Source organism: Amycolatopsis sp. NPDC051061 (assembly GCF_040682935.1).
Classification (GTDB): Bacteria; Actinomycetota; Actinomycetes; order Mycobacteriales; family Pseudonocardiaceae; genus Amycolatopsis.
This window is the reverse complement of sequence record NZ_JBFBBZ010000015.1, coordinates 142425-197517: the sequence shown is the minus strand read 5'-3', so window position 1 is coordinate 197517 and position 55093 is coordinate 142425. Positions and strand designations below refer to the sequence as shown.

The window sequence follows — 55093 nt, the reverse complement described above, 5'->3', positions numbered from 1 at the left end:
TGTACCTGGACCTCGTCTTCGTGTTCGCGGTGGCCCAGGTGGCCCACGGCATCGTCGCGGACCCGCACTGGATGCGCGCGCTCGCCGCGCTCGGCCTGTTCGCGACGCTGTGGTGGACGTGGATCGGCTTCGCCGTCCTCTACAACCGCCGGGGCGACGACAGCCGCGCCGCCGACCGGCTGTTCGTGCTCGCCGGCACCATCCCCTGCGGAATCGCCGCGACGCAGGCGCACCACGTCTTCGAAGGGCACCCGGCGGTCTTCGCGGCGGCCATGGCCGGGGTCCGCCTGATCCTGGCGGCCGCGCACCGGTGGCCGGCCCGCCCCGGCCTGGACCAGAGCCGGATCAGCTGGGGCTACGGATTTTCGGCGGTCCTGTTCGGCGTTTCGGCGGTCGTCCCGCACTCGTCGGCCCTGTGGGCCTTCGCACTGCTGCAGGAGGCGGGCTTCCTGCTCCTCGGCGACCGTCCCGCACGACGCCGTGGCGAGCGCCCGGAGCGGCCCACGCGGGCGGCGCGGTGGCGGATGCTGCTGAAGCCGCCGAGCGACCCCAACCTGGCCGTCGACTCGGCGCACCTCGCCGAGCGCTTCGGGCTGTTCATGATCCTGCTGCTCGGCGAGCTCGTGATCACGGTCGGTACCGCGGCACTGGAGCGCCCGGCCGACGACTTCGGCTACTGGGCGTCCTTGGTCGCCGGCCTGGTGATGGCGGGCGCGCTGTGGTGGCTGTACTTCGCGTCGGCCGCGCGGATCTACGAGCGCATGCTCGACCTCTCCGGCGGCAACCCCGCACTGGCGTATTCGCTGTACGCGGTCGGCCACCTCTTCCCGGCCTTCGCGCTGCTGCTCATCGCGGCCGGGGTCAACCTGTCGCTGCACGAGTACCCGCCGCAGGCGGCGGCGTGGTTCACGACGGCGGGCCTGACGATGTACCTGGCCGGCACCCGGGTCTTCTCGGTGCCCGGCCGCCCGCGCTGGTACGCCGGCCTGGGCCGGATCGCGGCCCTGGCGGCCACGGTGTGCCTCGCGTTCCTGGGCCGGGTCCTGCCGGCGCCCACGGTGGTCGTGGTGATCGCGGTCTGGGCGGTGCTCAGCACGGTGGTGGCAGCGGGCATCCGCCACCGCGCGCTCGACCGCATGGGCGACGACCCGGTCGCGTTCCTGCGCGGCATCCAGGAGGAGCGGCTGCGCGGGTCGTGAGTGTTCGGGGCGGTTCTGACCGTCCCGAACACCCACGACCTGCCGCGTTCGGTCGGGTGCTCGCCGACGTTCAGCAGGCCACCGCGGGTGACGTACTCGTCCTCGGCGGCGTGGTCGAGGTCCAATACCGGCGAGAACGGGATGCTGTGCGCGGCGCAGATCTCCGCCCATTCGGCCGTGCTCCGCGTCGGGGACAGCTGTTCGATCAGCTCGTAGAGGTCGGCGTAGTGCCGCGCGAGCGCCGCCGGGGTGCTGAACCGCTCGTCGTCGGCCAGCTCCTCCCGGCCGGCCGCGGCGAAGAAGTCGTGGATGTTGCGGGAGGTGTAGGGAATGATGTACGCCCAGCCGTCGGCGGTCGGCGTCGCCCGGTGCCCGGGGCTGAGCGACCGCGGGAAGCCCACCTCGCCCGTCGGCGGCTCGAAGGTCTGCCCGGCCAGGTGTTCCACGAGGTTGAACGCCAGCATCGTGTCCGTCATCGGCACCTCGACGTGCTGGCCTTCACCCGTCGCACGCTGGTGGACGACCGCGGCGAGCACCGAGTACGCGATCGTGAGCGCGCAGACCTTGTCGGCCAGGATGGTCGGCACGTAGGTCGGGACCCCGGTGGCCCGGCGCATCAGGTCCGTGAGACCCGACGCGGACTGCACGATCTCGTCGTACGCGGCGTGGTCGGCGCGCGCCGAGTCGCCGCGGAAGCCCTGCGCGGTGCAGTAGACCAGGCGGGGGTTCACCGCCGCGAGCGACTCGGGGCCGAGCCCCAGCCGCCGCAGCCCACCCGGGCGGGTGTTGGTGATCAGCACGTCGGCGCTGCGCACGAGGGCGAGGAACGCCTCTTTCCCCTCGGGACTCTTGAGGTCGAGGGCCAGGCTCCGCTTGTTGCGGTTCACGTTCAGCGCGAGCGCGCCCATGCCTTCGTACCGCTGCGGGTGGCTGTGGCGGGTCATGTCCCCCACCGGGGGGGGGGCTCGACCTTCACCACGTCCGCGCCGAGATCACCCAGGATCTGCGCCGCGCAGGGCCCCATCACGACGGCCGCCATGTCGATGACCCGGATGCCCCGCAGCGCAGCCGCCGTCGGCGGTCCGCCTTCGTTCGCCGTTGTGCTCATCAGTTCCGGCTACCCGGCGAGGCGGCGGCGACACGTCCCGTCGCGGCGATCTTCTCCGGTGGGCGGACGGAGCGGGACACCGGAATCCGGTGCCCCGTTCGGGTGCGCCCCGCGAACCTGGCGGAACGGCCTCGGCGGATCAGCTGCCGAGGCGCTGCTTCAGCAGCTGCTTCCCTTCGTCGGCGCCCTTCTGGCTGGCCGCCTGGGCCCGGCGGAAGAACTCGGCGAGTTCGTTGTCCCCGGCTCGTTCGGCGTCCTTCGTGTAACCCTCCATCCGCAGGGCGTTGCTCAAGCAGGACTCGACGAACCAGATGATGTTGTAGTCCTTGTCCTGGGTCCCGGTGACCTGGCCGGCTTCGGCAGACGACATCTTGCCTCCTTCGTAGTGGTGCTCCGTGGATGCCCCGAACATCCGCGCTTACACGTCCGCGCCGAAGACCGGGCCGTCACTCGTTCAGGAACCGAACGGGTGAGGTCGCCCCGGATCCACGCGGGCGCGGGCCGCGGAACCCGGTCGGGTCGACGCTCGGTGTCCGATGTGGACGGTGCCGGCCGGGTCCGGCGCCCGCGGATCGAGGCTCGCCGCGGCGGGCGGCTCGCCCGGTGACCGGGCAGGGGCTAGCGTGGTGCGTGACGGACGGAGGTCCGGCAATGACCCGATCGGATTACGAGCGCGCGGCGCGGGCGACCGTCGCGGCCGCCGGCAGCCGGGCAGCGATCGCCGAAGCCACGGGAATCCTGGCCGCACAAGGCGACAACGAGGGCCGCGAGACCCTGCGCGCACCTCACGGCCGGGCCGGGGAGGAGGCCGAGGCGGCCCGGGTCGTCGCGGCCACCAACGCGGCGGCCGAGGGCCGCACCGACCCGGACTGGCTCTGACCAGGCACGACGAGGTGAGCCTGGGGCCCCGCCGCTCGGGAAGCCGGATGTCCGGGCCCGGAGCACGACGACCTGGAGCAGCGCGCCTCGACAGCACTGCCGGACGCGAAGGGGATGCACCCGAACGGGCGACCCCGCCGCAGGACCGGGCCGGTTGAGCACCGCGCAAGAGGACGGCCGCACCCAAGACCGGCCCCCGCCGCCCCGGCAGACCTGGCCGGCCGCACCCGCGACCGGCGCGGGCCGAGGCCGGCTGACCGGCCCATCCCTCAGCCGTCCAAGGCCCGGTGGGCGGCAGGGGACGTCGAAGGACGGGGCGGGGCGTCGGCCGCCAGTGCGCCCGGCGCGAGCCTGCCCGTCGTGAGCGCTTCCGCGACCGCCGTCGCCGTCGTGCGCCTGCGGTCGGCGTGGGCGTGCAGCAACACCCGGGCCGCACCCGGGTCCAAGCCGCGGGCCGCGGCCACCATGCCCACCGCCTGGGCGAGCCGGACCCGCTCGTTGAGCACCACGAGCGTCGTCTCCACCAAGCGGGCGTCCCGGCGGTCGCCCGGCTCCGCCGTCAAGCCGAGGACCGCCAGGTCCGCGAGGGTCTGGCACGCCTGCAATTGCTCGCGCGTGAGCTCGCCCGCGTGCGCGTGGAAAAGGTTCAAGCCACCGACCGCCCGCCTCCGCAGCCGGAGCGGAAACGCGTGCACCGCGCGGAATCCGCCGGCCACAGCGCCTTCGGCGAAGGCGGGCCAGCGCGGGTCTTCGGCGCCGAGGTCCGCCACGCCGACGATCTCGCCGGTCCGGATGCTCTCGACGCACGGGCCGTCACCGGTCAGGACCTGCAGTACTTCCAGGAACTCCGTCGTGTCGTCGGACGCCGCGACCACCTCGAGACCGCCCCGGGCGTCGGTCATCAACAGGCCGGCCGCCGCCGCGCCGGTCAGCTCGCCGCACGACCGCGTCACCACCCGGAGCAGCGCGGCGACGTCGGTCCCGTCGGCGACGAGCTGCGTGGTGAGCTCCACCAACGCGTCGGCTAGCTGTTCCCGCGTCTCTGGCACCCCGCGAGCATACGGCCCCTCCGCGTGGCTCGTGGCGTGGTCGGCGGCGCCGGTCACTCCGCACCGCGGTCGAGTTTGATGCGCCGGGCGATCACGTCCCGGGAGACCTCCAGGAGGGAACGTCCCTCACCGAAGGCGTGGGCACGCAGGCGCGCGAAGGCTTCCGTCAGGCCGATGCGCAGCTGGACCGCGATCATGCCGGTCGCGACGTGCACGTCCTGGTAAACCCCGCCGAACTGGTCGGCCGGCTCTCGGCCGGCCGATTCGTCGTCCAGGACCTGCCGCAGGATCAGCAGCGTGGTCAGGTCGGCCAGCAGGAGCGCGTCCGCCAGCGCGTTCCCGGCGAGCCAGCCGGTCGCGCGCCGGTAGAGGTCCAAGGTGCCCAGCCGGATCGCGCCCGTCTGCAGCGGGAAGGCGAACACCGCGGCCACGCCGGCCGCGCGGGCCGCGTCGGTGAACATCGGCCACCGGCCTTCCGGCGCCGCGATGTCGCCGACGAGCACCGGCCCGCCACTGGTGTAGGCCACGACCCCCGGCCCTTCGCCCAGCGCGTACTGGGTTTCCTCCAGCTCCGCGGCCCAGGACCCGCTCGTCGCGAGCAGTTCTTGCGCGCGCCCTTCGGTCCGGAGAGTGATCGCGGCGCCGTCGGCGAGCTCCTCAGCGCCGGTGGCGCACACCGCGGCGGGCAGCCCGGCACCGTCCCGGGCGGCTCGCCGGGTCACCTCCTGCCAAAGCCGTTCACGGCGACTACCGTCCACCGGGCCCTTCGTTCGCGGCGTCTTCACGTTCACGTGGGCCGGCGCCCGGGTGGCGACGTCACGGCACGACCGGGTTCCGCCTGATCCGCTCCGGCGTCGTGCGGTATCAGACTACGAATCCGGAGCCGCACCCGCAGTCCAGGGCCGCGTCAAGGGCGCTGCCCCACGCCGCCGGCGACCTCGCGCGGCCGCGGCGCCGTACCGCGGTTTCCGGCCCAGCTCGGTCTCGGACGCCAAGGCAGCCCAGCCCGAAAAGCCCGACCCCGTGAGGATCCGAGCCCCCCCCCCGCCCGTCGCACCCTCCGGCGCGCCGGGTTCCGGGCGGTTGGCGGCCGGGCCTCTCGCCGCAGCGCACCGACGCTGTCCGGTCCGGCCGGCCGCGGCGGACGACCGGCGAGGGACAGCCGCGCGATGCCGGTTCAGCGCGGCCGGTCGCCACCGCTCCACGGCCGGTCGAGCTCGGCGTGGCGGGTGGCCAGGGTGTGGGCCAGCTCGGCGAGTTTGACGTTGAGCTGCTGAGAAGTGCGCCGCAGCACGTCGAACGCCTCGGCCGCGCCGATTCCCCGCCGCTGCATCAAAATACCTTTCGCCTGCCCGATGACGTCACGGCTGTCGATCGCGCGGCGCAAGTGCTCAGCCTGCAGTTCGGCCTCCGTCACGGCCGCCACCCCCGCCAAAGCCAGCGACGCGTGCGTGGCCAGCACCAGTGCCGTGTCCCGCGCCTGCTCGTCCAGCACCGCGCTCCGGCGGGCGTAGATGTTCAGCGCCCCGCCTTGGCGCGCCGGCCGGTCGAACGGCTGCAGCGCGGTCGAGAGCACCGCGGTGAACCCGCGTTCGGCGGCGCGGGGGCCGAAGCGTGGCCACGCCGGTTCCGCCGCCAGGTCGTCGCTGCGGACGTGGCCGGGACCGTTCTCACGAGAGGCGTCAACGCACGGCCCTTCCCCCGTGTCGTACTGCACCTGGTCCAGCTCGGCGGCCACCCGATCCGTCTCCACCGGCGTGAAGAACCGCCCTTCGGGCGAGCGCAGGGTCACCGACACGAGATCGGCGCCGCGCACCACCCGCTGCGCGGTCACCACGACCTGCTCGAGGACCTCGGCGACGGTCGTCGCGTCCAGCAGCCGCGCGGTCAGCGCGGCGAACTGCTCGGCCAAGGGTCCGGTCCGGCCGCCCGCCGCCGCGAACCCGGCACGGTCGGCAGCCCACTCCTGCTCGCCGCGGTCTGCTGCGTCCGTCATGTGTGCCACCTCGTCGTTGCCGTCTCGGTCCGGCGTGAGCCGGACGGCGTGCCCTCGCAATCCGCCCGATCGGCATACCCGATCTTCCGCGGTGCCAACCGGCCGGCACTTCGCCCGCGGCGGGCGTTTTCGGAGCCACCCCGGGCGACCGGGTGGCCGGCCGGCTCCGGATGTGGTGACGGCCGCGCCCCGCGGCCGCCGCCGGTCCGTCACCCGGTCACGGGATGAATCGCGCGCCGGAATCGGGCAGAATCGGACGGGTTCAGTCTTCGGTGCGCCGACCACCCTTCGCGTGCTCGGTCACCGCGGCCCGAGCTCGGAGGTGGGAGTCCGTGACGCGAACGCCGGTGAACGCAGCCGATCGATGGGAACCGCTCAACCACTTGCTGACCGAGCTGCTGGACCGGGTGGCCGCCGAAATCCCCGGCTGCCTCGGGACCGCGCTCACCGTTCGCCAGGACGGCGGGCCGCCTTCGGTCCTGGCCACGCACGGGGTCGGTGACCGGCTCGCCCCGGCCCAGCTGCGGCGCGGCGGGCCTATTGCCGACGCCGCCGGCAGCGGCCACTCGGTGAGCACGGACGACCTCTTCGCCGACGAACGGTGGCCCGGGCTGTCGGACGACGCCCTCGTCGGGAAGCACCCCGAGCCCGCCGATCGGTGGCGCGGGGTCCGCGGCGCCGTCGCGGTGGGCGGTCTCTGGGGCGACGACGACAGCCTCGTGTTGTCGGCCACGCTCGACGGCCCGGCGTCTCCCGAAGCGCGGGCGGTGCTGTGGCGCTACGAGAAGCTGACCGCGGACCTCCTGGTCCGGGTCGCCGAGGCCGTGGCGGCCGGCGCCCCGGACCAGCTGCAGGCGATGCTCGCTTCCCGCGCCACCATCGAGCAGGCCAAAGGCGCCATCATGGCGGTCCGGGGCTGCGACGTGGAGGAGGCGTGGCGCACGCTGCGCCGGTGCAGCCAGGAGTTCAACGTGAAGGTCCGCGACCTGGCGGCCGCCCTGGTCGAGCTGCTGGGCGACCCCGAGGTCCGCAGGCCGGCGGGCGCACCCCCGATCCACCCGGACGCGTCGGCCCGCGAGGCCGCCCGCCGGCTGTGGAAGGCGTTCACGACGAGCGCCCCGGGCTCCCGGCCTGGCGGTGTGCGTCCGCTCGGCGAACGCTCGCCGGTGGGAAGGCGTGGGTCGCGTAGGCCTTCCTGAGCACCGGCTGGGCCACACGTACCGCGACAACCGGTGCACCGCGGCCCTCGCTCAGCCGGTCGGCGCCGAGGACGGCGGCGGAACGCAAGAGTCCCTGTCGCCGGATTGCCCTCTCGCCACGGACCGGATTCGCCGACCGGCGTCATCGGGAAGCGCCTTTCGTCGCCGACCGCTGTCCGAAAAGGACTCGCCGGTCGAGCCCGCGGCCCGGGCGACGGTGCCGCCCGGGCCGTCGCACGTCAGCCGCCGATCTCCTTGCTCACGCCACTCGGCCCTTCGTACGTCCGGTCAGGCAGGTTGCGCACCAGCTCGAGGGTGTCCTTGTCGGCACCGTTGCGCTCGGCCGCGGCCACCAGGTCGTCGCGCTTCGCCGGGTAGTCGACGCCGGACAGGTGTTTCTGGAGTTCGATCGGGTTCGCCTTGCTCACAACAGTCTCCTTCGGTCGGGAACAGCGCGGTTACCCGACCGCGCCGCCGACACACCCCGGATCACCGCTCAGAGCGTGTCTCACGTGGATTTGATGATCTTGTCGGCACGATTTTGGGTCGTGGTTGATCGACCGTACCCGCACGCCGACGCCATCCTCGACCGGCACGTGGACACGCTCACGCAGCTACCCCGTCGATCCGGCCGATGCCCGCGTCAATGGCAGCGACCTACCCGCGTTTCGCCGAGTCCGACCTACGGGATCGGCGTTCGGCGTGGATGAGGAGGGCGAGGGCGATCGCGAGCGCTCCGAGGGTCGCGGTGAAGACGGTGACGCCGGTCATGGAGTTGAAGGCGAGGATGCCCAAGCCGGCGGCGAGCCATCCCGCGAGTAGGGCGATGGCGAAGCGGTGGGGCAGGATCATCGCCGCGAGCATGGGGATGACGACGGCGACGACGCTTGTCCAGGTGACGGTGACCGTGTCCACCTCGGGCACGAACCATTCCATGCCTCGTTGCTCGACGTAGAGCGCGACCGCGCCGACGACACCGGCGAGCGCGGCGAGCCATGAGTACGGCGCGGGTCGACGTGTGAGGCGAAGCGAGCCCGAGCCCACCATGCACACCACGACGATGACGATGGCGAGCACGCGAACTGCCCCGGAGGTGACGTCGAGCCACATCCCTGCGCCAGGGACGCCGTAGTGGAGCGAGGCGTTCAGCGTGATGCCGACGATGATGGCGTTGAGCGCGAGCGCGCCGCTGCCAAGGAGAAACCCGGGCCCGGCCAGTCGTCTCGTGCCCGGGGCGAGGAGCAGTACACCCGCGATCACGGCCGCGGCGGCGCCGATCACCGTGTTCCAGGTGAACCTCGCCTCGTCCACGGTGTGAAAACTCCCGACGTAGTACGGGAACATGCTGAGCAGGGACAGCACCGCGCCGACAATCTCCAGGCACCCGGCCGTCAGCAGACCGCGCTCGGCCCACATCATCGCCTGCGGCCCGGTGTCCGATGCGGTGGTGGGTTGGCGTGGTTTCGTCGTGGTTTCAGGTCTCGGGTGTGGATCGCTCTCGTTGACCGGCACGGCAGGTTCGGTGCCGGTCGACGCGTCGAACTGTGCTGCGGTGTCGGACGTCGCAGAGAGACGGCGGATATCGGGTTGCGGGTCAGGGACAGCCAGCGGGGTGGGTGCCGCGTGGCCGGTCGGCGGGATGCTGATCGCCGCGGCAGCGGCGGTGGCCACGGTGCGGCTGTCGTCGTCGGTGAGGCGTTCCAGGGTTTGCCGTGCGGCCAGGGCCAGCCCGGCGTGCCGGCCGTGTAGCAGGCGCGTCAGCTCGCGCACCGCTGCCTCTCGGATGGAGGCGAACGGGCTGTCGGCCGCGTCGTGCAGCTCGGCCGGCAACGGTGCGGGCGTGGTGACCGGACGGGCGCGGCGGGCGATGTACAGCTCGCCGTGCACACCGAACACCCACTTGCCCGGTGTCTGGTTCGGTGTTGTCGCTCGGACGGCGTCGTAGACGTAGTCGTACAGCTCGTCGAGCGCGACCATGCCGTCCTGGTCGCGGTCGGCTTCGCCCGTCGACAGCCCTGTCACGAGCGCGCCGGTGAACACCGACGGTTGCGTCTGCTGGGCGTCGGTCAGCTCGTCGCCTTCGAAGGCGTACTCCATCGCGCTGGACGCGGTGATCACTGCTCGGCCGCGACCGCCGAACTGGGCCTCGATCGCCACGCCGCCGCCCGCTCGCGCGGTCATACCGCGTTCGAACGCGCCGGCGTAGCAGCAGTCCAGCAACAGCACGATCCGCCGGCATCGGCTGCGGCCCATGCGCCGGTTGACGAACTCGGCGGCCACCGCGGTCGCGCCGAGACGCCGCAGCCGCGTGTCCTTCGTCGCGAAGTACAACTCGCCTTCCTCGTCCTTCAGCCCGTGACAGGAGAAGTGGACCAGCAGGAGGTCGTCCGGGTGTCGGTCGGCGAAGAACTCCTCGACCGCCAGGGTGATGTGGTGGGCCGGTTCGTCGAGTAGGGTGCGGACCTCGAACCCGCCGATCGCCGGGTCCCGCAGCACCGCCGCGAGCGCCTCGGCGTCACTGCCTGGCGCCCGCAGCTGACGCAGTCCCGGGTCGGTGTAGCTCGCGCTCGCGACGATCAGCGCGCTGCGCGCGGAGTCCATGTCACTGCCGGCTTCCGTGCCGCAGCAGCCATTCGTCGGTCAGCTCCAGCAGGTCTCCGTCGAGCTCGAGCCGGACGGTGCGCTGCTGCAGGCCGGCCGGCCGGGTCCGAACCGCTGCCAGAATCGAGCTCAGGACCTGCGACCGGCCGACGCTGACGACCAGTGCCCCCGATGCCGCGAGCTCCAACCCCTTGCTACCCGCCGGCGCATCGCCCCCAGCGGGCGTCCGCACCGCCTCGACGTCCAGGGCGTGTAGCTCACGGCGGACCTGCCGGGTGGCCTCCGCGAGCTCCTCGGCATCTCCGTCCGGCCCAACAGCTACCCGAACGCCCAGCAACAGTGGTTCCGTCCGCATGGCTCACCGCCTCAACGCACATATCCGAAGTGCAGTTCACGACTATATCCACTACACGACCGGCGACCACCCCAAACGACTGTCGGATTCGCTTTCTCCACATGTGTTGACAATTGCTCTGTGGCGGCACAGGTCGGCACCAAACAGGTAACGGGGCGTGTCCGGCGATGACGCAGCCGTTTAGAGCGTGCCTTACGTGGTGATCGGTCGCTGGTGAGCGATGATCTTGGCTGTGGTTGATCGGTTGTCGCTGCGGTTGGTGCCGGATGAGCTGTGGGCGCTGGCGGAGCCGTTGATCCCGGTGTTCGAGCCGCGCCCGCAGGGCGTGGCACGGCCCCGGTGGACGCTCGTGCGGTATTCACGGCGATTGTGTATGTGCTGACCAGCGGATGCGCGTGGCCGGATCTGCCGCCCTCGTTCGGGGTGCCGTTCCAGACCGCGCACCGGCGCTTCGGCCAGTGGACCAAGGCCGGGCCGTGGCGGCAGCTGCACCATGCGCTGCTGGACGAACTCGGCGGCCGGGGCTTCATCGACTGGAGTCGCGCGATCGTGGATGGTGCCTGCGTTCTGGCGAAAAGGGGGGGATCTATGACCGGTCCCAGCCCGGTCGACCGGGGCAAGCCGGGTTCGAAGATCCACGCCCTGTCCGACCGTGCCGGGCTGCCGCTGGCCGTCGCGGTCTCCGCCGCGAACACAAACGACTCGGCCGCGCTCAAGCCACTGGTGATGGCGATCCCGGGCGATCCGCTCCCGCCGTGGCCCGCGGCGTCGCAAGCCGGCCAAGCTACACGCCGACAAGGCCTACGACCAACCCGACCTGCGACGCTGGGTCCTCCGCAAACTCACCACGTGAGACACGCTTTCAGGACGGTGCCGGCCGGTCCTCGGCCGGGTCCGCTCACACCAGGCCGGGCAGCAGCTTGTCCAACGTGATCGGCAGGGCCCGGACCCGCGTGCCGGTGGCGTGGTGGACCGCGTTGGCCACGGCCGCCGCGGTCCCGACGATCCCGATCTCGCCGATTCCCTTGCTGCCCATGGGGTTGACGTGCGGATCGACCTCTTCGACCCAGTCCGCGCGCAGGTCGTCGACGTCCGCGTTGGTCGCGATGTGGTACTCGGCGAGGTCGTGGTTGACGACGTGACCGAACCGCGGATCGAGCACGCTGTTTTCGTGCAACGCCATCGACAGGCCCATGGTCATGCCGCCGAGCAGCTGCGACCGCGCCGTGACCGGGTTGACGATCCGCCCCGCGGCGAACGTGCCGTGCAGCCGCGACACGCGGATCTCCCCGGTGTCGGCGTGGACGCGGGCTTCGGCGAACTGCGCCCCGAAGGCGTACATCGCGAACTTCTCCTCGGCCGGGTTCTCCGGCGTGTCGGCCTCGGCCTCGTCGCCCTCGTCGGGTTCCGGACCGTACTTCTCGCGGAACACCCGCGCGGCCGCGACCACGGCCGAGCCCCACGACGCGGTCCCGGTCGAACCCCCGGCCACGGTGGCGGCCGGGTAGGCGGTGTCGCCGATCCGGATGTCGACCGAGCCGACGTCCACGTCGAGTGCGTCGGCCGCGATCTGCGGGAGCACGGTCCACGCGCCGGTCCCGAGGTCGGCCGCGCCGATTTCGACCGCGTAGCGGCCCCGCTCGAACCGGATCGCCGCGGTCGAACCGGGCATCCGCTTGGCGGGGTACACCGAAGCCGCGACGCCGGTGCCGACCAGCCACGGGCCGTCCCGGCGGGTGCCCCGGCGGGGGTCGCGACCGGCCCAGCCGAAGCGTTCGGCGCCGGTGCGCAGGCAGGCGACCAGGTTCCGGCTCGAGTAGGGGTTGCCGGTCTCGGGATCGCGGTCCGGTTCGTTGCGGATCCGCAGCTCGACCGGGTCGACGCCGAGCGCCGCGGCGAGTTCGTCCATCGCCACCTCCGGGCCGAACATGCCCGGGCACTCCCCCGGTGCCCGCATCCACGACGGCACCGGGACGTCGAGCGCGGCGAGCCGGTGGCTGGTCGCCCGATGCGGCGCGGCGTACATCATCCGGGCCGGCACCGCGGTCTGTTCGGCGAACTCCTTGATCCGCGAAGTCTGCTCCACGACGTCGACACCGATCGCCCGCAGCCGCCCGTCCCGGCCGGCGCCGAGCCGGACGCGCTGCACGGTCGGGGTGCGGTAGCCGGCCTGGCTGAACATCTGCTGCCGGGTCAGGGCCAGCTTCACCGGCCGGCCCGGCACCGCCCGCGCGGCCAGCGCCGCGAGCACCACGTTCGCGTGCGGCGTGCCCTTCGACCCGAAGCCTCCCCCGATGTAGGGGCAGATCACCCGGACCCGCTCGGCGGGCAGGCCGAAGACGCCGGCGATCGTGGACCGCACCGAGTGCACGGCCTGGGTGGAATCCCAGAGCGTCAACGTGTCGTTCTCCCACAACGCCGTCGTCGTGTGCGGCTCGAGCGGGTTGTTGTGGTACATCGGCGTCGTGTAGGTCTGCTCGATCGTGACGTCGGCTTCATCGAGCGCGGCGTCGACATCGCCTTCGGCCGTGTCGGTCTCGAAACTCGGGTTGACCTTGTCGGGCTTGTACAGATCACTGCGGTCGGCGGCGAACCGGGCGTCGTGCGGCTCGGTTTCGTAGTCCACGTCGACGAGTTCCGCCGCGTGCCGCGCGGCTTCGGACGTTTCGGCCAGGACGAGGGCGATCACCCGGCCCCGGAACGGGATCTCGCAGTCCTGCAGCACCGCGAGTTCCGCGTCGCCGGTGTCGGCGAGCCGCTCGGCGGTGAACGGCGTGAGCACCCGCAGCACGCCGTCCACGGACTCGGCTTCGACCGTGCCGATGTGGTGACACCGGCCGCGCGCGATCGTCGCCTGCACCGGGTGGACGTAGAGCGGCCGTTCCACCGGGGCTTCGTAGGCATACGGCGCCGTGCCGGTGACCTTCGCCGGCCCGTCACGGCGGGTGAGGCCGCGGCCGATGGCCCGGGGTTCCAGCAGTCCGGTCATCGGGCACGCTCCTCGGCGGTCAGCTCGCGCAGCACCGCGACCAGCGTGCGCGTGGCGAGCGGGATCTTGAAGGCGTTTCCGCCGTCCAGGCCGTCCAGCGGCCGGGCGTCGGCGAGTTCGGCGTCGGCGGCCGCCCGGAACACGTCTTCGCCGGGTGACGCGCCGCGGAGGGCCTCCTCGGCGCGCAGGGCACGCCAGGGCTTGTGCGCCACCCCGCCGAGCGCGATCCGGACGTCGTCGATCCGGCCGTCCGAAAGGGACAGAGCGGCCGCGACGGAAACCAGCGCGAAGGCGTAGGACGCCCGGTCCCGGACCTTGCGGTAGGCCGACCGGTGCGACCACGGCGTCGCGGGCAGGGTGATTTCGGTGATCAGCTCACCGTGTTCGAGCACGGTGTCGCGCTCCGGGTGCTCGCCCGGCAGCCGGTGCAGCTCGGCGAACGGCACGACGCGCGCTCCCGACGCGCCGAGCACGTGCACCCGCGCGTCCAGCACCAGCAGCGCGACCGCCATGTCCGACGGGTGCGTCGCGACGCACTCGTCCGAGGCGCCGAGGATCGCGTGGTGCCGGGTGTAGCCGCCGCGCGCCGAGCAGCCGGAGCCGGGCGACCGCTTGTTGCACGGCGTCGTGACGTCCTGGAAGTAGACGCAGCGGGTGCGCTGCAACGGGTTGCCGCCGACCGTCGCCATGTTGCGCAGCTGCGGGGAGGCGCCCGACAACAGCGCTTCGGCCAAGGCCGGGAACCGCTCACGGACCCGGCGATCGGCCGCGAGGTCGCTGTTGCGCACGCCGGCCCCGATCACCAGGCCGCCGCCGTCGTCATCGCGGACGTCCGCCGAGGTCAGGCCGGTCACGTCGATGACGTGGGCCGGCTGGGCGACCCCCAGCTTCAGGTGGTCGACGAGGTTGGTGCCACCGGCCAGGAACACCGCGTCCGGCTCGTCCGCCACGGCACGCACCGCCTCGGCCGCGGTGGCCGGCTTGCCGAACGTGAACGGCTTCATCGCGGGTCACCCGCTTCCCGGACCGCCGCCACGATGCCGGCGTACGCTCCGCACCGGCAGAGGTTCCCGCTCATCCGTTCCGCGATCTCCCGATCGGTCCACTGTGGCCGGTCGGCCACCGGCGAGGTGACGTGGCTGGGCGCGCCTTCGCCGAATTCCCGCAGCATCCCGGCGGCCGAACAGATCTGCCCCGGCGTGCAGTAGCCGCACTGGAAAGCGTCGTGCGCCAGGAAAGCTCGTTGCACCGCGTGCAGTTCGCCGTCGTCCCCGGCGAGCCCGGCCGCCGTCGTGACCTCCGCACCGTCACAGGCGAGGGCGAGCATGAGGCAGGCCAGCACCCGGCGGCCGTCCACGAGCACGGTGCAGGCGCCGCATTGACCGTGGTCACAGCCCTTCTTGGCGCTGTAGACGTCGATCTGCTCCCGCAGCAGGTCGAGCAGGGTACGCCGTGGATCGACGGTCAACTCGTGCGTGACTCCGTCGACCTTCAGCCCGACCTTGCGCGCGGCACCCAGGGATTCCGTGGTCATGAGGTCGTTCGCCGCCTTCCGGTAGCTCGCGTAGAAGGGCGGTACCCACTCACCCGGCGCCGAAACACGTACCCGCGTGCGCCGGTCAGGTCGTGGTGACCATTGCCCGCCGAGCCGCGACACCAGGTCGAGCGCTTCTGCAGGGAGTTCGCCCACACGGCGGAAGCCCGCGCGCCGGCACGGCGCCCACGGCGTCAGCGGGATCGGCCACCCGGTCGTCCGGGCGTCGGACGCGGGCGGGCGCGAAGCGGACATCTCTCTCCTGAGGGATCTTTGCCGCACGTCGGCGTACCCGCTCCGCATCGGGGTACTCGCCCGGGGAACCAACAGCACGGTGAGGAGATCCCATGGCTCAGACGGTCGGCGACTACCTGCTCCAGCGCTTGCGCGAGTGGGGTGTCGAACAGGTCTTCGCCTATCCGGGCGACGGGATCAACGGCCTCGTCGCCTCGTTCGGCAAGGCGGACAACCAGCCGCGGTTCGTGCAGGCTCGCCACGAGGAGATGGCCGCCTTCGCGGCCGTCGGCTACGCGAAGTTCAGCGGCAACGTCGGCGTCTGCATGGCCACCTCCGGCCCCGGCGCCATCCACCTGCTCAACGGGCTCTACGACGCGAAGCTCGACCACGTCCCGGTCGTCGCGATCGTCGGGCAGACCGCGCGCAGCGCGATGGGCGGCAGCTACCAGCAGGAGATCGACCTGCAGGCGCTCTACAAGGACGTCGCGAGCGAATACCTCGTCGAGGTCAACGTCGCCGAGCAGCTGCCCAACGCGCTGGACCGCGCCATCCGCACGGCGCAGTCGTCTCGCTGCCCGACGGCGCTCATCATCCCCGCCGACCTGCAGGAAGAGCCCTACGAAGCGCCGAAGCACGCCTTCAAGCAGGTGCCCTCCAGCCCGCCGGGCACGTCCTGGTCGGCGCCGGTCCCGCCCGAACAGGACATCGACGCCGCGGCCGAAGTGCTCAACGCCGGCGAGAAGGTCGCCATCCTGGTCGGGCAGGGCGCGCGCGGCGCGGCCGAAGAGGTCCGGCAGCTCGCCGAGGTCACCGGCGCGGGCGTGGCGAAAGCGTTGCTGGGCAAGGACGTCCTGTCCGACGAGCTGCCGTACGTGACCGGCTCGATCGGGCTGCTCGGGACCCGGCCCAGCTACGAGCTCATGCGCGACTGCGACACGCTGCTGATCGTCGGCTCGAACTTCCCGTACAGCCAGTTCCTGCCGGACTTCGGCCAGGCCCGAGGGGTGCAGATCGACCTGGACGGCCGGTTCATCGGGATGCGCTACCCGACCGAGGTCAACCTCGTCGGCGACAGCGCGGCCACCCTGCGCGCGCTGCTGCCGAAGCTCACGGCCAAACCGGACCGGTCGTGGCGCGAGACGATCGAAAAGAACGTCGCCTCCTGGTGGGACACCGTCGAGAAGGAAGCCGCGGTGGACGCCGACCCGGTGAACCCGATGGCCATCGTGTCCGAGCTGTCGAAGCGGATCCCGGAGAACGCCATCGTCACCGCGGACTCCGGCTCCTCCACCAACTGGTACGCCCGCAACCTGCGCATCCGTGGCGACATCCGCGGATCGCTGTCGGGCACGCTGGCTACGATGGGCCCGGGCGTGCCGTACGCCATCGGCGCCAAGTTCGCCCACCCCGACCGGCCGGTGATCGCCCTCGTCGGCGACGGCGCCATGCAGATGAACGGCCTCGCCGAGCTGATCACCATCGCCCGCTACCAGAGCCTGTGGAGCGACCCGACCTGCGTCATCTGCGTCTTCCACAACAACGACCTGAACCAGGTCACCTGGGAGCTGCGCGCGATGGGCGGCGCGCCGAAGTTCGAGGAGTCCCAGAGCCTGCCGGACGTCGACTACGCCGGCTTCGCGCTCTCCCTCGGGCTCACGGCCGTCACCGTCGACAAGCCGGACCAGCTCGCGTCCGCGTGGGACACCGCGCTCACCGCGGGCAAGCCGGCCGTGCTCGACGTCCGCTGCGACCCCGACGTGCCACCGATCCCGCCGCACGCGACGTTCGAGCAGATGAAGTCGGCGACCGAGGCCGTCCTCAAGGGCGACCCCGACGCGTTCCACCTCGTCGTGCAGGGGGTCAAGACGAAGCTGCAGGAGTTCCTGCCGGGCCGGAAGAACTGATGGACACGATCGTGCGGGTCGGCGCCCGGGCCTACCGGGTACCGACCCCGGCGCCCGAGGCCGACGGGACCCTGGCCTGGGACGCCACCACGATCGTCGTCGTGCACGTCGACGCCGGCGACGTCACCGGGCTGGGCTGGACCTACGCCGACGCGGCCTGCGTGCCGCTGATCGAAGGCGTGCTCGCCGCGGCCGTCCGCGGCCGCCCGGTGCTCGACGTGCCCGCCTGCTGGGCGGCCATGCGCCACGCCATCCGCAACCTCGGGCGCCCCGGCCTGGTCTCGTGCGCGCTGTCCGCCGTCGACATCGCGTTGTGGGACGCCGCCGCCCGCTCGCTCGGGCTGCCCGTCTGCCGGCTGCTCGGCCGGGTGCACGACGAGGTGGCCGTGTACGGCAGCGGTGGCTTCACCACGCTCACCGACGGCGAGCTGGTCGCGCAGCTGGACCACTGGGTGCGCCGGCAGCGCATCCCGCGCGTGAAGATCAAGATCGGCGAGTCCTCAGGCGGCCGCGTCGCCCGCGACCTGGACCGGGTGGCCGTGACGCGGGACAAGGTCGGCGACGACGTCGAGGTCTACGTCGACGCCAACGGCGCCTACTCCCCCGGCCAGGCCCGCCGGGTCGCCGAACGGCTGCTGGAGTGGGGCGTCACGTGGTTCGAGGAACCCGTCTCGAGCGACGACCTGCCCGGGCTCGCGGCGACGCGCTTCCCCGGCGGGCCGGACATCGCCGCCGGGGAGTACGGCTACGACCTGCCCTACTTCGCGCGCATGCTGCCGGCGGTCGACTGCCTGCAGGTCGACGTCACCCGGTGCGGCGGCTTCACCGAGTGGCAGCGGGCCACCGCGCTCGCCGCGGCGGTGAACCGCGACGTGTCGGCCCACTGCGCCCCGAACCTCTCGGCGCACGCCGCGGTGGCCACCCAGAACTTCCGGCACATCGAGTGGTTCGCCGACCACGACCGCATCGAGCGCCGGTTCTTCGACGGCTGCCTCGACCCCACCGGCGGCACCGTCACCCCCGAGCTGACCGCGCCCGGCCACGGACTCGTCTTCCGGCCCGAAGCCGCGGCCGAGTACGCACTCTGAAGGAGGACCCGCGATGGGAGCCGTCCAGCTTCCCGACCCCGTGGTGCGCCACGCGGACCACGAAGACCTCGACGCCGATGCGCTCGCCGCGGCCCTGCGCGAGCGGGTGGACGGCGAGGTGCGCTTCGACCGCGGGACGCGCGCGGCGTACTCGACCGACGCGTCCAACTTCCGCCAGGTCCCGATCGGCGTCGTCGTCCCCCGCACGCCGGACGACGCCGTGGCGGCGATCGCGGTGGCCCGGGAGTTCGGGGCGCCGATCCTGTCCCGCGGGGGCGGCACCAGCCTCGCCGGCCAGTGCACCAACACGGCCGTCGTGCTCGACTTTTCGAAGTACTGCACCGAACTGGAGTCCGTCGACGCGGCCGCCCGCACGTGCGTGGTGCAGCCCGGGATCGTGCTCGACGTGCTCAACCGGCAGCTCGCCGATACGGGCCTGCGGTTCGGGCCGGAGCCCGCGACGCACATGAACTGCACGCTCGGCGGGATGATCGGCAACAACTCCTGCGGCGCCACGGCCCAGCGGACCGGCAAGGTCGTCGACAACATCGCGCGGCTGGAGGTCCTCACCTACGACGGCACCCGGTTCTGGTGCGAGGAAACGACCGACGAGGAGTACGCGGGAATCGAGCGCCACGGCGACCCGCGGGCGGCGATCTACCGGCAGCTGCGGCGGTTGCGCGACGAGTACGCCGACGAGGTCCGCCGCCGGTTCCCGGACATCCCGCGGCGCGTGTCGGGCTACAACCTCGATTCCCTGCTGCCGGAGCACGGCTTCGACGTCGCCGGGCTGCTCGTCGGCAGTGAGTCCACTTTGGTCACCGTGCTGCGGGCCGAGCTGGAGCTGGTGCCGGTGCTGCCCGAGCGGACGCTCGTCGTGCTCGGCTACCCCGGCATCGCGAAGGCCGCCGACGCCGTGCCCGCGATCCTCCCGCACGAGCCGGTCGCCCTGGAAGGCGTCGACCACAAGCTGATCCGCGACCAGCAGATCAAGGACATGAACCCGCAGGCCTTGGCCGAGATGCCCGAAGGCCGCGCGTTCCTGATGGTCCAGTTCGCCGCGTCGACGCACGAGGAGGCGGAGCGCCAGGCCCACAAGATGCTCGACGCTCTCCGCGACACCGAGCACGAAGCCGACGTCGAATTCCTCGACGACCCCGATCGCGAGAACGAGCTCTGGCAGGTCCGCGAAGCCGGGCTCGGCGCCACCGCGCACGTACCCGGCAAGGCGGACACGTTCGAAGGCTGGGAGGACTCCGCGGTCGCGCCCGAGCGGCTCGGCGAGTACCTGCGGAAGCTGACCGCGCTGTACGAGGAGTTCGGCTACGCGAGCGACACCGGCCCGAGCCTTTACGGCCACTTCGGCCAGGGGTGCGTGCACACGCGGATCCCGTTCGACCTCTACACCGCCGACGGCGTCGCGACCTACCGCCGGTTCATGGAGCGCGCGGCCGACCTCGTCGCGTCGATGGGCGGCTCGTTCTCCGGCGAGCACGGCGACGGGCAGTCCCGCGGCGAGCTGCTGCCGAAGATGTTCGGCGAGGAGATCGTGACGGCGTTCGGCCGGCTCAAGGCCGTCTTCGACCCCGGGAACCGGATGAACCCCGGCAAGGTGGTCGCGCCCGCGCGGCTCGACGAGCACCTGCGTCTCGGCAGCGACTGGACCCCCGCCGACCCGCAAGGGCTGCACTTCCGCTTCCCCCACGACGGCGGCTCGTTCGCCCAGGCCGCCAACCGCTGCGTCGGCGTCGGGCGGTGCCGCCAGCACGCCACCAGCGGTGGCCAGGTCATGTGCCCCTCCTACCAGGTGACCGGCGAGGAGGAGCATTCGACCCGCGGCCGGGCGCGGCTGCTGTTCGAGATGCTCGACGGGCACGGCGACAGCCCCGTCGGCGACGGCTGGCGCTCCACCGAGGTCCGGGACGCGCTCGATCTCTGCTTGTCCTGCAAGGGGTGCAAGACCGACTGTCCGGCCAATGTGGACATGGCGACCTACAAGGCGGAGTTCCTCTCCCACCACTACGCGGGCCGGCCGTGGCGGCGGCCGCGGTCGGACTTCACGATGGGCTGGCTGCCGGCGTTCGCGCGGGTGGTGGGCCGGCTCCGGGCCGGCCGGCTGGTCAACGCCCTCACGCACGCGCCGGGTCTGCGGCGACTGGCGACCCTCGCGGCCGGCGTCGAAAACCGTGAAGTCCCCTTGTTCGCGGGGGAAACGCTGCAGCAGTGGTTCGCCCGGCGCGGGCCGTCCGGCAGCGGCGCCCGCGGCACGGTGCTGCTGTGGCCGGACACCTTCACCAACTCGTTCCACCCGCACGTCGGGCAGGCCGCGGTCCGGGTGCTGGAAGACGCGGGGTGGCGGGTGACCATGCCGTCCGCCGCCCTGTGCTGCGGGCTCACCTGGATCTCGACCGGGCAGCTCGGCACCGCCAAGCACATCCTGGCCCGCACGGTCCGGGCGCTGGCCCCGCACCTGCACGAGGGCGGGCTCGTCGTGGGCCTGGAACCCAGCTGCACGGCGGTGTTCCGCTCCGACGCGGCCGAGCTGTTCCCCGGCGACCAGGACGTCCGGCGGCTGCGCGCGCAGACCGTCACCCTCGCCGAGCTGCTCACCGAGCACTCCCCCGGCTACCGCCCGCCGCGGCTCGACGCGAAGGCGATCGCGCAGGTGCACTGCCACCAGCACGCGGTCCTGGGCTGGGACGCCGACGCGCGCCTGCTGAAAGCGGCCGGCGTCGACGCCGAGCACCTCGACTCCGGGTGCTGCGGCCTGGCCGGGAACTTCGGCTTCGAGAAGGGCCACCTCGACGTCTCCGAGGCGTGCGCCGAGCGCGTCCTGCTCCCCCGCGTCCGCGAGGCCGCGCCGGACACGGCGGTGCTGGCCGACGGCTTCAGTTGCCGGACGCAGCTGCACCAGCTCGACAGCGGCGGCCGGGAAGGCGTCCACCTGGCCGAGCTCCTCGCGTTCGCCCTCGGCAAGGGAGGTGCGCGATGACTCGCCGGGTCGCGTCGGCGCGGGTCGTGTGGGGCACCGGGGTGCTGGTCGCCTCGCGGTACCTCCCGGTGCCGCGGAAACTGGCGCTCGTCCTCGCCGCGCGCCACCTGGCGCAGGCCGGGGCCACCCTGCGGCGGCCGGACGGTGTCGTGGCGCGCTGGGGCTGGACCGCCGATGTCGCGCACAGCGTGAGCATGCTCGGCCTGGCCGCGGTGTCCCGCCGCTGGCGGGCGGCGGCGCTGGCGAACGCGGTCGTCGCGGCTTCCTGGGCGCGCGCGGCCCGGCCCCGCCCCACCGAACGTCTTGAATGAGTCATCCAGGACACGGGAAGACCTGAATGACTCATTCAAGATCTTTACCCGGCAACGAGAACGGAGGCCATCATGTCCGGCACCACCCAGGTCGTCGTCGTGACCGGCGCGAGCGGCGGGATCGGCCGGGCCGTCGCCCGGGCTTTCGGCGCCCGCCACGCCCGCGTCGCGCTCCTGGCGCGCGGCGAAGAAGGACTGCGCGCCGCGGCCGAGGACGTCACCCGCGGCGGCGGGACCGCCCTCGAAATCCCCACCGACGTCGCCGAGTTCGAGCAGGTCGACGCCGCCGCCGAGCGGGCCGAGAAGGAGCTCGGCCCGATCGACGTGTGGGTCAACGTCGCGTTCACCTCGGTGTTCGCCCCCTTCGCCGAGATCGAGCCCGACGAGTTCCGCCGTGTCACCGACGTCAGCTACCTCGGCTACGTGCACGGCACCATGGCCGCCCTGCGCCGGATGAAGGCCCGCGACCGCGGCACGATCGTGCAGGTCGGCTCGGCCCTCGCCTACCGCGGAATTCCTTTGCAGAGCGCGTATTGCGGCGCGAAGCACGCCATCCAGGGCTTCAACGAGGCGCTGCGCTGCGAGCTGCTGCACGACGGCAGCCACGTCCGGACGACGATGGTGCAGATGCCGGCCGTCAACACGCCGCAGTTCTCGTGGGTGCTGTCCAAGCTGCCGGACCACGCGCAGCCGGTGCCCCCGATCTACCAGCCGGAGGTCGCCGCCCGAGCCGTGCTGCACGCCGCCGACCACCCGCGCCGGCGCGAGTACTGGGTCGGCGGCAGCACCGTCGGGACGCTCGTCGCGAACGCCGTCGCACCCGGGATCCTCGACCGCTACCTCGCGAAGACGGGCTTCAAGTCCCAGCAGACCGGCGAGGCGAAACCCGCCGACCAGCCGTCGAACCTGTGGGCCCCCGCGGACCGCACGCGGGACTACGGCGCTCACGGCGAGTTCGACGCCAAGGCCACCCCGCGCAGCCTCCAGCTGTGGGCGAGCCGGCACCACGGCCTGCTCGCCGCCGGCGGGAGCGCGCTCGCCGCGACGGCGCTGGCGGTGTGGCGCCGAGCCCGGTCATGACCGGCTTGGCCCCGCACGTCCTGCGGGAGTACGCGCTGCTGGCCGACGGCGAGCGCGGCGCGCTGTGCGGCCCGCGCGGCGACATCGCCTGGCTCTGCGCGCCCGGGTGGTCCGACAGCGCGGTGCTGTCGTCGCTGATCGGCGGGACCGGCAGCTACACCGTGAGCCCGGCCGAACCGTACGTCTGGGGCGGCTTCTACGAACCCGGCACCCTCATCTGGCGCAACCGCTGGGTGACGACCTCGACCGCCGTCGAATGCCGGGACGCACTGGCCTACCCCGGGGATCCGCACCGCGTCGTGCTGCTGCGCCGCGTCGAGGCCGTCGAGCGGGACGTCCGGCTGCGCGTCCGGCTCGAACCGGCCGACGGCTTCGGCCGCCGGTCGCTGCGCGAGCTGCGGCGCGCCGACGACGGCACGTGGACCGGCCGCACCGGCGACCTGCGGGTCCGGTGGACCGGCGCCGGCGACGCGGTGGAAGGCGAGGACGGGCTGGGCTTCGAGCTGACCGTCCCGGCCGGCGGGCGGCACGACCTCGTCCTCGAGATCAGCGACCGCCGCCTGCCGGACCCGGCCGACGCCGGACGGCTGTGGCAGGCGACCGAACACGCTTGGCACACCGCGGTTCCCGAGCTGGAAAACACCGTCGCGCCGCGCGACGCGCGCCACGCGTACGCGGTCCTGCGCGGCCTGACCACCGCCGAGGGCGGCATGGTCGCCGCGGCCACGCTGGGCCTGCCGGAACGTTCGGAGGCCGGCCGCAACTACGACTACCGGTACGTCTGGCTGCGCGACCAGTGCTACGCCGGGCTCGCGGTGTCGGTCGACGAACCGCACCCGCTGCTCGACGACGCCCTCCGGTTCAGCACGGCCCGCGTCCTCGACCACGGTGACCGGCTGCTGCCCGCCTACCGCACCGACGGCACGCCGCCGCCCGACGAAACGACGTTGAAGCTGCCCGGCTACCCCGGTGGCGCCGACGTCGTCGGCAACCACGTCGCCCACCAGTTCCAGCTGGACGCGCTGGGCGAGCTGCTGCAGCTGCACGCGGCCGCGGCCCGCCACGGCCGGCTGGACGGCGACGTCGAGCGCGCGAACGACGTCGTCGTCCGGCTCGTCACCGAACGCTGGGACGCCCCGGAAGCCGGGGTCTGGGAGCTGGAAGATGCGTGGTGGACCCATTCGCGGCTCGCGTGCGTCGCCGGGCTGCACGCGCTGGCCCGCGAAGTGCCGGCCCATCGCGGAGCGGAGCTGTCCGGCCTCGCGGACAAGCTGCTCGCGGAGACGACGTCGCGCTGTCTCGACGCGCGCGGATTCTGGAAGCGCAGCCCGGACCACGCCGGAACCGACGCGGCGCTGCTGCTGCCCCCGGTGCGCGGGGCGCTGCCCGCCGACGACCCGCGTACCCGCGCGACGCTGGCGGCGGTCCGCGAGAACCTCACCGAGGACGGCTACGTCTACCGGTTCGCCCCCGACGGGCGGCCCCTCGGCGAGGCCGAAGGCGCGTTCCTGCTGTGCGGGTTCACGATGGCGCTGGCGTGCCGGCACCAGGGCGAGCGGGCCGAGGCGTTCCGCTGGTTCGAACGCAACCGGGCGGCGTGCGGGCCGCCCGGGTTGCTCGCCGAGGAGTACGACGTGCGGCAGCGGCAGCTGCGGGGGAACCTCCCCCAGGCGTTCGTCCACGCCATGCTGCTCGAGGCGGCCCAGCGGCTCACCTGACGGGGTTCCCCCGAACCGGTGACGCGGCTCGCGCATACTGGTGGGGTCCTCGGCCCAGGGAGGCGATGTGAGCGCGGACCCTTTTGCGCACCCGGCGTTGTTCTACCGGGATGACGCCGAGTACCTGGCCGGCACCGTGCCGTTCGTGTGGAGCGGGCTCGCCGCCGGCGAGCCGGTCGCCGTCGCCGTCCCGGGGCGGAACCTCGAGCTGCTGCGCCGGGAGCTCGGCGCGGACGCCGAAGACGTCCGCCTGCTGGACATGACCGACGCCGGCCGCAACCCCGGGCGGATCATCCCCCGCGTGCTGCGGGCCTTCGCCGACGCCCACTCCGGCGGCCCGGTGCGGATCATCGGCGAACCGATCTGGGCGGAGCGGTCGGCGGTCGAGTACCCGGCGTGCGTGCAGCACGAAGCGCTCATCAACCGGGCTTTCACCGGCCGGGACGTGACGATCCTCTGTCCGTACGACGTAGCGCGCCTCGACCCCGCCGCGCTCGCCGACGCCGAGGCGACGCACCCCGTCCTGATCGACGGCGCCGGCCGCCGCCCGAGCACGGCGTACGCCCCCGACGACGTCCTCGCCCGGTACAACCGGCCGCTGCCCCCGGCGCCCGATGGCGTGACCGAGCTGCCGGACACGACGGACCTCGCGAAGGCCCGGGCGGTGGCGCACGTCCACGCGGCCGCCGGCGGGCTGAGCGCCGATCAGGTCGCCGACGTCGAGGTGGTCGTCACGGAGCTGCTCTCCAACTGTATGGAGCACGGCAGCGGCACCGGCACGGTCCGGCTGTGGAGCGCTGACGGTGAGTTCGTCTGCGAGGTCCACGACGGCGGCACGCTGACCGACCCCCTGGCCGGCCGCCGGCCCGCGACGCCGGAGCAGCCCCGCGGCCGCGGACTGCTGCTGGTCAACTACCTGGCCGACCTGGTCCGCCTGCACACCGGCGACCACGGCACGACATTCCGGGCGTACTTCCGCGCCTGACCAGGGTGCACTCCGGCGGCTCAAAGGTCCCGAATGAGTCATTCGCGACGTTGGCGGGGGTTGGCGACGTCATGAACGACTCTTTCCTGTCGTCCAGCGTCATGAACGACCCTTTCATGACGTCCCGCCCGGCAGACGCGCCTTTGCCGAGGGCAGACCGGCGAGGTCCGCCAGCAAAGCCATGTGGTGCCCGAAATACTCGGTGCGTGCCTGGACCATGTCGTCGAGGCGGTGGAAGACCTCGAAGTTGACCTGGCCGAACAGGTGCGTCCACGCGAGCAGCGCCCGGTCGAGCCGCTCTTCGGACAGGCCGCCGCCCTGCTCGTCGATCAGGCGGTGCAGGTCGGACCGGACCGGGCCGGGCAGCGGCGGCCCGGCCGGGACCTCCGGAGCCTCGCCGGCGATCGCCGCCAGCAGCAAGATCACCTTCGACGCCGGCACCACGGTCTCCTGCGGCGCGGCATACCCCGGCGATGTCGCTGCGCCGGTTGGCGATCCGCGCGGCGGAACTGGCGGGAGCACCGGCGGCCCGCGTGACGACGATGCCGAGCGCCGCCCTGCGCCTGGCCGGGCTCTTCGACCCCGCGGCCCGGGAGATGGTGGAGATGCAGTACCAGCTGCGGGCGCCGTTCGTCCTGGACTCTTCGGCGGCGACGGCGGCGTTCGGCCTCGAGCCGACTCCCACCGACGACGCGCTGCGGGAGACGATCAAGAGCCTGTCCGAAAGCTGAGCGTCCGCGCACGCCGCACTCGCCACCGCTCAGGACCTGCCCGCCCCGACGACGCCGACCCACGCGTGAGTGGTCGGCGAGTCGGGCCTCGCGGTCTCGCTGCGGCGGCACCGGGTGCGGGCCGGGATCCCGAAGAACGGGAAGGCCCGCTAGTTCGGGATCTCCGTCGCCCGTTCCCAGCCCGAAGGCAGCGGGCTCAGGTTCAGCGCGTGGTCGAGGCCGCTGCCGGCCAGTGCCCGGCGCACGACGCGGTTGTCGCCGGTGACGATCCGCAGGGTGGTGCTCTCGCGGACCGTCCGGACGTGGATGTCGGCGAGCACCGAAAGCCCGGCCGAGTCCAGGAAGTCGACCTCGGACAGGTCGAGCACCAGGGTCGGGAACCGGCGGTGCGCCCAGGTGCTCAGGACCGAACCGAGCTCGGCGGCGCTGTCCTCGTCCAGTGCGCCGCGGATCCGGACCATGACCGCGCCGAAGTACGGCCGGATCACCTGGATGTCGAACGAGCTTCGTTCCACGAGGGGGGACGGCGACATCATGGGGATCGCCGTCGCGGGGTGCTGCACGACTAACATCTTGGGTACGCCTTCAGTCGCGGATGGCGTGCCGAGCGGTGTCCACTGCCCGCTCGAACGCCGGCAAGCCGGGGGAGGGCGGCTGCTCCTGAACCGCCCCTTGCAGCCTAGTACTTGATCCAAACGGCGCAACCCCGCCAACGGCCGAAATACCGCCGTCGCGCTGTCCTCCGAAAGCGCGTCTTCCCGGCGTACGTACCAAAAACCGGCACTCCGGGCCGTCGCCCTTGACAGCCCGTGCGGGTGACGGTCATGCTCGACAGCGTCTCAGGGTTCCTGATATAGCGCACGGAGGTGCCCGGCGTGACCCGATCGAACGGCCCGGCCGACTTCGGCCTCGGCAGCTGGCCCGCGCGCCGGGCCCGGATCTCCCCCGGCCGCACCGCGCTCGTCCAGCCCGGCCGCACGCGCACCTACGCCGGGCTCGCCGCCCGCGTCGACCGGCTCGCCGGCGCACTCGCCCGGCTCGGCGTGCGCCCGGGCGACCGCGTGGCCTACCTCGGCGTCAACGACGTCACCGTCTTCGAAACGCTCTTCGCCACCGCCCGCCTCGGCGCGCTCTTCGTGCCGCTCAACTACCGCCTCTCCCCCGCCGAGATCCGCTACATGCTCGAAGACAGCGGCGCTTCGGTGCTCGTGCACAGCCCGGACACCGACGACCTGCTGGCCGGCCCGCTGCCGGAGGCCCTCCGGCACGTCGTCGCGACGGACCCCGCGTCGTGCCCAGCGGGCGGGCTGGACTTCGAGGCCGAAATCGCCGCCGCCGGCGACCCGCCGCCCGCCGCGGTGCGGCTCGACGACCCGTGCCTGCTGCTCTACACCTCCGGCACCACCGGCCGGCCGAAAGCCGCGGTCCTCACCCACGGGAACCTCACCTTCAACACCGTCAACCAGCTCGCCCACCTCGACGTCCTGGGCACCGACCGGGCGCTGTGCATCGCGCCGCTGTTCCACTGCGTCGGGCTGGGCCAGATCACGCTGCCGACGCTGTTCAAGGGCGGCAGCGTGGAACCGGTGGCGAAGTTCGACCCGGGCGCGATCCTCGGCCGGATCGGCGAGGCCGGCATCACGAGCTTCTCCGCGGTCCCCACCATGCTGGAGATGCTGTGCCGCCACGAGGACTGGGACCGCACGGATCTGAGCTCGCTGACGTGCGTGCTCTACGGCGGCTCGCCGGTCGCCGAACGCGTCGCCCGCGCGTGGCTCGACCGCGGCGTGAAACTCCTTCAGGGCTACGGCATGACCGAAGCCTCGCCGGGCGTTTCGATGGCCACCCACGAGGGCACGCTCGATCATCCCGTCGCCGCGGGCGTGCCGCACTTCTTCACCGACGTCGCCGCCCTCGGCCCCGAGCTGAGTCCCGAGCCACTCGGCGAGACGCCCGCGGAGCTGCTGGTGCGCGGCCCGCACGTGTTCGGCGGTTACTGGAACCGGCCGGAGGAGTCGGAGGCGAGCTTCGTCGACGGCGACTGGTTCCGCACCGGCGACGTCGTCCGCGTCGAGGACGACGGCTGGGCCCACGTGGTCGACCGCGTCAAGGACCTGATCATTTCGGGCGGCGAAAACGTCTACCCGGCAGAAATCGAGGCGGTGGCGGTCCGGCTCGACGACGTCGACGCGTGCGCCGTCGTGGGCGTGGCCGACGAGCGCTGGGGTGAGGTCGGCGCCGCCTTCGTCGTCCGCCGCGCCGGCGCTCAGCTCGACGAAGCCGCCTTCCGCGCCCACCTCGAACGGCACCTCGCCCGCTACAAGGTGCCCAAGCACGTGCAGTTCGCCGAAACCCTGCCGGTCAACGCCACCGGCAAGATCCGCCGCGTCGAGCTCCGCGCGCGAGCCGCCGCGTCCTTCCCGAACGGACCCGCATGACGACCCCCCTCCCAACCCCCCTCCTGCCCCCGTCGCTGCGTCTGGAGCTGCTCGACGACGTCGCCGTGCTGCGGCTGGCACGCCCCGAGAAGCGCAACGCCCTCGACGACGCCACCGTGCTCGGCCTCGAAACGTTCTTCGGCGCTCCCCCGCGCGGGATCAAGGCCGTCGTGCTCGACGCCGTGGGCGAGCACTTCTCCGCCGGGCTCGACCTTTCCGAGCTCACCGAGCGCGACGCGTTCGAAGGCCTGGAGCACTCGATGATGTGGCACCGCTCCTTCGAGCGGCTCGAACGCGGGCGCGTCCCGGTCGTCGCCGTGCTCCGGGGCGCGGTCGTCGGCGGCGGCCTGGAGCTCGCGGCGGCCGCGCACATCCGCGTCGCCGAGCCCTCGGCGTTCTACGCGCTGCCGGAGGGCCAGCGCGGCCTGTTCGTAGGCGGCGGCGCGTCGGTGCGGGTGCCGCGGCTGATCGGCGCGAGCCGGATGGCCGACATGATGCTCACCGGCCGCGTCCTCGACGCCGACGAAGGCCACGCCGCCGGGCTGTCGCACTACCGCGTCGACGACGGCTTCGAGCACGCGCTCGGCCTGGCCCGCAAGATCGCCGCGAACTCCCCGATCACGAACTTCGCCGTCCTGCAGGCGCTTCCCCGCATCGCCGAGGCCAACCCCGCCGAGGGCTACCTGATGGAGTCGCTGATGGCCGCCGTCGCGAGCGGCAGCGCCGAGGCCAAGGAACGGATGCAGGCGTTCCTGGAGAAGCGCGCCGGGAAGGTCGGCCGATGATCCTGCGCCCGGTCGCGCCCGACGTCCGCGAAACCACGGAGATCGGCCGGTATCTCGGTCGGCTGGCCGCCCGTGGCCACGTGTTCGACGACTACGCCGCGCTGCACCGCTGGTCGGTGACCGACCTCGATGGCTTCTGGACGTCGATCAAGGACTTCTTCGGCGTCCGCTTCCACTCCCCCGCTTCGAGTGTCGTGCCGGACCGGCGGATGCCCGGCACCGAGTGGTTCCCCGGCGCGACCCTCAACTACGCCGAACACGCCCTCGGCGGCCCGCCGGACGAGGTCGCCGTCATCGCCTACTCCCAGACGCGGGACCGCACCGAGCTGACGTGGGGCGAGCTGCGCGACCAGGTCGCGCGGGCTCGCGCGGGCCTGGCCCGGCTCGGCGTCGGACGCGGCGACCGCGTCGTGGCGTACCTGCCGAACCTCCCCGAAACCGTGGTCGCCTACCTGGCCACCGCGAGCCTCGGCGCGGTCTGGGCGTCCTGCGCGCCCGAGTTCGGCGCGCGGTCGGTGGTCGACCGGTTCGGCCAGATCGAGCCCCGGGTCCTGCTGACCGTGGCCGGCTACCGCTACGGCGCCAAGGACATCGACCGCCGCGCCGAGGTCGCCGAGATCCGCGCCGGCCTGCCGACCGTCGAGCACGTCGTCCACGTTCCTTACGGCGACCACGACCTGCCGGACGCGCTCGCCTGGCGCGACCTGCTCACCGAGAGCGCGCCCGGCTTCGAGCCGGTCGGGTTCGCACACCCGCTGTGCGTGCTGTTCTCTTCCGGCACCACCGGGAAGCCGAAGGCGATCGTGCACGGCCACGGCGGGCTCCTGCTGGAGCACCTGAAGAACCACGGCCTCAGCTGGGACCTGCGCCCGGGTGACCGGCTGCTGTGGTTCTCCACCACCGCCTGGATGATGTGGAACGCGCTCGTCTCGGGGCTGCTCACCGGCGCGTCGATCGTGCTGGTCGACGGCAACCCGCTGCACCCGGACCTGGCGTGGCAGTGGCACCTGGCCGCCGAGACCCGCGCGACGCTGATGGGCGCGAGCCCGGGCTTCCTGATGGCCTGCCGGAAGGCGGGCCTCGACCCGGCCGCGTCGTTCGACCTGACCGCGCTGCGGCAGATCGGCGCGGCGGGGAGTCCGTTGCCGGCCGAGGGCTACCACTGGGTGCGGGACGTCTTCGGCGCGGGCGTGCTGCTCAACGTCGGCAGCGGCGGCACCGACGTCTGCAGCGGGATCGTCCAGGGCGGCCCGCTGCAGCCCGTGGTCGCCGGCGAGATCTCCGGGCCGTGCCTCGGGGTCGACGCGCAGGCGTTCGACGAGCACGGCGCTCCCGTGGTCGGCGAGCTGGGCGAGCTCGTCATCACCGCGCCGATGCCGTCCATGCCGGTCGGGTTCTGGGGCGACGACACGGGTTCGCGCTACCGGGAAACGTACTTCGCCACCTACCCCGGAGTCTGGCGGCACGGCGACTGGATCCGGTTCTCTCCCGAGGGGAGCTGCGTCATCGCCGGGCGCTCCGACGCGACCCTCAACCGCGGCGGCGTCCGGCTCGGTACGGCCGAGTTCTACGCCGTCGTCGAGGAGCTGCCGGAGGTCGACGACTCGCTCGTCGTGCACCTCGAAGATCCGGCGGGCGGCAACGGCGACCTCCGGCTCTACGTCGTGCTCCGGGACGGCGCCTTGGACGCACCGTTGCGCGAGAAGATCGCGACGGCGTTGAAGAGCGCGCTGTCGCCGCGGCACGTGCCGGACACGATCACCGCCGTCCCGGTGATCCCCCGCAACCGCACCGGGAAGAAACTGGAGCTGCCCGTGAAGAAACTCCTGCTCGGCGCCCGGGCCGACGATGTCGTCGGCCGGGACGTCCTGGCCGATCCCACCGCCCTCGACCACTTTCCGGCACGCGGATGAGCACCGTCGCGGTCGTCGGCACCGGCGTGATCGGCGCGAGCTGGGCGGAGCTGTTCCTCGCCCACGGCCTCGACGTCGTCGCCACCGATCCGGCGCCCGGCGCCGAGGAGCGGTTGCGCAGTGCTCTCGAAAGCGCGGCCCTCGAAGGCGCGTCGACGGATCGGCTGCGGTTCGTCGCCGACGCCGGCGAAGCGGCCGCCGCCGCGGACTTCGTGCAGGAGAACGGTCCTGAGCGCGAAGACGTCAAGCACGCGTTGTTCGCCGTCCTCGACGAGGCCGCGCGGCCGGACGTGATCTTGGCGAGCAGTTCGTCCGGGCTGCTGCCCAGCGTCATCGCCCGCGGCTGCCCGCGTCATCCCGAGCGGGTCGTGATCGGGCACCCGTTCAACCCGCCGCACCTGATCCCGCTCGTCGAAGTCGTTCCCGGCCGCGAGACCGCGCCCGAGGTCGTCGACCGGGCCGTGGCGTTCTACACCTCGATCGGGAAACGGCCGATCCGGCTGACGCGGGAAGTACCCGGCCACGTCGCGAACCGGCTGCAGGCCGCGCTGTGGCAGGAGGCGTACTCGCTGGTGGAACGCGGCATCGCGACGGTCGCCGACATCGACACGGCGATCGCGTACGGGCCCGGCTTGCGCTGGGCCGTGCTCGGGCCGTTCCTCAACCAGCACCTCTCCGGCGGCGCGGGCGGCCTGGCGCACGTGCTGGCGCACCTCGGCCCGCCGACCGAAGAGTGGTGGCGCGACCTCGGCCGCGTCCACCTCACCCCGGAACTGGCCGAAACGCTCATCGCCGGCGTCGGCGCCGAACTGGCCGGCACCGACGACCGTGCCCTCGTCGCCGCCCGCGACGCCGTCCTGCACCGCCTGCTGGCCGCCAAGGCCGCGCAGCCCGACCTGCCCTGAACCTGGAGCCCCCGTGGACCTTTCCGCACTGACCGCCATCGACGTCCACACCCACGTCGAACAGGACGGGCACGGCTGCTTCGCCCTCGACCAAGAGCTCCTGGACGCGTCGGCGAAGTACTTCCGCGCCGACCAGGACCGCACCCCGACGGTGGCCTCGATCGCCGAGCACTACCGGGCGCGGAACATGGCCGCGGTCGTCTTCACGGTCGAAGCGCCGGCCGCGACCGGGCACCCCGCGCTCTCGAGCGAGGAGATCGCCGACGCGGCCGCCGACCACGCGGACGTGCTCATCCCGTTCGGCTCGGTCGACCCGCACGCCGGGAAGGCCGCCGTGCACCGCGCGCGCCGGCTGGTCGCCGACCACGGTGTGCGCGGTTTCAAGTTCCACCCGAGCCTGCAGGCGTTCGAGCCGAACGACCTCCGGTTCTACCCGCTGTACGAGGCCATCCAGGAGCTGGGCGTCCCGGCGCTGTTCCACACCGGCCAGACCGGCATCGGCGCCGGGCTGCCGGGCGGGCACGGCATCAAGCTGCGCTACTCGAACCCGATGCTGCTCGACGACGTCGCCGCCGACTTCCCGGGGCTGACGATCATCCTGGCGCACCCGTCGGTGCCGTGGCAGGACGAGGCGATCTCGGTCGCGACGCACAAGGCGAACGTGTACATCGACCTGTCCGGCTGGTCGCCGAAGTACTTCCCGCCGCAGCTGGTTCGCGCGGCGAACTCGCTGCTCAAGCGCAAGGTGCTGTTCGGCTCGGACTTCCCGGTGATCACCCCGGACCGCTGGCTCGCCGACTTCGCCGCCCTCGACCTCAAGGACGACGTGCGGCCGCTGATCCTCAAGGACAACGCCGTCCGCGTACTCGGCCTGACCTGAACGTTTGTCCGGTCCGTCCCCGGGCATCCGCGAAGCCTGGCGCTGGGCGGAAGGGAGGCGGACGTCGTGGCCGAGGGTGACGTGCACACCTACTTCGAAGACGGGCTGTGGAAGAACCGCGTGGAGGGCGGGTCGCGGGCGTCCAACACCTCGCCGCGCCGGACCGACGCCGTGCTCGCCGGCCGGTTGATCGCGAAGAAGCGGCGGGTGGGGCACGTGGTGCACACCGCGGAGGGCGACGTCGAGGCCGAGCGTGACTTCCGGCCGCGGGCCAAACGTCCACAGTAGACGAAAACCCGCCCCGCTCGGCGAAGGCTGGGGGTGTACCTGCGAGCGGGGCGGGAGCCTGTACCCGTTACAACGCACCGGAAAGCGCGGTGTTCCCGGACGTGACGCGGACCTCAGCGCCGGGCCAGCACGGCCCACACGGTCTTGCCGCCGGAGCGGCACCGGCTGCTCCCCCACGTCTTCGCGACCTTGGCGACCATCCGCAACCCGAGCCCCGTCTCGGTCAGGTCCAGCCCCTCGCGCACCACGGCCGGGCGCACGCTTGCGTCGGCCACCTCGACGGCCAGCCGACCGCGACGCAGCTCCATCCGCAACCGGGGCACCGAATCCGTGTGCCGCAACACGTTTTCGACGAGCTCGTTCGCGACCAGCTCGGCGTCCTCGGCCAGCTCGGGCACCCGCCACTCGGCACAGGTCGCCCGGACGAACGCACGGGCGCGCGACGAGGTGCGCGGCGACCGGGCCAGCACGCGTCCGGCCTTCTTCCGGGCGGGACGCTTCAGCGCGGCTTCCGCCGTGGCGGCGTCGGCGTACACGGGCACGCTCCGGCCGGCCAGCACCGCCCGCTGCTCGGGCCGTCCGGTCACCAGCGCGAAGGGAACGGCGGGCCAGTCGCCGACCAGCAGGGCGACCAGCGAGAACACCCGGAGCAGTTCGGGGTCGCGCAGGGCGAGGCGCTCGACGTCGACGAGTACGCCGTCCTCGGACTCGGCGGCGAACTCGAGCAGGCTGTCGCGCAGCTGTGGATAGGTCGTCCCGTCGAGGACTCCGACGACGGAAGCCGCGGTGCTCGGGCTGTGCGGGGGAACCAACCAGACGGAATTGTGCCGGGCGAGCACCACGACCACCTCCTGGTGAGTGCTTCCGGATCGGATATCCGGTTCGCCGGCACTCAAACGCCGGATTTTCCGATTGCCGGGGCCGATCGGGGGAACCCGGGCGGACCGGAAGGGAGACGACCTTGTTCCGTCACACGAAGCTCCTGCAGTTCGAAGCCAAGCCCGAGAAGCCCGATCCCGTCTACGCCCACAAGCTGCAGGAACTCATCGGCGGCGCGTTCGGCGAGATGAGCGTGACCATGCAGTACCTGTTCCAGGGCTGGAACTGCCGGATCGAAGGCAAGTACAAAGACCTCCTCATGGACACCGCGACCGAAGAAATCGGGCACGTCGAAATGCTCGCCACCATGGTCGCGCGACTGTTGGAAGGCGCCCCGGCGACCGCCACGGCCGAAGCGGTGAAAGACCCGGTGATGGCCGCGGTCCTCGGCGGGATGGATCCGCAGCAGGCCATCGTCGGGGGCGGCGGGGCGCTGCCCGCCGACAGCAACGGCTATCCCTGGAACGGCCGCTACATCGTCGCTTCCGGCAACCTCCTGGCCGACTTCCGCGCCAACGCGGCGGCCGAAGCCCAGGGCCGCCTCCAGACCGCCCGGCTCTACAACATGACCGATGACCCCGGCGTCAAGGCGATGCTGCGGTTCAACCTCGCCCGCGACACCGTCCACCAGAAGCAATGGCTGGCCGCCATCGAGGAGCTGGAAGCCGACGGCCTCGAAGGCCCGATCGCGCCGTCCGCGCTGTTCGAGGAGGAGGACCAGACGCACAACCGGACCATCTGGCACCTGTCGGACGGCCCGGACGGCGCCAAGGGCACCAGCTGGACCACCGACCTCGACTACCTGATGGATCCGGAACCGCTCGGCGGACCGGGCACCGCACCCGCGCCGGACCCGGCGCTGTACGGCACGTACGCCGCGCAGGAGGCGCCCGGGCTCGAACCGGCGGAGGGCGACGTCGAGACGTTCCACGACGGTTCGACGTGGAAGAACAAGGTGGTCGGCAACGCGCGGGCGTCGGGCAGCGCCGAAACGAAGTCCGACGCGGTCGCCGCGGGCCGCAAACTGGCCATCAAGCGCGGCTCGGCCCACTTCATCCACACGAAGGACGGACGCGTCGGCGAGCGCCGGACGTATCCGCGGGCCCGCTCCTGACCTCGGTCCGGGGGCGCGCAGGTCATGAACGACCCGTTCACCTCGTTCCAACGACCGGGCTCCCGCAAAGTCGGTGGCCGGGCCTGGCTCGGCGGTCTTCCGGCGGCGTCGGCGGGTGCGGTGGCGTCTTGAATGAGTCATTCAGGTCTTCGAAGGTCTTGAATGACTCATTCAAGACCTTTGGCGAACCGCCGGCACCCCGAGCCGCGACGACTTGCCGGAGCCCTGCCAACAGACGTCATGAAAGGGTCGTTCATGACGCTGGACGACAGGAAAGAGTCGTTCATGACGTCGCCAACCCCCGTCAAACGTCGCGAATGACTCATTCGGGACCTCCGGCGCCCCCAATGACTCATTCGCGACACCCGGCTCCGCGCGGCCGTGACTTTGCCGGGGCCCTGCCGTCCGACGACATGAACGGGTCGTTCATGACGTCCGCCCCGCGCGGCTCCCCGCGTAGGCCCGCTCCCGCAGTCGCGCCAGCCAGGCCGGAGCAACCTCAAGCCCCTCCGGACGGTTCAGCATCGGGTCGAACGCCGGTGCCTCGCCGCCGATCTCCGTCAGGGTCAGCACCGCGCTGTCGCACCAGCGGCCGTCCTGCCGGCCGGTGCGCAGCACGAACCCCAGGCCGCCCGCCGCGACCACGGCGTCGAGGGACGCCTCGATCCGCGGGACCGTCCCCCACGCCGCCAGCCAGACCAGCCGGTCGGCGCGGCGGTAGGGCACCAGGCTGCTGTACGCGCCGCCGGTCCAGGACGCCGCCGGGCGCGGCAGCATCCGGCCGACGTGCCCGCTGCCGGCCGTGGTCAAGGTCAGGTCCCACGGCCCGCCGTCCCGGCCCGCGCCGGGGATCCGGACCGCCAGGCCGAGCGCGTCCGGCAGCCGGCCCGGCGTGCCCGCGCCCTTCGACAGCCGCGCGACGACCGCCACCGGCCCGGACGGCCACGGCAGGTCGTCGGCCACCGGCCGGAGCTCGCCGCGCAGCACCAGCCCGACGGGGTGGAAGGCGCGGGCGCGGCGCAGGGCGGCCAATCCGCGGAAGCCCGCCTTCACGGTCTCCATGTGTACTTCCTCCTGGCTCGGGTAACCCTGGCGGTACCCGCGCCGCGCGCGCAGAAACCCGAGGAGACCACCATCGCCACCGCGGTCCTGTTCGACGTCGACGGCACGCTCGTCGACTCCAACTACCTCCACGTCCACGCCTGGCGGCGCGCGTTCCACGAGCTGGGCCGCCCCGTCGACTCCTGGCGCGTGCACCGCGCGATCGGCAAGGGCTCCGGCAAGCTGCTGAGCACGCTGCTGGGTGACGACGACGCCGAGCGCGTCGGCGACGAGGCCAAGGACCTCCACAGCGGCTTCTACCTGGAGTCCGCCGAGCTGCTGCGGCCGTTCGACCACGCCCCGGACCTGATCCGGGCGCTGGCCGCCAAGGGCGTGCGGGTGGTCCTGGCAACGTCGGCGGCTCCCGACGAGCTCGACGAGCTGCGCCGCGTCCTCGGGGTGGACGACGTGGTGCGGGACATCGTCGCGGGAGACGACGTCGAGGCGACGAAACCCGACCCGGAACCGGTGCTGGTGGCACTGGAGAAAGCGGGCACGGCCCCCGAGGACACGATCTTCGTCGGCGACGCGGTGTGGGACGTGCGAGCCGCCACGAAGGCCGGCGTGCGCACGATCGGCGTGCTGTCGGGCGGGGTCGGCGAGGCGGAGCTGAAGGAAGCGGGAGCCATCGCGACCTACGACGACGTCGCGGCCCTGCTGGCCGATCTCGAGAAGAGCCCGCTGGCGGACCTGTTCAGCTGACCTTCCGGGCCACCAGCCGTTCGACGAGGCCCAGCTTGAACCGTTCCCGCCGCTCGATCGGCAACCCGAGCGCCTCCACCAGCTTCAGCGGTCGCCGCCGGAAGTGCTCGCCCGCCAAGGGGACGCTCGCCAGCTCCACCAGCCACTGGGCGGCGCGCACCACGAACGACGAACCAGCCACGTGATCGACCAGGATCAGCCGGCCGTCCGGACGCAGGACCCGCTTCATCTCCGCCACGGCCGCCGCCGGGTCCGGGATCGCGCACAGGCCGAACGTGCACACCACCGTGTCGAACGACGCCTCGGCGAACGGCAGCTCGTGCGCGCTGCCCGGCCGCAGGGTGACCGCGCGGCCGAGCTCGCGGGCTCGCGCTCGCGCGAGGTCGAGCATCCCGGAACTCAGGTCGAGCCCGGTGAGCGTCACGTCGGCGGGGTACCAGGCCAGGTTGAGCCCGGTCCCGACGGCGACTTCCAGCACCTCGCCGGCCGCCTGCCCGCAGGCCCATTCCCGCGAGTCGCCGAAGAGGCGGCGGTCCCAGACGCCCATCTCCGCGTCGTAGCTCGCCGACTTGCGGTCCCAGTACCGGTTCCACCGCTCCGCCTTGGTCATGCCCCCAGCGAAGCACGAACCGGCCCGGGAGCGCGCGCTCCCGGGCCGGACGGGCCCTCAGCCGAACATGCCGGGCTCGTACGACCCGCCCCGCTGGTGCAGGATCACCGCGAGCCGGTTGGCCGAGTTCATCTGGGCCACGAGCGCGACCAGCGCGGCGGTCCGGTCGTCGTCGTAGTGCTTGCGCACGCGGTCCCAGGTGTCATCGGAGACGCCGGGGCTCGCGTCGGCGATCCGGGTTCCCTCCTCGGCCAGCGCCAGCGCGGCCCGCTCGGCCTCGCTGAACACCGTGGCCTCGCGCCACGCGGCGACCAGGTTGATCCGCACCGCGGGCTCCCTGGCCGCGGCCAGCTCCTTGGTGTGGATGTCGACGCACCAGCCGCAGCCGTTGATCTGGCTGACGCGCAGCGACACCAGCTCCTGGGTGACCTTCGGCAGCGGTGACTGGATGATCGCCAGGCTCGCGGTGCCGAAGCGCTTGGCGAACTTGGCGCCGACTTCGTTGTCGGTCAGGCTGAATCGGGGTTCCATGGTTCCTCTTCCGTGGTCGTGAACCGGACGACCACGAGATGCCGGGCCACCCCGTCCCCGTGACAGTGATGACGGTCACGGTCACAAAGCGGCCGCGGCCGGCATCTGGTGGGAAACTCCGCGAGACCGAAAGAGGAGCCACCATGGCCGACCCCGCCACCGACGCGTTCCTCGGGCACCGGAACCTGCTGTTCACCGTCGCCTACCAGATGCTCGGCTCGGCCGCCGACGCCGAAGACGTCCTGCAGGAGACCTGGCTGCGCTGGGTGGGCGTGGACCTCGCCGCCGTGCGCGACGAGCGCGCGTACCTGGTCCGGATCACCACGCGCCTGGCGCTGATGCGGCTGCGGACGCTGGGCCGGCGCAAGGAGTCCTACGTCGGTCCGTGGCTGCCCGAGCCGCTGCTGACCGCGCCCGACGTCGCCGAGGACGTCGAGCTGGCCGACAGCGTCTCGATGGCGATGCTGCTGGTGCTGGAGACGCTGACGCCGGCCGAGCGCGCGGTGTTCGTGCTGCGCGAGGTGTTCGACCTGGGCTACGACGAGATCGCCGAAGCCGTCGGCAAGACCCCGGCCGCGGTCCGCCAGATCGCCCACCGGGCCCGGTCTCACGTCGCCGCGCGCCGGCCCCGCGGCGACGTCTCCCCCGCCACGTCCCGCGACGCGCTGGAAGCGTTCCAGCGCGCGGTCGAGACGGGCGATCTGCAGCACCTGCTGGACATCCTGGCCCCGGACGTGGTGTTCCTCGGCGACGGCGGCGGGGTCGTCCAGGCGGTGCTGCGGCCGGTCGCCGGGGCGGCCGACGTGGCTCGGCTGCTGGCGGCGGGCCTGGGCAACTTCGCGGCCGGCTCACTGGCGACGGCCGAGGTCAACGGCCACCCGGCGTTGCTCTTCCGCCGCGACGGCGAGGTGGACACCGTGCTGGCGGTCCGCATCGACGACGGGCTCGTCACGGGCCTGTACGCGGTGCGCAACCCCGAAAAGCTGTCACGGCTGGAGGAGGAGACAACGTTGCGGCGCTGAATCACTCGGCCCGGTCGCGTCTCGCGGTGTTGACGGCCGCCTGCAGCCGCAGCCAGGCCGGGTCGTCGGCCTCGGCGGTGGTGACGTCGGCGAGGTCCTCGCTGCGCCAGTCCCGCGTCCCGTCGGTGCGGACGAAGCCGGTTTCGCCCTCGGGCACCTCGGTGGTCGCGGCCAGGAACTCCGCCACTGGCCCGGCATCCGGCACGCCGGTGGGCACGGTCAGGAAGACGAGTTCGGCGCCGGCGGCGGCGACCAGCTCACCGGGGGTCGTGGTGGCGAGCGCGGTCACCGGGCCGTCGGCCAGTTCGTGCTCGACGGCTTCCCGGTCGTCGACGTCGAGTTCGACGAGCGTTCCACCCGGCGTGCCGATCCAGAGCCGGGCCTCGAAGGCGATGTTGTGCCGCGACCAGGACCGGAACTCTTCGTCCCACTCGTCCGTGACGTCGTCGTAGCCCGGGTAGGGCGAGCCCAGGGTGGTCCCGAGAACCCGCCGGAGCGACGGGAACTCGAACACCTCCACCGAGTGCTCGTAGGCGTTGCCGCGGACCGCGAAGTGCCGCCCGTCCGCGCTGAAGACCGGGGTCCGGTAGCCGTCGGCGTCGAGGATGAGGGCCCGGTCGCGGAGTCCCGTGCCGGGCTCGGCGAAGAGCACGAGGGAGGCGCCCTGGTTGCTGCGCAGCGTGGCCACCAGTCCGCCGGCGGGGTGCACCGCGACCCCGGTGTCCCACAGCGGAGCCGACTCGACGGCGCCCGACGCGAGATCGAGGACATCGGACCGCTCCCACACCGGGAACTCGTACCGCGCCGAAGGTGCAGCCCACAGTGCGCTGCCGTCCGGGCCGAACGCCAGGCTCCGGTACTTCGCGCCGGTCGGCGCTCCGTCCATTGCGGACACACCCGCGGGGGTCCAGCGCCACGTGCCCTCTTCGTTCGCCACCACGAGCAGCGGCTCGTCCGGATGCCACGCCGCGGCGGGCGTCCGCCGGTGCCGAGTCCATGGGGCGGCGGGGTCGTACGCGGCGGTGCCGGCGCCGATCGCGCCCCTCGGGCCGCCCTCGCGGTCCAGGACGTGGACCGCGGGGCGACCGGCGTCGAAGCAGGCGAGCAGGGGCAGCCGGCGGTGCGGCAGCACGCGTTCGACCGGGAACCCGGCCGGCACCCGCGCGATCGTCTCGAAGGTCACCCGGCCGACTTAGCCGTGCTTCTCCTTGAGGTCCTTCGCTTTCACGCCCACGAGGAGGACAACCACGGCCAGGAGCACGATCCCCGAGCTGATCACCAGCCCCAGCGACAGGCTCCCGGTCGCCTCCTGGATGAACCCCAGCAACGACGGTGACGCCGCCGCCGCGAACGAGCCCATCGAGGTCACCACCGCGATGCCCGTCGCCGCCGCGCTTTCGCTCAGGTAGATCGACGGGATCGAATAGAACACCGTCAGGCCCGAATAGTGCGCCGCCGCCATCACCGCGAGCAGGACGACCACCACCAGCACACTGCCGCCGGAGAACGCCAGGGCCAGCATCGCCGCCGCGGCCACCAGCCAGCTCACCGCCGCGTGCCGGCGGCGCTCGAGCGTCCGGTCGGAGTGGCGGCCGACCACGAGCATCACGACGATGCCGAGCAGCGGCGGGATCGCCGAGAAGAAGCCGAGGTTCAGCACGTCGCCGACGCCCGCCTCGGCGATGATCCGCGGCGTCCAGTACGAGACGGCGTTGGCCAGCGTGTAGGCCCCGCACGCGCACAGGCCGAGAATCCAGACCTTCGGGTCGCGCAACGCCGAGAGCATCCCGCCGTGCCGTTTTCCAGGCTCTTCCTTCGACGACCGCTCGGCCTCCAGGTCGGCGCGGACCAAAGCCTTCTGCGCCGGCGTCAGCCACTTCGCCTGCTCCGGCTCGTCGACGAGGAAGAACGCCACCAGCACGGCGAGCAGGATCGGCGGGACGCCCTCGATGAGGAACAGCCACTGCCAGTCGGCCAGGCCGGCGACGCCGCCGAGCGCGTGCATGATCCAGCCGGACACCAGCGAGCCGAGCACCCCCGACACCGGGACGCCGATGAAGAACACCGCGGTCATCCGCGTCCGGCGCGCGGACGGGAACCACCGCGACAGCAGGTAGAGCGCGCCGGGGAAGAACCCCGCTTCGGCCACGCCGAGCAGGAACCGGGCGATGTAGAACGTCGTTTCGTCGCGCACGAACAACGTCACGATCGTGACGACGCCCCAGGTCGCCATGATCCGGACGAGCGTCTTGCGCGCGCCGATCTTCGCCAGCAGGGCGTTGCTGGGGACCTCGAAGAGGATGAACCCGACGAAGAACAGCGTGACACCGAGCCCATAGACCGCGGAACCGAAGCCGAGATCGCGCTTGAGACCCTGCTGCGCGATGCCGATGTTCGTCCGGTCGATGAAGCTGACGACGTAGCAGACCACGAGCAGCGGCATGACCCGCAGGGCGATGGTCCGGTAGGTGGACGCGCGGCCGGCGTCGCCGACTGCGGGTGGCCGTCCGGTGACGGCGGGGTGTTCGGCCACGGCTACTCGACTCCTTCGTCAGGCGGGGCGTGCCGCGCCAGTCTCGACATCAGGTATTGTGTTTGTCAACAGCTGATCGGCAACGGCTACGATGACCGCCATGGCGGAACGCGCGGAGGGCCGGGACCTGGTGCCCATCTCCGGACTCCTCTCCTACCGGCTCTCCCGCACGTCGTCGGCGATGTCGCGCAGCGCCGCCCTGCGCTACCGGCGGGAGTTCGACGTCAGCCTGGGCGAATGGCGGGCGATCTCGCTCATCGCCGCGGACCCCACCCTGACACTCAACCGCCTCGCCCGCCGGGCCGGCCTGGACAAAGCGCAGATGAGCCGGGTGGTCAGCCGCCTGACCGAGCGCGGGCTCGTCGACCGGACGGCCGGCTCGGGCCGCACGTCCCAGCTCGCCCTCACCGGCGAGGGCACCCGCGTCTACCGGGGCCTGATCAGTGCGGCGAACGAGCGCGACGCGGAGTTCCTCGCCGCGCTGACCCCCGAGGAGGCAGCCACCCTGAGCGGCGCGCTGGACAAGCTCGCCGACCTGGCCCTGGCCGTCGAGGAACGTGAGCGCGCCCACCCCGGCGACACCGCCTGTTGACTTTATCAACAGATCCGCGTAGTTCTGGAGCCACCGAACAGGAGGTGGCCCGATGCCCGACGCCGTCACGATCTGCGAGTGCTTCGCCCGCGACGGGCTGCAGCACGAGCCGGAGTTCGTGCCGACCGCGACGAAGGTCGCGCTGCTGGACTCCTTCGCGGACGCGGGGCTCCGGCGCATCGAGGCGACCAGCTACAGCCACCCTTCGCGCGTTCCCGGCTTCTCAGACGCTTCCGAGGTCTTGACGCGGATCCGGCGTCGCCCCGGCGTCGCGTTCAAGGCGACCTGCCCGAACCCGCGCGCGGTGCGGCGAGCGCTGGCCGACCTTGACGCCGGCCACGGCGCCGAGGAGCTGAGCCTGCTGGTCTCGGCCAGCGAAAGCCACACCGAGCGCAACCTGCGCACGTCCAGAGCCGGGCAGTGGGAGCGGGTCGAGGAGATGGTCCGGCTGGCCGGCGGCCGGTTCAAGCTGGTCGGGGTCGTCTCGGTGGCGTTCGGCTGCCCGTTCGAAGGCGCCGTCGACCCGGGCCGCGTCGCCGAGGACGTCGCCCGGTTCGCCGACCTCGGCGCCGACCTGGTCACCTTGGGCGACACCACCGGCGTCGCCACCCCGCCGTCGGTCCGAGCGCTGTTCGCGCGGCTGAACACCGAGGTCCCCGTGGTCGCGCACTTCCACAACACCCGCGGCACCGGCATCGCCAACGCCGTCGCGGCCCTCGACGCCGGCTGCCGGAACTTCGACACGGCGATGGGCGGCGTCGGCGGCCACCCCTCGGCGATCCGGTACGGCGCCGGGCTCACCGGCAACGTCTGCACCGAGGACCTGGTCAGCCTGTTCGACGCGATGGGCGTCGACACCGACCTCGACCTCGATCTGCTCGCGAAGTCCTCGGCCGCCTGCGAAGAAGCCCTCGGCCGTCCCCTGCACAGCATGGTGGCCCGCGCCGGCTTCGCCCCGACCCCGAACCAGGAGAACCCGTGACCGTCCCCCTCGCGATCGAGGACCACGGCCCCGTCCGCGTCCTGACGCTGAACCGGCCCGAGAAGCTCAACGCCCTGAACACGGCGCTGACCCGCGCGCTCAGCGAAGCGTTCACCGCCGCCGACGCCGACCGGGACGTCCGCGCGGTCGTGCTGACCGGCGCCGGGCGCGGCTTCTGCGCGGGCGCCGACCTCGGCGAGTTCTCGTCCTTGACGCCCGACCAGCCGGACGCCGTCCTCGAGCGCGCCGCGCTAACCGCGAAACTGCAGGTCCAGGCGCGGGAGCTGCGCGTCCCGGTCGTGGCGGCCGTGCGGGGGGCCGCGGTCGGCGGCGGCGCGGGCCTGGCGATCGGCGCCGACCTGGTCGTCGCGGGAACCGACCTCAAGTTCGGCTACCCCGAGCTGAAGCACTCCATCGTCCCGGCGCTCGTGATGACCGGGCTCGTCCAGCACCTCGGCCGCAAGCTCGCGTTCGAACTGGTCAGCACCGGACGGCTGCTCACCGCCGCCGAAGCCTTCGAGCACGGCCTGGTCAACCGCGTCGTCGAACCTTCCGAAATCCTGTCCGCGGCGTTGGAGATCGCCGAGTCGTGGGCCAAGGTCGAGCCGCGGGCCATCGCCGCCGCGAAGGACCTCTTCTACCGCGTCGCCGACCTGCCGACGGACGCCGCGATGCGCGCCGGCCAGGACGTCAACGCGCTGATGCGGGGGTTCCGCGCATGACCGGCCCGCTCTCCGGCGTCACCGTGCTGGACTTCTCCCGGGTCCTCGCCGCTCCCCTGGCGACGCAGATCCTCGCCGAGCTGGGCGCCACCGTCATCAAGGTCGAGCGGCCCGGTTCCGGCGACGAGACCCGCGGCTTCGAGCCTCGCCTGCCTCACGGCGAGAGCGCGTACTTCTTCGCCTTCAACCGGGGCAAGAAGTCCGTGACGCTCGACCTCAAGGACCCTCGCGGCCAGGCTGTCGCGCGAAAGCTGGCTTCCCGCGCCGACGTCGTCGTCGAGAACTTCCTGCCCGGCGCGATGGACCGCATGGGCCTCGGCTACGCGGACCTGGCGCGGCCGGACCTGGTCTACGTCTCCGCCACCGGGTTCGGCCAGACCGGCCCGGACCGCGACCGCAAGGGCTACGACACGGTCTTCCAGGCGCTGTCCGGCGTGATGGCGATGACCGGCGAACCCGAGGGACCGCCGTCGAAGACCGGGATCCCGGTGGCGGACCTGACGTCCGGGCTCTGGGTGGTCATCGCGGTGCTCTCCGGGCTGGCCGGACGCACCGCTTCGGGGCGGGGCCGCCACCTCGACGTGTCCATGATGGACGTCCAATTGAGCCTGCACGCCCTCAACGTGGCGCGGCTCTTCGCGCTCGGCGAGGATCCCGTGCGGACCGGCACCGAGCACCCCGGCCGGGTGCCGTCGGCGGCGTTCCAGGCCGGCGACGGCGAATGGCTGCACATCAGCGGCAGCGACCAGCACTGGGGTCCACTGTGTACGGTCCTCGGCCTCGACGAGCTGGCCGCGGATCCCGCTCTGCAGGGGAACTCCGGCCGCGTCGAGCAGCGTGCGCGGGTGATGAAAGCCCTGCGCGGAGCGATCGCGCAGCACGACCGCGACCCGCTGGTGAAGGAACTGCGCGCGGTCGACGTCCCGGCCGGCGCGGTCCGCTCGGTCCGGGAGGCCCTGGCCGATCCGCACGCGATCGCGCGCGGGGTCGTGGGCGAGTTCACTCACCCGTCGGAGGGGACGTTCCCGGCGCTGCGGACGCCGTTGCGCGAGACTGCGGGAGAGCCCCCGGCGCTCGGCGTGCCACCGCTGCTGGGCGCCGACACCGACGAGGTCCTGGCGGAGCTGGGGCTCGCCGCTGCCGAAATCGAAGACCTGCGGACCGACGGGGTGATCCGATGACCGAGCGCGTGTGCGTCGAGGTGACCGACGGGATCGCGCGCGTCGAACTCGCGCGTCCCGAGGCCCGCAACGCCCTCGACCTGCCGATGTGCCACCAACTGCGGGAAGCGTTCGAGTCCCTCGAAGACGACGTCCGGGTGGTGCTGCTGAGCGGGCGCGGACCGGTGTTCTGCGCGGGCGCCGACCTCAAGGAACGCACCGGCAAGGACGCCTCATGGGTGCGACGTCGCCGCGTCGCCTCCTTCGCCGCGTACGCCGCCATCGAGCAGTGCCGGGTGCCCGTCGTCGCCCTGGTGCAGGGCGCGGTCGTCGGCTCGGGCGGCGAAATCACCCTCGCCGCCGACTTCGCGCTGGCCGCTTCGGGAACTGTCTTCCGGTTCCCCGAGCCGCACTGGGGTACCGTCGGCGCGACCCAGCGCCTGCAGCGCGCCATCGGCAAACGCCGGGCGAAGGAACTGCTGTTCACCAACCGCGCACTCGGCGCCGAAGAGGCCGCCGACCTCGGGATCGTCACCCGCGTCGTCCCGGCTGATGAGTTGCTCGCCGTCGGCGACGAGACAGCCGCGAGCATCGCGAAGGCGCCTCCGCTGGCCATCTCGCTCACCAAGCGCGCGGTCGACCTCGGCTCGGAAACCGACCTCGACCGCGGGATCCGCATCGAACTGGCCGCCATCGAACAGTGCCTCGCCGACGGCGGCTGGCGCGACGGCGTCGCCCGCTTCGCCGCCGGGAACGGAGAACCGCGATGACCGACCTGCGCACCGCCTGCCCGCTCACCACGCACGAAGTCCTCGCGCGCGCGGCCCTGCTCGCGCCGGACGTCGAAGCAGTCGTCACTGACTCGGAACGGATCACCTACGGCGAGCTGGCCGAGCGGGTCTCGCGGATCCGCGCCGGGCTCGCGGCCGCCGGGGTCGGCCGCGGCGACCGCGTCGGCATCTGCCTCGGCAACGGGCCGGACTGGGTCGCGCTGTTCCACGCGATCGGCGCGGTGGGCGCGGTCGCCGTCCCGGTCAACACGCGGTTCACCGCCGACGAGGTGCGGTACACGCTCGAGCACGCGAAGGTGCGGGCGCTTTTCGTCGCGTCGCGCGTGCTCAATGTGGACTTCGCTCTTATGCTGCAGGAGATCGGCGTCGAGTCGCTTCCCGCGCTCGAGAAGGTGGTCGTGCTCGGCGACGACGTTCCTTCGTTCGCTGTGTCCTGGGACGAGTTCCTTTCTGCTTCTTCGGAGGCTCCCGCGCCGGTCAGTTCTCCAGACGACGTCCTGCTGGTGCAGTACACGTCCGGGACGACGTCACGGCCGAAGGGCGTCCTGCTCACCCACCGCAGCATGTGCGCGGACGCGTTCTTCTCCGGCGCGCGGATGGGCCTGCGCCCGGGCGACCGGTTCCACTCGGCGCGGCCGTTCTTCCACGTTGCCGGCAGCACGCTGTCGGTGCTCGCGTCGGCCCAGCACGCCACGACGCTGGTGACGATGCCGAAGTTCGAACCGGAGGAAGCGTTGCGGCTCCTGGAAGCCGAGCGGTGCACGCACTTCTCCGGCAACGACACCATCGCGTTGCTGCTGCTCAACCATCCGTCCCGCGCGCGGCGCCGGCTGGTGTTGCGCGGCGCGTGGGTGGCGGCGTCGCCGACCGTGATCCGGCGCGTCATCGACGAGCTGGGTGCGCACGAATGCGTTGCGGGATACGGTCTTTCCGAGGCTTCGCCGAACGTCGCGCAGTCGGCGTGGTGGGAGTCGCCGGAAATCCGTGCCTCCGGCGCGATGGCCGCGCAGCCGGGAGTCGAGGTGCGGATCCGCGCGTTCGACGCCGACCGCGACTGCGGCCCCGGCGAGCCGGGCGCGGTGCTGGTGCGCGGCTGGAACGTCATGGTCGGTTACCTCGACGACCCGGTGAAGACGGCCGAGACGATCGACGCCGACGGCTGGCTGTCCACCGGCGACGTCGGCCTGCTGGATTCCTCCGGACGATTCCACTTCACCGGCCGCACCAAGGACATCATCCGCGTCGGCGGCGAGAACGTGGCGCCCGCGGACATCGAGGACACCCTGCACCGGCACCCGCTGGTCCGCCAGGCGGCGGTCGTCGGCGTCCCGGACGCGCGGCTGGTGGAGGTGCCGTTCGCGTTCGTCGTGCTGACGTCGCCGGAGGTCACCGAGGCCGAGCTGCTGGGGTGGGCGCGGGCGCGGATGGCGGGGTTCAAGGTGCCGCGGCACCTGCGGATCGTCGACGGTTTCGAAGGCATCGGGATGACGGCGAGTTCGAAGGTGCAGAAGAACCGGCTCGCCGCGCACGCACGTTCCCTGCTGGAGGAGGCGTGACGCGCATCGACACGCCGGTGACGCGGCTGCTGGGCATCGACCTGCCGATCGTGCAGGCGGGGATGTCGTGGGCGTCGTCGAGCTCGGCGTTGCCGCTGGCGGTGTCGAACGCGGGCGGCCTCGGCGTGGTGGCGGCGGGCCCGATGCGGCTGCCCGATCTTTCCCGTGTGCTGGCGGAGATGGCGGCGGGCACGGACAAGCCGTGGGCGGTGAACCTCCCGCTGTACCGCGCGGGCGTCGACGAGGTGATCGAGCTGGTCCTGCGGCACCGGCCGCCGGTGGTGATCGCCTCGCAGGGCGGGCCGCGGCGGTACCTGTCCCGGTTCCACGACGTCGGGACGCGGTGCCTGCACGTGGTGGCCGGGGTGACGCACGCGGTGAAGGCGGCCTCGGCCGGGGTGGACGGGCTGGTGGTCGTCGGCGCCGAAGCCGGTGGACATCCACCGCCCGCGATGGTGGCGACGTCGGTGCTGGTGCGGGCGGTGGCGCGCTCGGTCTCGGTGCCGCTGATCGCTTCGGGCGGCGTCGCGGATGGTTTCGGCCTGGCGGCGATGCTGGCTCTCGGCGCGGGTGCCGCCCAATTCGGCACGCGGTTCTTGGCGAGTACGGAGGCTTCGGTGCATCCCGCGTACAAGGACGCGGTGCTCGCGGCCGGTGTCGACGGCACGCGGACAGTCGGTCAAGGTCTGGGCGTGATCCGGGCGTTGGACAACGACTTCACCGCGCGGATGCTGTCCCTGGAGGCTTCCGGCGCCGAGGAGTCTTTGCGACGCAAGACTTTCGCCGCGTCCTCCTTGAAGGACGCCGCGCTGGACGGCGATGTGGTGGAGGGGAAGGTCGAAGCCGGCCAGTCCGCCGGTCTGGTCGATGCGGTGCTCCCGGCGGCCGAGATCGTGGCGCGGATCGTGCGGGAGTACCGGGAAGCGCGTGCCGGGCTCCCGCCGGTCGGCTAGGTTCCGCGACTTCACCTTCAAGCTGGTCGTCGTCCCTGATCGACCAGGATCAGGTGCTGACGCCGGCGTTCCGCTTCGCGAGCGGAGCCACCCCGGGACGCCGCGCGGCCTCGCCGTGCGGATCGGGACGGGTCCCGATCCGCACCGGCGGCCGGCTCACTCCGTGGCGTCGGCCGCCGTCGCGATCACCTCGGCCACCACTTCCGGCTGGGACACCGCGACCGCGTGCGAAGCGTCGATCCGGCGGACCGTCGACGACGCGCGCTCGGCCATGAACTCCTGCGCCGCGGGCGGGATCGCGTTGTCCTGGCCGGCGATCAGCGTCCACGACGGGAGCTTCGACCACGCGGCCGTCCCCTCGAACGGCGCGGCCAGCGCCTGCTGCGCGACCGGCCGCTGGGTGACCGCCAGGATCGCGGCGGTCCCGGCGGGGACGTCGGCCGCGAAGACCTCAGCGAAGTCCTCCGGCTTGATCGACAGCTCGGGCGCGCCGTCGTGCACCAGGACGTTCGTGGTCTCCGGGCCGAGCTTGGCGCCCGGGTAGCGGCCGGACAGCTCGAACGCGCTCTCGCCGGCGTCGGGCTGGAACGCGGCGATGTAGACCAGCGCGCGGACGTTCGGCGTCTCGGTGGCCGCGCGGGTGATCAGCGCGCCGCCGTAGGAGTGGCCGGCGAGGACCACCGGGCCGTCGACGCTCTTGACGACGTCCGCGACGTACGCCGCGTCGGACTCGAGGCCCCGGAGCGGGTTCGCGACCGCGACGACCGGGAAGCCCTGCTCCTGCAGCTTCGCGACGACGCCGGTCCAGCTCGACGAGTCGGCGAAAGCGCCGTGGACCAAGACGATGGTGGGCTTGCTCATGACTGGCTCCTCAGGGAGAACGACTGGTCTTTCTGTCTCCACACTGTGGCCGTCCGAGGACGCCGTGGCAATGTGACGTAGCCGATCTGGCAGAACGACCAGTCTTTCTCTATGCTGGCTGGATGAAGTCTGCCGAGGTGCACCCGAAGGACCGGTTGCTGGCGACCGCGTCCCGGCTCTTCTACGCGGAGGGCATCCACGCGGTCGGGGTCGAGCGCCTGGTCTCGGAGGCGTCCGTGACGCGGGCGACGTTCTACCGGCACTACCCCACGAAGGACGACCTGGTGGCGGCGTACCTCGCGGAGACGAGCCGGCAGATCCGCACGGCGGTCGACGCGGCCCGCGCGGGCAAGCCGCCGCGCGAAGCGCTGGCTGCGGCACTGGCGGTGGTGGGCGACGCGACGTGCGGCGACGATTTCCGCGGCTGCCAGTTCCTCAACGCGGCGGCGGAGTACCCCGAGCCCGAATCCCAGGTCCGCCACGTGATCGACGACCACCGCAAGTGGTTCTTCGAGGTCCTCCGCAGCGAGGCGGCGGCCCTGGGCCACCCGGAACCGAACCACGCGGCAAGGGTCCTGGTCCTCCTCCGCGACGGCGCCCTGCACGGCGGAGAATTGGACGACGCGGACACGGTGAGAGCAACCCTCCGTCGCGCGGTGGAGGACTTCTTCCCCGCCTGAGCGAAGCCACTCAGCACGCCAAGTCTCCTCACCGAGACCTCCCCCCTCAACGGCGAACAACCCGGAGCGCCAAGCTCCCCACCGAGACCTCCCCTCAACGGCGAACAACCCGGAGCGCCAAGCTCCCCACCAAGGCTCGGCGGCCCTCGCGGCCAGCCACCCCGCGCGTCTCCACCCGGCCTCGGCCCAGCAGCGACCGAACTCACTACCGCGCTTCCCCACCCGGGCCACCACCTCAGGCCGTGCTGGAATGGGAGCCGTGCCGTCCGAACTGCCCGAAGACCCGCTCCCCCGCGTCGTCCGGCCGCGGGCGCTGCTCTTCGCCCTCCCCGCCGCCGGGCGGCGGTGGGGTGCCGGGCTGCGTGCCGCGACCGCCGTTGCCCTTCCCGGCGCCGCCGTCGTGCTCGCCGGCCACTCCGGCAACGCGCTCTTCGTCACCTTCGGCGCCTTCGCCGTCCTCTACGGCGAAGGCCGCTCCTACCGCGTCCGAGCCCGGGTCGTCCTCACCGCCGCCGCCGTGTTGCTGCTCGCCGCCGGGCTCGGCACCGCCGTCGCGGCTATCGGCACCAAAGCGGCCGTCATCGTCACGGTCACCGCGGTCGCGGTCCTCGCCGTCTACACCGTCGACGCCCTGCGCCTCGGACCGCCAGGCGCCCTCTTCCCGGCCCTCGTCTGCGGCGGCGCCCTGGTCGCCACCGAGGCCGGCGCCGATCCGGCCGCCCTGCTCGGCTGCACCGCACTCGGCGGCGTGTCCTCCGTCATCGTGTCGATGGCCGGCCGGACCAAGCCCGAACGCGTCGCCGTCCGGAAAGCGGCCACAGCCGTCGACGCCTACCTCGGTGAGCCCACCGCGGAAGCCCGCCACACCGCGGGCGCGGCGATCTCCGCGGCCTGGAACGCGGTCCACGACGCCGGCCGGGGCCCGGAGTCCGAACCGGCGACGACGCTCATCAGCGCCCACCGGAGGTTCGCGGACGCGACCAGCACCGAAGCCGGTCTCGACGAAACCCCACCCGGGGGAACGCTCCCCCTCCCCCGCCCCGGCGTCGGTTACCGGCTGCGACGGTCGGCGTCCCTCCGCTCCCACGCCACGGTGACGGCGCTGCGCGTGGGCGCCACCTGCGTCGTCGCCGGGAGCCTCAGCGCCTCGCTCGGCCTGACGCGCCCGCACTGGGCGATCCTCAGCGCGCTGGTCGTCCTGCAGCAGGGCACCGACCGCGTCCACGCGAACGTGCGCGGCCTGCAGCGCTTCGCCGGTACCGCCGTCGGCCTGGGACTCTTCGCCGTCCTGTCCTTGGCCGAACCCGCCGGCCTCGCGGTGATCGCCGCGGTCGCGGCGCTCCAGTTCTGCATCGAACTGTTCGTCCCGCGCAACTACGCGGTGGCCGTCGTGTTCATCACGCCGGTGGCGCTCCTGGCCGGCGGCGCCGCGGCGACCGGCCCGATCGGCCCGGTGATCCGCGACCGCCTGGTGGAGACGATGATCGGCGTCGCGCTCGCGATGCTGGCGCAGTACCTGCTCGCGCCGAACGCGCACCGCAAGACGTTCCGCTGGACCGGATCCCGCGTCCGCGCCGCGGCACGGGCACTGCTCGCGAAGGGCCCGGCGTCGATGCCCCACCGGCGCGACCTGCAGTTCGAGCTGGAGGGCACGACGCGCGCCGCGATCGACTCGACCCACAACGACCTCGCCTGGACGCGGCGGCACTGGCCCGCACACGCGGAGCTCGTCCACCTCGGCTATGACCTCCTCGCGGCGTGCTGGGCGAGCGCGCCCGGCGCGCCACTGGCCGGTGCCAAGGAGTGGGAACAGGCGTTCAAAGAGCTTTCACCTGCGAAAACCCAGCAGAACTAGGCCGAACGGGTTACCGTCTGAAAAGCACAGACGGAGGTCCCGCATGGCTGCTCACGACGCGTCCGGCGCCCCGGCGTGGGTCGAGCCGATGCTGGCCAAGCCCGACGGCGGCCGGCTGCGCAGCGGCGCCGAGTGGGCGTACGAGTACAAACTGGACGGTTACCGCGCCGCCATGCGGATCGCCCCGGACGGCACCACCGTCCTCACCAGCCGCAACAACATCGACTTCACCGCCGAGTTCGCCGGCCTCGCCGGGGTGCTCGCCCCCGCTCTCGACGGGCAGGCCGCCTACCTCGACGGCGAGGTCGTCGTCTACGGCGAAGACGGCCGGATCGACTTCGAGCTCATGCAGGAACGCCGCGGCCGCTGGGTCCGGCACCAGAGCGCGCCGAAAACCGTGAAGTTCGACGACGTCCCGGTCCGGTTCCTGGCCTTCGACCTGCTGCGGCTCGGCGACCGCGACCTGCTCAAGGAACCGTACGACGAACGCCGCCGCCTGCTGGCCGGCCTCCCGATGCCCGATCCTTACCGCGTTTCGGTGGTCCGCGCCGTCACCTTCGACGAGCTCGCCGCCGACCGCCGCACGCCGGCGGACTTCCTGGCCCACGCCGCGTCCGCGGGCTACGAAGGCGTCGTCGCGAAGCTGCGCAGCTCCGCGTACGTGCCCGGGCAGCGGCCGGACTCCTGGCTCAAGCACCCGCTGATCCGCACGCAGGAGGTGATCGTCTGCGGCTGGCGGCCCGGCCAGCGCAGCTTCACCGGCACCCTCGGCGGCCTCCTGCTCGGCGCGCACGACCCCGTCACCGGCGACCTCGTCTACATCGGCGACGTCGGCACCGGCTTCAGCCAGGCCGCGCGCGCCGACCTGCGGGACCGGCTCCAGCGGCTCGAACGCCGCGCTCACCCGTTCGTGACGACCCCGCCGCGCGAGGACACCGTCCGCGCCCGCTGGGTCGAACCGCGGCTCGTCGGCGAGATCGTCTACCGGCAGTTCACGCGCGCCGGGCGCGTCCGCCACACCGCCTGGCGCGGCCTGCGGGCGGACAAGGAACCCGGCGACGTCCTCGCCCCGCGCGCGGGCCCGCCGGAACCGGCCGCTCCACCTCGTCCCGAACCGGCTGGGCAGAAAATCACCGTGCAGGCCGGAAACCGGCAGCTCACCCTGTCCAATTTGGACAAAGTCCTGTATCCGGCGGACGGGTTCACCAAGGGCGAAGTGATCAACTACTACTCCCGGATCGCCGCCGTCCTGCTGCCGCACCTCGCCGGCCGTCCGGTGACGTTCATCCGCTACCCCAACGGCGTCGGCGGCGAGAAGTGGTTCGAGAAGAACGTCCCCAACGGCGCGCCGTCGTGGTTGCGCACGGTCCGGCTGCCCAGCACCGGTTCCCGCGGCAGCGGCGACACCATCGACTACCCGCTCCTCGACGACCTGCCGGCGCTGGTCTGGTCGGCGAACATGGCGGCCCTGGAGCTGCACGTTCCGCAGTGGACGGTCGAGGCGGAGGTCAGGCAACCACCCGATCGGCTGGTGTTCGACCTCGATCCCGGGCCGGGGACGTCGGTCGTCGACTGTGCCCGCGTCGCCGAACGCCTCCACGACGTGCTGGTCGCCGACGGCCTGACTCCGTACGCGAAGACCTCGGGTTCGAAAGGAATGCAGCTGTACTGCGGCATCCGGACTTCGGATCCCGCGGCGCCCTCGGCCTACGCCAAGAAGCTCGCGCAGCAACTCGCGCGAGAGACGCCGGACTCGGTGACCGCCGTGATGGCCAAGGCGCAGCGCGCCGGGCGGGTGTTCATCGACTGGAGCCAGAACAACCCGGCCAAGACGACGATCGCGCCGTATTCCCTGCGCGGCCGCGATCGGCCGACGGTGTCGACGCCGGTCACGTGGGACGAGGTCCGCGCGTGCCGTCACGTGAACCACCTGACGTTCACCGCCGACGAGGTCCTCGACCGCGTCGACGAGCACGGTGATCTCCTCGCCGGGCTGGACGAGAGCCGCGCGCCGCTTCCCTAGTGCCGTTTGAGGGCGTGCTTGGCCTTGCCGACGAGTCCTCGCAACGGCGCGAAACGGCCTCGCGGCGCGGGTTCGGCTGCTCGGGTCTCCGGTGACGCCTCGGCCGGACCCGGCGCGGTCGCCACCGGTTCAGCCGCTTCCCGCTGCGCGGCCGGTTCCGGCCCGGCCGGTTCCGGCCCGGCCGGTTCCGCGTTCGCGGCGGCCATCTGTTCGGCCGGCTGCGAACGCGGCGCCGGGATCTCCCCCGCGATGGTCCCCGACTCCGGCATCGTCTCCGGCATGGTCTCCGGCCGCGGCTCGGCGGGCGGTGACTCGACGGATCGCGGCGCGGCCGCCCGGCTCGGCGCCGGAGCGGGCGCCGCCGCCGATCCCGCCGGGACCGGCTCGGGTGCGGACACCTGCCGGGGCCTCGGCGAGGTCTCGAGGTGAGCCTGCGGCTGGGGCACGGGCCGCGGCTCGGGCCGGCGTTCCTGAGCATCGACCCGTGGCTGCGCCTGGCTCTGCGGCTGCGGCTGCGGCTCCGGCTGCGGCTGAAGTTGCTGCTGCGGCTCCGGCTGAGAACGAACTTCCGCCTCCGGCGCGGACCGCGGCTGCAATCGGTGCCGAGCGCTTTCCCGCGGCTGCGGTTCGGGCTGGGACTCTTGGGCATCGACCTGCGGCTGTGCCTGGACTTGCGACTCCGGCTCAGCCTGAAGTCGGTGCTGCGCCCCGGCCTCGGCTTGCGGCTGCGCCATGGCCTGGCTCGGCAAGTCCGGCTCGGCCTGAAATCGGTGCTGCGCCCCGGCCTCGGCCTGCGGCTGCAGCTCGGGCTGAGGTTGCTGCGGCTCGGACTGGAGTTGCGGTCGCGGCCCGGCCTGGGCCGGCGACTGCGGCTCGGGCTGAAGCTGGTGCCGCGGCTCCGCCCGGACTTCCTGCGGCTGCGGCGGCTCGGGCAAAGGCGGGTGCTCGAGCATCTCAGGCGTGATCGCCGGCGTCATCAACGGCGTGTGGGCGGCATCGGCGTTCGGCCTCGCCGGCTCCAGAGCCTCCGGGTACCGCGCCAGCGGGCCGTCCTCCGCACCGGCCCGGCTTCGCAGCAACCCGCAACACCCCAGCAAACCGGCCAACCCGAGCAGACCCCAAAACACCGTCATGACGGTCCTCCCTTTCCACGCTCTCCTGGGGGATAACCGGCCCGGAGCACGCCAACCGGACCGCTACCCGTGTGAGTGACACCGACTCGTTCAGCCCAGCTGCGGCACGTCGTTCGGGAACGAAATCGG

At 72.5% G+C, this 55093-nt stretch carries 53 protein-coding genes and 4 pseudogenes (2 of these 57 only partly in view); 34 read left to right on the top strand and 23 right to left on the bottom strand.

Features of this window, described 5'->3' with window-relative positions; genetic code table 11:
* Window positions 1-1199, top strand: the 3' portion of a protein-coding gene (locus AB0N03_RS22250) for a low temperature requirement protein A (protein WP_364374734.1). The gene continues 64 nt to the left of window position 1, outside the view; the window shows 1199 of its 1263 coding nt (coding positions 65-1263); its start codon lies off the left edge, out of view; it ends in the stop codon at window positions 1197-1199.
* Window positions 1200-1279: 80 nt separating this feature from the next.
* Here AB0N03_RS22250 and AB0N03_RS22245 read toward each other — a convergent pair.
* The 3 genes and pseudogenes from AB0N03_RS22245 to AB0N03_RS22235 all read right to left on the bottom strand — a co-directional run.
* Window positions 1280-2107, bottom strand: a pseudogene (locus AB0N03_RS22245) (CoA transferase); the annotation flags it as partial.
* 32 nt (window positions 2108-2139) lie between these two features.
* On the bottom strand, window positions 2140-2307 hold the full coding sequence (locus AB0N03_RS22240) for a CoA transferase (protein ID WP_364374731.1): 168 nt from the start codon (window positions 2305-2307) through the stop codon (window positions 2140-2142).
* A 139-nt stretch (window positions 2308-2446) separates the two neighbouring features.
* Window positions 2447-2677 carry a hypothetical protein gene (locus tag AB0N03_RS22235; protein ID WP_364374728.1) on the bottom strand — a complete coding sequence of 77 codons (231 nt, stop codon included), beginning with the start codon at window positions 2675-2677 and terminating at the stop codon, window positions 2447-2449.
* Window positions 2678-2958: 281 nt separating this feature from the next.
* Here AB0N03_RS22235 and AB0N03_RS22230 point away from each other — a divergent pair, with 281 nt between their 5' ends.
* Window positions 2959-3186: a hypothetical protein gene (locus AB0N03_RS22230; protein ID WP_364374725.1), complete on the top strand. Its 228-nt coding sequence runs from the start codon at window positions 2959-2961 to the stop codon at window positions 3184-3186.
* Window positions 3187-3455: 269 nt separating this feature from the next.
* On the opposite strand, the gene AB0N03_RS22225 is transcribed toward AB0N03_RS22230, so the two are convergent.
* The 3 genes from AB0N03_RS22225 to AB0N03_RS22215 form a co-directional block, all read right to left on the bottom strand.
* Window positions 3456-4235: a GAF and ANTAR domain-containing protein gene (locus tag AB0N03_RS22225; protein WP_364374723.1), complete on the bottom strand. Its 780-nt coding sequence runs from the start codon at window positions 4233-4235 to the stop codon at window positions 3456-3458.
* Window positions 4236-4288: 53 nt separating this feature from the next.
* The gene (locus AB0N03_RS22220) at window positions 4289-4957 is read right to left on the bottom strand and encodes an ANTAR domain-containing protein (protein WP_364374720.1); all 669 of its coding nucleotides are present in this window, start codon (window positions 4955-4957) and stop codon (window positions 4289-4291) included.
* 455 nt (window positions 4958-5412) lie between these two features.
* Complete coding sequence (locus AB0N03_RS22215; RefSeq protein ID WP_364374718.1) at window positions 5413-6231, bottom strand: GAF and ANTAR domain-containing protein; 819 nt, start codon at window positions 6229-6231, stop codon at window positions 5413-5415.
* 332 nt (window positions 6232-6563) lie between these two features.
* On the opposite strand from AB0N03_RS22215, the gene AB0N03_RS22210 reads away from it, so the two are divergent.
* Window positions 6564-7430, top strand: a complete 867-nt coding sequence (locus AB0N03_RS22210; protein ID WP_364374715.1) for an ANTAR domain-containing protein — start codon at window positions 6564-6566, stop codon at window positions 7428-7430.
* Window positions 7431-7669: 239 nt separating this feature from the next.
* Here AB0N03_RS22210 and AB0N03_RS22205 read toward each other — a convergent pair whose 3' ends face one another.
* The 3 genes from AB0N03_RS22205 to AB0N03_RS22195 all read right to left on the bottom strand — a co-directional run bounded on the left by AB0N03_RS22205 (window position 7670) and on the right by AB0N03_RS22195 (window position 10386).
* On the bottom strand, window positions 7670-7858 hold the full coding sequence (locus AB0N03_RS22205; protein ID WP_364374712.1) for a DUF2795 domain-containing protein: 189 nt from the start codon (window positions 7856-7858) through the stop codon (window positions 7670-7672).
* Window positions 7859-8087: 229 nt separating this feature from the next.
* Window positions 8088-10031, bottom strand: coding sequence for a caspase family protein (locus AB0N03_RS22200; RefSeq protein ID WP_364374710.1), 1944 nt, complete (start codon window positions 10029-10031; stop codon window positions 8088-8090).
* A gap of 1 nt (window position 10032) precedes the next feature.
* Entirely contained in the window at window positions 10033-10386 is a 354-nt protein-coding gene (locus AB0N03_RS22195; protein ID WP_364374707.1) for a hypothetical protein, read from the bottom strand.
* 232 nt (window positions 10387-10618) lie between these two features.
* Here AB0N03_RS22195 and AB0N03_RS22190 point away from each other — a divergent pair.
* A pseudogene (locus AB0N03_RS22190) lies at window positions 10619-11227 on the top strand (IS5 family transposase); the annotation flags it as partial.
* A gap of 57 nt (window positions 11228-11284) precedes the next feature.
* Here AB0N03_RS22190 and AB0N03_RS22185 read toward each other — a convergent pair.
* The 3 genes from AB0N03_RS22185 to AB0N03_RS22175 are packed head-to-tail and all read right to left on the bottom strand — an operon-like array spanning window position 11285 to window position 14909.
* On the bottom strand, window positions 11285-13375 hold the full coding sequence (locus AB0N03_RS22185) for a xanthine dehydrogenase family protein molybdopterin-binding subunit (protein WP_364374704.1): 2091 nt from the start codon (window positions 13373-13375) through the stop codon (window positions 11285-11287).
* The gene (locus AB0N03_RS22180; protein WP_364374701.1) at window positions 13372-14379 is read right to left on the bottom strand and encodes a xanthine dehydrogenase family protein subunit M; all 1008 of its coding nucleotides are present in this window, start codon (window positions 14377-14379) and stop codon (window positions 13372-13374) included. The genes AB0N03_RS22185 and AB0N03_RS22180 overlap by 4 nt, the downstream gene beginning before the upstream one ends.
* Window positions 14376-14909, bottom strand: a complete 534-nt coding sequence (locus AB0N03_RS22175; protein WP_364374800.1) for a 2Fe-2S iron-sulfur cluster-binding protein — start codon at window positions 14907-14909, stop codon at window positions 14376-14378. The genes AB0N03_RS22180 and AB0N03_RS22175 overlap by 4 nt, the downstream gene beginning before the upstream one ends.
* A gap of 347 nt (window positions 14910-15256) precedes the next feature.
* On the opposite strand from AB0N03_RS22175, the gene AB0N03_RS22170 reads away from it, so the two are divergent.
* From AB0N03_RS22170 to AB0N03_RS22140, 7 genes are all read left to right on the top strand, one after another.
* Window positions 15257-17050, top strand: a complete 1794-nt coding sequence (locus tag AB0N03_RS22170) for a thiamine pyrophosphate-requiring protein (RefSeq protein ID WP_364374698.1) — start codon at window positions 15257-15259, stop codon at window positions 17048-17050.
* Window positions 17050-18138, top strand: coding sequence for an enolase C-terminal domain-like protein (locus AB0N03_RS22165; protein ID WP_364374695.1), 1089 nt, complete (start codon window positions 17050-17052; stop codon window positions 18136-18138). The genes AB0N03_RS22170 and AB0N03_RS22165 overlap by 1 nt, the downstream gene beginning before the upstream one ends.
* A 13-nt stretch (window positions 18139-18151) precedes the next feature.
* Window positions 18152-21130 (top strand): FAD-binding and (Fe-S)-binding domain-containing protein, encoded by a 2979-nt coding sequence (locus tag AB0N03_RS22160; protein ID WP_364374692.1) that lies wholly within the window; start codon window positions 18152-18154, stop codon window positions 21128-21130.
* Window positions 21127-21441, top strand: a complete 315-nt coding sequence (locus AB0N03_RS22155; RefSeq protein WP_364374689.1) for a hypothetical protein — start codon at window positions 21127-21129, stop codon at window positions 21439-21441. The genes AB0N03_RS22160 and AB0N03_RS22155 overlap by 4 nt, the downstream gene beginning before the upstream one ends.
* 72 nt (window positions 21442-21513) lie before the next feature.
* Window positions 21514-22521, top strand: a complete 1008-nt coding sequence (locus AB0N03_RS22150; RefSeq protein WP_364374686.1) for an SDR family oxidoreductase — start codon at window positions 21514-21516, stop codon at window positions 22519-22521.
* Entirely contained in the window at window positions 22518-24239 is a 1722-nt protein-coding gene (locus AB0N03_RS22145) for a glycoside hydrolase family 15 protein (RefSeq protein ID WP_364374683.1), read from the top strand. Before AB0N03_RS22150 ends, AB0N03_RS22145 begins: the two co-directional genes overlap by 4 nt.
* A 67-nt stretch (window positions 24240-24306) precedes the next feature.
* Window positions 24307-25224: an anti-sigma factor RsbA family regulatory protein gene (locus tag AB0N03_RS22140; RefSeq protein WP_364374680.1), complete on the top strand. Its 918-nt coding sequence runs from the start codon at window positions 24307-24309 to the stop codon at window positions 25222-25224.
* 114 nt (window positions 25225-25338) lie between these two features.
* Here AB0N03_RS22140 and AB0N03_RS22135 read toward each other — a convergent pair whose 3' ends face one another.
* Window positions 25339-25665 carry a hypothetical protein gene (locus AB0N03_RS22135; protein ID WP_364374677.1) on the bottom strand — a complete coding sequence of 109 codons (327 nt, stop codon included), beginning with the start codon at window positions 25663-25665 and terminating at the stop codon, window positions 25339-25341.
* 32 nt (window positions 25666-25697) lie between these two features.
* On the opposite strand from AB0N03_RS22135, the gene AB0N03_RS22130 reads away from it, so the two are divergent.
* Window positions 25698-25955, top strand: coding sequence for a hypothetical protein (locus AB0N03_RS22130; RefSeq protein ID WP_364374674.1), 258 nt, complete (start codon window positions 25698-25700; stop codon window positions 25953-25955).
* A gap of 149 nt (window positions 25956-26104) precedes the next feature.
* Here AB0N03_RS22130 and AB0N03_RS22125 read toward each other — a convergent pair whose 3' ends face one another.
* Complete coding sequence (locus AB0N03_RS22125) at window positions 26105-26527, bottom strand: STAS domain-containing protein (protein ID WP_364374671.1); 423 nt, start codon at window positions 26525-26527, stop codon at window positions 26105-26107.
* Between the two features lie 303 nt (window positions 26528-26830).
* Here AB0N03_RS22125 and AB0N03_RS22120 point away from each other — a divergent pair, with 303 nt between their 5' ends.
* The 6 genes from AB0N03_RS22120 to AB0N03_RS22095 all read left to right on the top strand — a co-directional run bounded on the left by AB0N03_RS22120 (window position 26831) and on the right by AB0N03_RS22095 (window position 33164).
* Window positions 26831-28393, top strand: coding sequence for a long-chain fatty acid--CoA ligase (locus AB0N03_RS22120; RefSeq protein WP_364374668.1), 1563 nt, complete (start codon window positions 26831-26833; stop codon window positions 28391-28393).
* A complete protein-coding gene (locus tag AB0N03_RS22115; RefSeq protein WP_364374666.1) occupies window positions 28390-29178 on the top strand; it encodes a crotonase/enoyl-CoA hydratase family protein in 789 nt (262 codons plus the stop codon). The genes AB0N03_RS22120 and AB0N03_RS22115 overlap by 4 nt, the downstream gene beginning before the upstream one ends.
* A complete protein-coding gene (locus AB0N03_RS22110; RefSeq protein ID WP_364374663.1) occupies window positions 29175-31091 on the top strand; it encodes an acetoacetate--CoA ligase in 1917 nt (638 codons plus the stop codon). The genes AB0N03_RS22115 and AB0N03_RS22110 overlap by 4 nt, the downstream gene beginning before the upstream one ends.
* Window positions 31088-31996 carry a 3-hydroxyacyl-CoA dehydrogenase NAD-binding domain-containing protein gene (locus tag AB0N03_RS22105; RefSeq protein WP_364374660.1) on the top strand — a complete coding sequence of 303 codons (909 nt, stop codon included), beginning with the start codon at window positions 31088-31090 and terminating at the stop codon, window positions 31994-31996. Before AB0N03_RS22110 ends, AB0N03_RS22105 begins: the two co-directional genes overlap by 4 nt.
* A gap of 13 nt (window positions 31997-32009) precedes the next feature.
* Complete coding sequence (gene couO / locus AB0N03_RS22100; protein ID WP_364374657.1) at window positions 32010-32876, top strand: 4-hydroxyphenyl-beta-ketoacyl-CoA hydrolase; 867 nt, start codon at window positions 32010-32012, stop codon at window positions 32874-32876.
* Window positions 32877-32942: 66 nt separating this feature from the next.
* On the top strand, window positions 32943-33164 hold the full coding sequence (locus AB0N03_RS22095) for a DUF2188 domain-containing protein (RefSeq protein ID WP_364374654.1): 222 nt from the start codon (window positions 32943-32945) through the stop codon (window positions 33162-33164).
* Between the two features lie 113 nt (window positions 33165-33277).
* Here the strand turns inward: AB0N03_RS22095 and AB0N03_RS22090 are convergent, their stop codons facing one another.
* The gene (locus tag AB0N03_RS22090) at window positions 33278-34003 is read right to left on the bottom strand and encodes an ATP-binding protein (protein ID WP_364374797.1); all 726 of its coding nucleotides are present in this window, start codon (window positions 34001-34003) and stop codon (window positions 33278-33280) included.
* 122 nt (window positions 34004-34125) lie between these two features.
* On the opposite strand from AB0N03_RS22090, the pseudogene AB0N03_RS22085 reads away from it, so the two are divergent.
* Window positions 34126-34938, top strand: a pseudogene (locus AB0N03_RS22085) (manganese catalase family protein); the annotation flags it as partial.
* A gap of 45 nt (window positions 34939-34983) precedes the next feature.
* A pseudogene (locus AB0N03_RS22080) lies at window positions 34984-35157 on the top strand (DUF2188 domain-containing protein); the annotation flags it as partial.
* A gap of 426 nt (window positions 35158-35583) precedes the next feature.
* On the opposite strand, the gene AB0N03_RS22075 reads toward AB0N03_RS22080, so the two are convergent.
* Window positions 35584-36219 (bottom strand): hypothetical protein, encoded by a 636-nt coding sequence (locus AB0N03_RS22075; protein ID WP_364374651.1) that lies wholly within the window; start codon window positions 36217-36219, stop codon window positions 35584-35586.
* On the opposite strand from AB0N03_RS22075, the gene AB0N03_RS22070 reads away from it, so the two are divergent.
* Complete coding sequence (locus AB0N03_RS22070; protein ID WP_364374649.1) at window positions 36220-36960, top strand: HAD family hydrolase; 741 nt, start codon at window positions 36220-36222, stop codon at window positions 36958-36960.
* On the opposite strand, the gene AB0N03_RS22065 is transcribed toward AB0N03_RS22070, so the two are convergent.
* Entirely contained in the window at window positions 36953-37570 is a 618-nt protein-coding gene (locus tag AB0N03_RS22065; RefSeq protein ID WP_364374647.1) for a class I SAM-dependent methyltransferase, read from the bottom strand. The genes AB0N03_RS22070 and AB0N03_RS22065 overlap by 8 nt on opposite strands.
* A 57-nt stretch (window positions 37571-37627) precedes the next feature.
* On the bottom strand, window positions 37628-38101 hold the full coding sequence (locus AB0N03_RS22060) for a carboxymuconolactone decarboxylase family protein (protein WP_364374644.1): 474 nt from the start codon (window positions 38099-38101) through the stop codon (window positions 37628-37630).
* Window positions 38102-38244: 143 nt separating this feature from the next.
* Between AB0N03_RS22060 and AB0N03_RS22055 the strand changes: the two genes are divergently transcribed.
* On the top strand, window positions 38245-39123 hold the full coding sequence (locus AB0N03_RS22055; RefSeq protein WP_364374641.1) for an RNA polymerase sigma-70 factor: 879 nt from the start codon (window positions 38245-38247) through the stop codon (window positions 39121-39123).
* A 1-nt stretch (window position 39124) separates the two neighbouring features.
* Here the strand turns inward: AB0N03_RS22055 and AB0N03_RS22050 are convergent, their stop codons facing one another.
* Together AB0N03_RS22050 and AB0N03_RS22045 are read right to left on the bottom strand one after the other, a co-directional pair.
* A complete protein-coding gene (locus AB0N03_RS22050) occupies window positions 39125-40306 on the bottom strand; it encodes a hypothetical protein (RefSeq protein ID WP_364374638.1) in 1182 nt (393 codons plus the stop codon).
* 9 nt (window positions 40307-40315) lie between these two features.
* Window positions 40316-41656, bottom strand: a complete 1341-nt coding sequence (locus tag AB0N03_RS22045; RefSeq protein WP_364374636.1) for an MFS transporter — start codon at window positions 41654-41656, stop codon at window positions 40316-40318.
* A gap of 100 nt (window positions 41657-41756) precedes the next feature.
* On the opposite strand from AB0N03_RS22045, the gene AB0N03_RS22040 reads away from it, so the two are divergent.
* The 7 genes from AB0N03_RS22040 to AB0N03_RS22010 are packed head-to-tail and all read left to right on the top strand — an operon-like array spanning window position 41757 to window position 48412.
* The gene (locus AB0N03_RS22040; protein WP_364374633.1) at window positions 41757-42248 is read left to right on the top strand and encodes a MarR family transcriptional regulator; all 492 of its coding nucleotides are present in this window, start codon (window positions 41757-41759) and stop codon (window positions 42246-42248) included.
* Between the two features lie 52 nt (window positions 42249-42300).
* On the top strand, window positions 42301-43230 hold the full coding sequence (locus AB0N03_RS22035) for a hydroxymethylglutaryl-CoA lyase (protein WP_364374631.1): 930 nt from the start codon (window positions 42301-42303) through the stop codon (window positions 43228-43230).
* Window positions 43227-43952, top strand: coding sequence for an enoyl-CoA hydratase/isomerase family protein (locus AB0N03_RS22030; RefSeq protein ID WP_364374628.1), 726 nt, complete (start codon window positions 43227-43229; stop codon window positions 43950-43952). The genes AB0N03_RS22035 and AB0N03_RS22030 overlap by 4 nt, the downstream gene beginning before the upstream one ends.
* Window positions 43949-45133 (top strand): CaiB/BaiF CoA-transferase family protein, encoded by a 1185-nt coding sequence (locus tag AB0N03_RS22025; RefSeq protein ID WP_364374625.1) that lies wholly within the window; start codon window positions 43949-43951, stop codon window positions 45131-45133. Before AB0N03_RS22030 ends, AB0N03_RS22025 begins: the two co-directional genes overlap by 4 nt.
* Window positions 45130-45882: an enoyl-CoA hydratase/isomerase family protein gene (locus AB0N03_RS22020; protein ID WP_364374623.1), complete on the top strand. Its 753-nt coding sequence runs from the start codon at window positions 45130-45132 to the stop codon at window positions 45880-45882. The genes AB0N03_RS22025 and AB0N03_RS22020 overlap by 4 nt, the downstream gene beginning before the upstream one ends.
* The gene (locus AB0N03_RS22015; protein WP_364374620.1) at window positions 45879-47459 is read left to right on the top strand and encodes an AMP-binding protein; all 1581 of its coding nucleotides are present in this window, start codon (window positions 45879-45881) and stop codon (window positions 47457-47459) included. Before AB0N03_RS22020 ends, AB0N03_RS22015 begins: the two co-directional genes overlap by 4 nt.
* The gene (locus AB0N03_RS22010) at window positions 47456-48412 is read left to right on the top strand and encodes a nitronate monooxygenase (protein ID WP_364374617.1); all 957 of its coding nucleotides are present in this window, start codon (window positions 47456-47458) and stop codon (window positions 48410-48412) included. Before AB0N03_RS22015 ends, AB0N03_RS22010 begins: the two co-directional genes overlap by 4 nt.
* Window positions 48413-48568: 156 nt before the next feature.
* On the opposite strand, the gene AB0N03_RS22005 is transcribed toward AB0N03_RS22010, so the two are convergent.
* Complete coding sequence (locus AB0N03_RS22005) at window positions 48569-49273, bottom strand: alpha/beta hydrolase (RefSeq protein WP_364374614.1); 705 nt, start codon at window positions 49271-49273, stop codon at window positions 48569-48571.
* 122 nt (window positions 49274-49395) lie between these two features.
* On the opposite strand from AB0N03_RS22005, the gene AB0N03_RS22000 reads away from it, so the two are divergent.
* The 3 genes from AB0N03_RS22000 (at window position 49396) to ligD (ending at window position 53831) form a co-directional block, all read left to right on the top strand.
* On the top strand, window positions 49396-49953 hold the full coding sequence (locus tag AB0N03_RS22000; protein WP_364374611.1) for a TetR/AcrR family transcriptional regulator: 558 nt from the start codon (window positions 49396-49398) through the stop codon (window positions 49951-49953).
* A gap of 259 nt (window positions 49954-50212) precedes the next feature.
* Window positions 50213-51808 carry an FUSC family protein gene (locus tag AB0N03_RS21995; protein WP_364374608.1) on the top strand — a complete coding sequence of 532 codons (1596 nt, stop codon included), beginning with the start codon at window positions 50213-50215 and terminating at the stop codon, window positions 51806-51808.
* Window positions 51809-51851: 43 nt separating this feature from the next.
* Complete coding sequence (gene ligD / locus AB0N03_RS21990; protein ID WP_364374605.1) at window positions 51852-53831, top strand: DNA ligase D; 1980 nt, start codon at window positions 51852-51854, stop codon at window positions 53829-53831.
* Here the strand turns inward: ligD and AB0N03_RS21985 are convergent.
* Window positions 53828-54112 (bottom strand): hypothetical protein, encoded by a 285-nt coding sequence (locus AB0N03_RS21985; RefSeq protein ID WP_364374602.1) that lies wholly within the window; start codon window positions 54110-54112, stop codon window positions 53828-53830. The genes ligD and AB0N03_RS21985 overlap by 4 nt on opposite strands.
* Between AB0N03_RS21985 and AB0N03_RS21980 the strand changes: the two genes are divergently transcribed.
* Window positions 54111-54260, top strand: coding sequence for a hypothetical protein (locus AB0N03_RS21980; protein ID WP_364374599.1), 150 nt, complete (start codon window positions 54111-54113; stop codon window positions 54258-54260). The genes AB0N03_RS21985 and AB0N03_RS21980 overlap by 2 nt on opposite strands.
* Window positions 54257-55000 (top strand): hypothetical protein, encoded by a 744-nt coding sequence (locus tag AB0N03_RS21975; RefSeq protein WP_364374597.1) that lies wholly within the window; start codon window positions 54257-54259, stop codon window positions 54998-55000. Before AB0N03_RS21980 ends, AB0N03_RS21975 begins: the two co-directional genes overlap by 4 nt.
* Before the next feature lie 54 nt (window positions 55001-55054).
* On the opposite strand, the gene AB0N03_RS21970 is transcribed toward AB0N03_RS21975, so the two are convergent.
* Window positions 55055-55093: the 3' end of a glycoside hydrolase family 43 protein gene (locus tag AB0N03_RS21970; RefSeq protein ID WP_364374595.1), read on the bottom strand. The gene runs 903 nt beyond the window's last position; 39 of the gene's 942 nt are visible here — the last part of the coding sequence; its start codon lies off the right edge, out of view; the stop codon is at window positions 55055-55057.

Bases quoted from the DNA above. Each gene is read 5' to 3' on its own strand.
- AB0N03_RS22240 (WP_364374731.1), bottom strand. From the start codon at position 2,307: ATGAGCACAACGGCGAACGAAGGCGGACCGCCGACGGCGGCTGCGCTG.
- AB0N03_RS22235 (WP_364374728.1), bottom strand. From the start codon at position 2,677: ATGTCGTCTGCCGAAGCCGGCCAGGTCACCGGGACCCAGGACAAGGAC.
- AB0N03_RS22230 (WP_364374725.1), top strand. From the start codon at position 2,959: ATGACCCGATCGGATTACGAGCGCGCGGCGCGGGCGACCGTCGCGGCC.
- AB0N03_RS22215 (WP_364374718.1), bottom strand. From the start codon at position 6,231: ATGACGGACGCAGCAGACCGCGGCGAGCAGGAGTGGGCTGCCGACCGT.
- AB0N03_RS22200 (WP_364374710.1), bottom strand. From the start codon at position 10,031: ATGGACTCCGCGCGCAGCGCGCTGATCGTCGCGAGCGCGAGCTACACC.
- AB0N03_RS22195 (WP_364374707.1), bottom strand. From the start codon at position 10,386: ATGCGGACGGAACCACTGTTGCTGGGCGTTCGGGTAGCTGTTGGGCCG.
- AB0N03_RS22185 (WP_364374704.1), bottom strand. From the start codon at position 13,375: ATGACCGGACTGCTGGAACCCCGGGCCATCGGCCGCGGCCTCACCCGC.
- AB0N03_RS22180 (WP_364374701.1), bottom strand. From the start codon at position 14,379: ATGAAGCCGTTCACGTTCGGCAAGCCGGCCACCGCGGCCGAGGCGGTG.
- AB0N03_RS22175 (WP_364374800.1), bottom strand. From the start codon at position 14,909: ATGACCACGGAATCCCTGGGTGCCGCGCGCAAGGTCGGGCTGAAGGTC.
- AB0N03_RS22170 (WP_364374698.1), top strand. From the start codon at position 15,257: ATGGCTCAGACGGTCGGCGACTACCTGCTCCAGCGCTTGCGCGAGTGG.
- AB0N03_RS22165 (WP_364374695.1), top strand. From the start codon at position 17,050: ATGGACACGATCGTGCGGGTCGGCGCCCGGGCCTACCGGGTACCGACC.
- AB0N03_RS22160 (WP_364374692.1), top strand. From the start codon at position 18,152: ATGGGAGCCGTCCAGCTTCCCGACCCCGTGGTGCGCCACGCGGACCAC.
- AB0N03_RS22155 (WP_364374689.1), top strand. From the start codon at position 21,127: ATGACTCGCCGGGTCGCGTCGGCGCGGGTCGTGTGGGGCACCGGGGTG.
- AB0N03_RS22150 (WP_364374686.1), top strand. From the start codon at position 21,514: ATGTCCGGCACCACCCAGGTCGTCGTCGTGACCGGCGCGAGCGGCGGG.
- AB0N03_RS22145 (WP_364374683.1), top strand. From the start codon at position 22,518: ATGACCGGCTTGGCCCCGCACGTCCTGCGGGAGTACGCGCTGCTGGCC.
- AB0N03_RS22130 (WP_364374674.1), top strand. From the start codon at position 25,698: ATGTCGCTGCGCCGGTTGGCGATCCGCGCGGCGGAACTGGCGGGAGCA.
- AB0N03_RS22125 (WP_364374671.1), bottom strand. From the start codon at position 26,527: ATGTTAGTCGTGCAGCACCCCGCGACGGCGATCCCCATGATGTCGCCG.
- AB0N03_RS22115 (WP_364374666.1), top strand. From the start codon at position 28,390: ATGACGACCCCCCTCCCAACCCCCCTCCTGCCCCCGTCGCTGCGTCTG.
- AB0N03_RS22110 (WP_364374663.1), top strand. From the start codon at position 29,175: ATGATCCTGCGCCCGGTCGCGCCCGACGTCCGCGAAACCACGGAGATC.
- AB0N03_RS22105 (WP_364374660.1), top strand. From the start codon at position 31,088: ATGAGCACCGTCGCGGTCGTCGGCACCGGCGTGATCGGCGCGAGCTGG.
- AB0N03_RS22075 (WP_364374651.1), bottom strand. From the start codon at position 36,219: ATGGAGACCGTGAAGGCGGGCTTCCGCGGATTGGCCGCCCTGCGCCGC.
- AB0N03_RS22065 (WP_364374647.1), bottom strand. From the start codon at position 37,570: ATGACCAAGGCGGAGCGGTGGAACCGGTACTGGGACCGCAAGTCGGCG.
- AB0N03_RS22060 (WP_364374644.1), bottom strand. From the start codon at position 38,101: ATGGAACCCCGATTCAGCCTGACCGACAACGAAGTCGGCGCCAAGTTC.
- AB0N03_RS22055 (WP_364374641.1), top strand. From the start codon at position 38,245: ATGGCCGACCCCGCCACCGACGCGTTCCTCGGGCACCGGAACCTGCTG.
- AB0N03_RS22040 (WP_364374633.1), top strand. From the start codon at position 41,757: ATGGCGGAACGCGCGGAGGGCCGGGACCTGGTGCCCATCTCCGGACTC.
- AB0N03_RS22035 (WP_364374631.1), top strand. From the start codon at position 42,301: ATGCCCGACGCCGTCACGATCTGCGAGTGCTTCGCCCGCGACGGGCTG.
- AB0N03_RS22025 (WP_364374625.1), top strand. From the start codon at position 43,949: ATGACCGGCCCGCTCTCCGGCGTCACCGTGCTGGACTTCTCCCGGGTC.
- AB0N03_RS22020 (WP_364374623.1), top strand. From the start codon at position 45,130: ATGACCGAGCGCGTGTGCGTCGAGGTGACCGACGGGATCGCGCGCGTC.
- AB0N03_RS22015 (WP_364374620.1), top strand. From the start codon at position 45,879: ATGACCGACCTGCGCACCGCCTGCCCGCTCACCACGCACGAAGTCCTC.
- AB0N03_RS22005 (WP_364374614.1), bottom strand. From the start codon at position 49,273: ATGAGCAAGCCCACCATCGTCTTGGTCCACGGCGCTTTCGCCGACTCG.
- AB0N03_RS22000 (WP_364374611.1), top strand. From the start codon at position 49,396: ATGAAGTCTGCCGAGGTGCACCCGAAGGACCGGTTGCTGGCGACCGCG.
- ligD (WP_364374605.1), top strand. From the start codon at position 51,852: ATGGCTGCTCACGACGCGTCCGGCGCCCCGGCGTGGGTCGAGCCGATG.
- AB0N03_RS21980 (WP_364374599.1), top strand. From the start codon at position 54,111: ATGGTCTCCGGCCGCGGCTCGGCGGGCGGTGACTCGACGGATCGCGGC.
- AB0N03_RS21985 (WP_364374602.1), bottom strand. From the start codon at position 54,112: ATGCCGGAGACGATGCCGGAGTCGGGGACCATCGCGGGGGAGATCCCG.